Origin of the sequence: Streptomyces sp. NPDC093071 (assembly GCF_044754545.1) — a bacterium.
Taxonomy (GTDB): Bacteria; Actinomycetota; Actinomycetes; order Streptomycetales; family Streptomycetaceae; genus Streptomyces.
This window is the reverse complement of the sequence record NZ_JBIVPH010000016.1, coordinates 56,803-97,869: the sequence shown is the minus strand read 5'-3', so window position 1 is coordinate 97,869 and position 41,067 is coordinate 56,803. Positions and strand designations below refer to the sequence as shown.

Here is a 41,067-nt window from a genome sequence, read left to right as displayed (position 1 = left end):
GCTACGAGATCCGTACCGCCGCCGTCGCCCGCGGCGTCCCGTGCCTGACCACCGTCCAGGCCCTCGCCGCAGCCGTCCAGGGCATCGACGCGCTCAACCACGGCGGCGTCGGCGTCCGCTCCCTCCAGGAGCACGCCGAGCACCTCGTCGCGGCCCGCGACTAGCAGCCCGTACGGAGAAGGGGGACACCGGCCACAGCGCGGTGTCCCCCTCTTCATGACCGAACAAGGGATATTTCGGACGATGTACAAGCTGTTCTTCCACCTGGTCTTCAAGCGGATGGACCCCGAGAAGGCCCACTACCTGGCCTTCCGCTGGATCCGCCTGGCCGCCCGCGTCCCGGTGCTCCGCACCTTCGCCGCCGCTGCCCTCGCCCCCCGCTACGAGGAGCTGCGCACCGAGGCCCTCGGCCTGCGGATGCACGGCCCCTTCGGCCTCGCCGCCGGCTTCGACAAGAACGCCGTCGCCATCGACGGCATGGCCATGCTCGGCTTCGACCACGTCGAGATCGGCACCGTCACCGGCGAGGCCCAGCCCGGCAACCCCAAGAAGCGCCTCTTCCGGCTGGTCCCGGACCGCGCCCTGATCAACCGCATGGGCTTCAACAACGAGGGCTCCGCCGCCGTCGCCGCCCGCCTTCACGCGCGCGTACCGGTGTTCAGGACGGTCGTGGGCGTCAACATCGGCAAGACCAAGGTCGTCCCCGAGGCCGAGGCCGCCGCCGACTACGTGAAGTCCACCGAGCGCCTCGCCGCGTACGCCGACTATCTCGTCGTCAACGTCTCCTCCCCGAACACCCCGGGCCTGCGCAACCTCCAGGCCACCGAGTCCCTGCGCCCGCTCCTGACGGCCGTGCGGGAGGCCGCCGACCGCACGGTCACCGACCGCCGGGTCCCGCTCCTGGTCAAGATCGCCCCCGACCTGGCCGACGAGGACGTGGACGCGGTCGCCGACCTCGCCCTGGAGCTGGGCCTCGACGGCATCATCGCCACCAACACCACCATCGCCCGCGAGGGCCTCGGCCTGAAGTCCGCGCCCGAGCTGGTCAAGGAGACCGGCGGCCTGTCCGGACGCCCGGTCAAGCAGCGCTCCCTGGAGGTCCTGCGCCGCCTCCACGCGCGCGTGGGCGACCGCCTGGTCCTCGTCGGCGTCGGCGGCATCGAGAACGCCGAGGACGCCTGGCGGCGCATCCTCGCCGGCGCCACCCTCGTCCAGGGCTACAGCGCCTTCGTCTACGAGGGGCCGTTCTACGCCCGCGCGATCCACAAGGGCCTCGCCGCGCGCCTCGCGGCCTCCCCGTACGCCACCCTCGCCGAGGCCGTCGGCGCCGACAACCGAAAGGCCACCCCGTGACGCTCTCCTTCGGATCCCGCCTGCGCGCCGCCATGGACGAGCGCGGCCCGCTCTGCGTCGGCATCGACCCGCACGCCGCCCTGCTCGACTCCTGGGGCCTCACGGACGACATCGCCGGTCTGGAGCGCTTCACCTTCACCGTCGTCGAGGCCCTCGCCGGCACCGTGGCCGTCTTCAAGCCCCAGTCCGCCTTCTTCGAGCGGTTCGGCTCGCGCGGCGTCGCCGTCCTGGAGCGCGCCGTCTCCGACCTGCGCGCGGCGGGCGGCCTGGTCGTGATGGACGCCAAGCGCGGCGACATCGGCTCCACCATGGCCGCCTACGCCGAGGCCTTCCTGCGCAAGGACTCCCCGCTCTTCTCCGACGCGCTCACGGTCTCCCCGTACCTCGGCTACGGCTCCCTGAAGCCGGCCGTCGACCTGGCCCGGGAGTCCGGCGCCGGACTCTTCGTCCTGGCCCTCACCTCCAACCCGGAGGGCTCCGAGGTCCAGCGGGCCGTCCGCGAGGACGGGAGGACGATCGGCGCGACGATGCTCGCCCACCTGGCCGAGGAGAACGCGGGGGAGACCCCGATGGGCTCCTTCGGCGCGGTCGTCGGCGCCACCCTCGGCGACCTCTCCTCCTTCGACCTGGACGTCAACGGCCCGCTCCTCGCCCCCGGCATCGGCGCCCAGGGCGCGACCCCCGCCGACCTCCCCGCCGTCTTCGGCGCGGCGGTCCGCAACGTCGTCCCGAACGTCAGCCGGGGCGTCCTGCGGCACGGCCCGGACGCCACCGCCCTGCGGGACTCGGCGCTCCGCTACGCGGACGAGATCCGCGCGGCCGTCGGCGCCTGATCCCCGCCGGGACCAATCCGCAGGTCGGAGCGGATCGGGCCCGGTTCGGCGGCCCACCTCGGCCGGTCGTCTCACCACTTGACGAAAACTTGGCCCAAAACCCGGTCTTTATGTCGGGAAAGTCCTGGTCGGTCGATGCTGACCAGGACTTTTCCGCTGTTCTCGCTGACTGGAGCGGCCTCGGCCGCTAGTCTCCGGGGCAGAGCAGGCGTTCAGCGGCCACTCCGTTGATCGTTGCTCCACTGGTGCGGGGCGACTAGGTTCCTCACCGGTCCGTATCCGACAGATCGACATCCGAGGTGACGTAGGCGTGGCTCTTCCGCCCCTTACCCCTGAACAGCGCGCAGCCGCGCTCGAGAAGGCCGCCGCGGCTCGCCGGGAGCGGGCCGAGGTCAAGAATCGACTCAAGCACTCCGGCGCATCCCTCCACGACGTCATCAAGACCGGCCAGGAGAACGACGTCATCGGCAAGATGAAGGTCTCCGCGCTCCTTGAGTCCCTGCCGGGCGTGGGCAAGGTCCGTGCCAAGCAGATCATGGAGCGGCTCGGCATCTCCGAGAGTCGCCGGGTGCGCGGTCTCGGCTCCAACCAGATCGCCTCCCTGGAGCGCGAGTTCGGCTCCACCGGCGCCTGACCTTTCGGGACATTCCCGGCATGAGGCGTCCTCCCTGCGCAAGCAGGGGTGAACCACTGGAATAATCGCTGCATGGCAGCAGAGGTACGTCCGCGGCTGACCGTGCTCTCCGGCCCCTCAGGGGTCGGCAAGAGCACGGTCGTCGCGCATATGCGCAAGGTCCACCCCGAGGTCTGGCTCTCGGTGTCGGCGACGACGCGGAAGCCCCGCCCCGGCGAGAAGCACGGCGTCCACTACTTCTTCGTGACGGACGACGAGTTCGACAAGCTGATCGCCAACGGCGAGCTCCTCGAATGGGCCGAGTTCGCGGGCAACCGCTACGGCACCCCGCGCGGCGCGGTCCTCGACCGCCTGGACGCCGGCGAGCCCGTCCTCCTGGAGATCGACCTCCAAGGCGCCCGTCAGGTGAAGGACTCCATGCCGGAGTCCCAGCTGGTCTTCCTGGCCCCGCCGAGCTGGGAGGAGCTGGTCCGCCGCCTCACCGGCCGCGGCACCGAGTCCCCCGAGGTCATCGAGCGCCGCCTCGACGCCGCGAAGGTCGAGCTGGCCGCCGAGTCCGAGTTCGACACCACGCTCGTCAACACCTCCGTCGAGGACGTGGCGCGCGAGCTGCTAACGTTGATGCTGCTGTCTTCTGGGGAATGATCCCCAGGCCCCTACAGTGTGTCTGATCTTTTTTCCATCTTCGGAAGGTAGAGCGTGTCCTCTTCCATCACCGCGCCCGAGGGCATCATCAACCCGCCGATCGACGAGCTGCTCGAGGCCACCGACTCGAAGTACAGCCTCGTGATCTACGCGGCCAAGCGCGCGCGTCAGATCAACGCGTACTACTCCCAGCTCGGCGAGGGCCTGCTGGAGTACGTGGGTCCGCTCGTCGACACCCACGTCCACGAGAAGCCGCTCTCGATCGCGCTGCGCGAGATCAACGCGGGCCTGCTGACGTCCGAGGCCATCGAGGGTCCGGCGCAGTAAACGCACGGCGTTTGTCATATCTGTCACCACAGGCCCGGCGGAACATCCGCCGGGCCTGTGGTGTCTCATGGAGTCGTACGCATCCGAGTGCGCGTCCGAGTGCGGGGAGTCGTGGAAGTCGTGGCAAAGCCGAAGGTCGTTCTGGGCGTCACCGGCGGCATCGCCGCCTACAAGGCGTGCGAGCTGCTCCGCCGGCTCACCGAGTCGGGCCACGACGTCCGGGTCGTGCCCACCGACTCCGCACTGCACTTCGTCGGCGAGGCCACCTGGTCCGCGCTCTCCGGGAACCCCGTCTCGACCGAGGTGTGGGAGTCCGTCCACGAGGTGCCGCACGTGCGGATCGGCCAGGCCGCCGACCTCGTCGTGGTCGCCCCCGCCACCGCCGACATGCTCGCCAAGGCCGCCCACGGCCTCGCCGACGACCTCCTCACCAACACGCTGCTCACCGCACGCTGTCCCGTCGTCTTCGCCCCCGCCATGCACACCGAGATGTGGGAGCACCCGGCCACCCGGGAGAACGTGGCGACCCTGCGCCGCCGCGGCGCCGTCGTCATCGAGCCCGCCGTCGGCCGCCTCACCGGCGTCGACACCGGCAAGGGACGGCTGCCCGACCCCGCCGCGATCTTCGAGGTCTGCCGCCGCGTCCTCGCCCGGGGCGCCACCGCCCCCGACCTGGCCGGCCGGCACGTCGTGGTCAGCGCGGGCGGCACCCGCGAGCCCCTCGACCCCGTCCGCTACCTGGGCAACCGCTCCTCCGGCAAGCAGGGCTACGCCCTCGCCGGGGCCGCCGCCGCCCGGGGCGCCCGGGTCACCCTCGTCGAGGCCAACACCGGCCTCCCCGACCCGGCCGGCGTCGACGTCGTCCGCGTCGGCACCGCCGTCCAGCTCCGCGAGGCCGTACTCAAGGCCGTCGCCGACGCCGACGCGGTGGTCATGGCCGCCGCCGTCGCCGACTTCCGCCCCGCCGTCTACGCCCCCGGCAAGATCAAGAAGAAGGGCGACGACGGCGCCCCCGTCGTCGAACTCGTCCGCAACCCCGACATCCTCGCCGAGCTCTCCGCCGACCGGGCCCTGCCCGGCCAGGTCGTCGTCGGCTTCGCCGCCGAGACCGACGACGTCCTCGCCAACGGACGCGAGAAGCTCGCCCGCAAGGGCTGCGACCTCCTCGTCGTCAACGAGGTCGGGGAGCGCAAGACCTTCGGCTCCGAGGAGAACGAAGCCGTGGTGCTCGCGGCGGACGGCACCGAGACCCCCGTGCCGTACGGGCCGAAGGAAGCGCTCGCCGAGACGGTCTGGGACCTGGTCCTGCCCCGGCTGCGTCCCACCGACTGAGATGTCCGGGTCCGGCCAGCCCGGCACGCCGTCACCCGGGCGGAGGAGCGAAACACCGCCTCGCGAGTGATTCGCGTCCCACCGGAGCGGCCGCCCCGCCCTTGTCGGCGGCCGGTTCCGGCCGCCCGGGGGCATTCGCCAGGCGAGACACCTGGTCCATTGTCCGACCACGACCGATAGACTGTTCGTGGAACGTCGCGGGGCGCAGCCCCCTGCCGGTCCGAGCCACGAGTAGCCAGCAGCCGCTGCAACCCCAGGGAGCGTTGTGTCCCGTCGTCTGTTCACCTCGGAGTCCGTCACCGAGGGGCACCCCGACAAGATCGCTGACCAGATCAGCGACACCATCCTCGACGCACTGCTGCGCGAGGACCCCACCTCGCGCGTCGCCGTCGAGACGCTGATCACCACCGGCCTGGTGCACGTCGCCGGCGAGGTGACCACCAAGGCGTGGGCGGACATCCCCACCCTCGTCCGGAACAAGATCCTCGAGATCGGTTACGACTCCTCGAAGAAGGGCTTCGACGGCGCCTCCTGCGGCGTGTCGGTGTCCATCGGGTCGCAGTCCCCGGACATCGCCCAGGGTGTCGACACCGCGTACGAGAAGCGCGTCGAGGGCGACGAGGACGAGCTGGACAAGCAGGGCGCCGGCGACCAGGGCCTCATGTTCGGCTACGCGTCGGACGAGACGCCCGAGCTGATGCCGCTGCCGATCCACATCGCGCACCGGCTCTCGCGCCGCCTCACCGAGGTCCGCAAGAACGGCACCATCCCGTACCTGCGCCCCGACGGCAAGACCCAGGTCACCATCGAGTACGACGGCGACAAGGCCGTCCGCCTCGACACGGTCGTGGTCTCCTCGCAGCACGCCTCCGACATCGACCTGGAGTCGCTGCTCGCGCCCGACATCCGCGAGTTCGTCGTCGAGCACGTGCTGGGGCAGCTCGTCGAGGACGGCATCAAGCTCGACACCGAGGGCTACCGCCTCCTGGTGAACCCGACCGGCCGCTTCGAGATCGGCGGCCCGATGGGCGACGCCGGCCTCACCGGCCGCAAGATCATCATCGACACGTACGGCGGCATGGCCCGTCACGGCGGTGGCGCCTTCTCGGGCAAGGACCCGTCGAAGGTCGACCGCTCGGCCGCCTACGCCATGCGCTGGGTCGCCAAGAACGTCGTCGCCGCCGGCCTCGCCGCGCGCTGCGAGGTCCAGGTCGCCTACGCGATCGGCAAGGCCGAGCCCGTCGGCCTCTTCGTCGAGACCTTCGGGACCAACACGGTCGACGTCGAGAAGATCGAGAACGCCATCGCCGAGGTCTTCGACCTCCGCCCGGCCGCGATCATCCGCGACCTCGACCTGCTCCGCCCGATCTACTCCCAGACCGCCGCCTACGGCCACTTCGGCCGCGAGCTGCCGGACTTCACCTGGGAGCGCACCGACCGCGTCGACGCCCTCAAGCAGGCCGCCGGGCTCTGAGCCCCGCACGCACGCGACCGAAGCCCGGCACCCTGTGAGGGGGGCCGGGCTTCGGTCCGTCCCGACTGTCGGTGGTGTCTGGTAGGTATGGGGCCGTGAGCAGCGAGAACGAGAAGCCCTCCGAGGAACCCGAGCAGCTCGCGCTCATTCGGGAGACCGTGCGGAAGGCGAAGGTGCCGCGGGCCAAGCCGCGGACGTGGCGGGGGGCCGCGCTCGCCAAGGAGCTGCCCGTGGCACGGGTCGTCGTGAACAAGGGGGCGCTCCACCTCGACCAGTTCTTCGACTACGCGGTCCCCGAGGAGCTGGACGGGGCCGCCCGGCCCGGGGTGCGGGTGCGCGTCCGGTTCGGGGCCGGGGCCCACCAGGTCAAGAACGGGCGCCGGGAGGGCGGACGGCTGATCGACGGCTTCCTCGTCGAGCGCCGGGCCACCTCCGACTACTCCGGCCCCCTGGCCGCCCTCGCCGACGTCGTCTCCCCCGAACCCGTCCTCGGACCCGAGCTCTTCGGCCTCGCCCGCGCCGTCGCCGACCGGTACGCGGGCAGCCTCGCCGACGTGCTCCAGCTCGCCGTGCCGCCGCGCAGCGCCGCCGCCGAGCGCCGCCCCTCCCCGGAGCCGCTGCCGCCGCCCCCCGCCCCGGCGCCGGGGAGCTGGACGCGGTACGAGCAGGGGCCCGCCTTCCTGGACTCCCTGGCGGGCGGCGGGGCGCCCCGGGCCGTGTGGAACGCGCTGCCGGGACCGCACTGGGCCGAGGAGATCGCCCGCGCCGTCGCCGCCACCCTCGCCTCCGGGCGCGGCGCCCTCGTCGTCGTCCCCGACGGACGGGCCGCCGACCGGGTCGACACGGCCCTCACCACCGTCCTGGGGGAGGGGCGGCACGCGCTGCTCACCGCCGAGGCGGGCCCCGAGAAGCGGTACGCGCGCTGGCTCGCCGTCCGGCGCGGTGCGGTGCGGGCCGTCGTCGGCACCAGGGCGGCGATGTTCGCCCCCGTACGGGACCTGGGCCTGGTCGTCGTCTGGGACGACGGCGACGGCAGCCACAGCGAACCGCACGCCCCGCAGCCCCACGCCCGCGAGGTGCTCCTGCTGCGCGCCGCCCACGACCGGTGCGCCTTCCTCCTGGGCAGCACGAGCTGCACCGTCGAGGCCGCCCAGCTCGTCGAGTCCGGCTGGGCCCGGGCGCTGACCGCCGGACGCGAACGGGTCCGCGCGGCCGCGCCCCTGATCCGTACCGTCGGCGACGGCGAACTCGCCCGGGACGAGGCCGCGCGCGCCGCCCGGCTCCCCTCGCTCGCCTGGCAGGCCGTACGGGAGGGGCTCAAGACCGGCCCGGTGCTCGTCCAGGTGCCCCGCCGGGGGTACGTGCCCCGGCTGGCCTGCGAGCGCTGCCGGACGCCCGCCCGCTGCCGGCACTGCGCCGGGCCCCTGGAGGCCCCCGAGCAGCGGGAGCTGCGCTGCGGCTGGTGCGGGCGCGGCGCCCCCGACTGGCACTGCGTCGAGTGCGGCTCGACCCGGCTGCGGGCCCAGGTGGTCGGCGCCCGGCGGACCGCCGAGGAGCTGGGCCGGGCCTTCCCGGCGGTCCCGGTCCGCACCTCGGGCCGTGACCACGTCCTGGACAGCGTGCCCGGGCGCCCCGCGCTCGTCGTCTCCACCCCGGGCGCCGAGCCCGTCGCCGAGGGCGGCTACGCGGCCGCGCTGCTCCTCGACGGCTGGGCCATGCTCGGCCGGCCCGACCTGCGCGCGGGCGAGGAGGCGCTGCGGCGCTGGATCGACGCGGCCTCCCTGGTGCGGGGGCAGTCCGAGGGCGGCACGGTCGTCGTGGTGGCCGAGCCGACGCTGCGGCCGGTGCAGGCGCTCGTCCGCTGGGACCCGGTCGGGCACGCCCGGCGCGAGCTGGCCGAGCGCACCGAGCTGGGCTTCCCGCCGGTCTCCCGGATGGCCGCGGTGAGCGGCCCGCCGGAGGCCGTCGAGGACTTCCTGACGGCGGCCGTGCTGCCCCCCGACGCCGAAATCCTCGGCCCGGTGCCGCTGCCGGTGGTGCGCCCCGGCGGCGCCCGCCGGCCCGGTGACCCGCCGCCGGGCGAGCAGTGGGACCGGGCCCTGGTCCGGGTCCCGCCGGGCAGCGGCGCGGCCCTGGCGGCCGCCCTCAAACAGGCCCGCGCGTCCCGCCTGTCGCGCGGCGGCGGGGACCCGGTCCGGGTCCGCGTGGACCCGCCGGACATCGGCTGACGCCCGGTGCCGGGGTTCTCCCGTACGGACGCGAGACGGCCGCCCGTCCCACGAGGGGCGGGCGGCCGTGGTGTCTCGTGCGTCAGACGTTCCGGGGTGCGGGGAAGGCCGACGGGCGGGGGTCGTCGCGGAGGGCCGAGCTGCCCGACGAGGGCTGCGGCGGCATCGAGCGGGCGGCGGGGACCGAGGGCACGGGACGGATCCCGCCCGGCTCCGCTCCGTGCTCCTGCTCCACGGCGGCGCTCTGCTGGGGGGACGCCCGGCGGGCGCCGTAGCGGCGGTGGACGGCCTGCTTGGTGACTCCGAGCGCGGAACCCACCGCGTCCCACGAGAAACCGAGCGAACGGTCGAAGTCGACCGCGGCGGTCACCAGGGTCTCGACGCTGTCCCGCAGCTCCTGGGCGAGGCGTACGGTCGGGGCGGGCGCGCGCCCGTAGACGACGAAGCCCGTCGACGGGCCGGAGCGGCGAGGGCGGTAGACATTGCCCAGCTGGGCCGTGAGCGTGCGCAGCGCGTCCACCTGCCGCCGGACCCGCTCGATGTCCCGCACGAGCAGGTGCAGACTCGCCCGGGCTTGGGCGTCGTGGGTTGCGTGGTCGGCCATGTGAAAGCCTCTCGAACCGGCGTATGAGGGAGCGGGTCGCGAGGGGGAGCGGCGACCCGGTGAGGTCAATCTCTCTTGACCAACGCGCCACCGGGAGTTGGGTCACGCTGCGGGGGCGTACACGCATATGCGCGGAGCGCCCGCCCCTCCGTACGCCCCCTCCCGCCCCCGTGCCGCGCACTGGGCGGGACCCGCCCCCTAGACTGGTGTGCTGCCCCAACGCCCCCGGAGAGACAGGCAGTCGCCCCCCCCATGAAGCTCGTCTTCGCAGGCACCCCCGAGGTCGCCGTTCCCGCCCTGGACGCCCTGATCGCCTCCGGGCGGCACGAGGTGGCCGCCGTGGTCACCCGGCCCGACGCCCCGGCGGGACGCGGCCGGCGGCTGGTCGCCAGCCCGGTGGCCCAGCGCGCGGAGGAGGCGGGGATCGAGGTCCTCAAGCCGGCCAGGCCCCGCGACGAGGACTTCCTCGCCCGGCTGCGGGAGATCGCGCCGGACTGCTGCCCGGTCGTCGCGTACGGCGCCCTGCTGCCCAAGGTCGCCCTCGACGTCCCGGCCCGGGGCTGGGTCAACCTGCACTTCTCGCTGCTGCCCGCCTGGCGCGGGGCGGCGCCCGTGCAGCACGCGCTGATGGCGGGCGACCAGGTGACGGGCGCCTCCACCTTCCTGATCGAGGAGGGGCTCGACTCGGGCCCGGTCTACGGCGTCGTCACCGAGGACGTCCGCCCGACCGACACCAGCGGCGACCTGCTCACCCGGCTCGCCTTCGCGGGCGCCGGACTGCTCGCCGCGACCATGGACGGCATCGAGGACGGCACGCTCCAGGCCGTCCCGCAGCCCGTCGAGGGCGTCACCCTCGCCCCGAAGATCCAGGTCGAGGACGCCCACGTCGACTTCGCGGCCCCCGCGCTGCGGGTGGACCGGGTGGTGCGCGGCTGCACCCCGGCCCCCGGCGCCTGGACCGTCTTCCGGGGCGAGCGCCTCAAGCTGATCCAGGTCACGCCCCTCCCGGACCGCACCGACCTGGCCCCGGGCGAGCTCTCGGTCGGCAAGAACAACGTGTACGCGGGCACCGGCTCGTACGCCGTCGAACTCCTCTGGGTCCAGCCCCAGGGCAAGAAGCCGATGAAGGCCGCCGACTGGGCGCGCGGGGTGCGGATCGCGCCGGGGGAGCGGCTGGGCGCGTGACCCCGGCCGGGGCCTCCTAGGACCCGTCTCCCCACCGGTTCCAGAGCGTGTGCCGCCAGTCGTCGGCGCCGGGGCCGGGGCGGGTCACCGGCGGCACCGGGCCCGGAGCGGTCTCGATCAGGTGCAGCAGCGACCAGGCGACGCCGTAGCAGTCGTCCGGGCCGAAGCAGGCCGCCAGGGCCCGCGCCTCGTCGGGGGTGACGGGCGCGGGAACGGCTTCGAGCTGCTCCACCCGCCGGGCGATCTCCTCCTCGTCGGCGTCCTGGTCGGGGAGGGGGCCGTCGGCCGTGAACGTCCTGACTTCGGGTCTCATCCGAGCATGGTCGGCCCCTCCCGGTGTCCCGGGCAAGCGGCCCCGCCCCGGAGGGCGGGGCCGCACCGTTCCGGGCCCGCCCCCGCGGAGGGACTACGCTGGGAGCGTTCGACCTCGTCATTTCGTCACGCGGAGCACCTTTGAGCGAGCAGGCACGTCGCCGTCCCCCCAAGCCCTACCGGAAGCCCAAGAAGGATCCCGTCCGGATCCTCGCCTTCGAGGCGCTGAGGGCGGTCGACGAGCGGGACGCCTACGCGAACCTGGTGCTGCCGCCGCTCCTGAAGAAGGCCCGCGAGGGCGGGGACTTCGACGGGCGGGACGCGGCCCTCGCGACCGAGCTGGTCTACGGGACGCTGCGCCGCCAGGGCACGTACGACGCGATCATCGCCGCCTGCACCGACCGCCCGCTGCGCGAGATCGACCCGCCCGTGCTGGACGTGCTCGCGCTCGGCGCCCACCAGCTCCTCGGCACCCGCATCCCCACCCACGCCGCCGTCTCCGCCAGTGTCGAGCTGGCCCGGGTGGTGCTCGGCGACGGACGGGCCAAGTTCGTGAACGCCGTGCTGCGGAAGATCTCCCGGCAGGACCTGGACGCCTGGGTGGCGCAGGTCGCCCCGCCGTACGACGAGGACCCCGAGGACCACCTCGCCGTCGTCCACTCGCACCCCCGCTGGGTCGTCTCGGCGCTCTGGGACTCGCTCGGCGGCGGCCGCGCCGGGATCGAGGACCTCCTGGAGGCGGACAACGAGCGCCCCGAGGTCACCCTCGTCGCCCGCCCCGGCCGCTCCACCACCGAGGAGCTCGCCGCGGCCACCGAGACCCTGCCGGGCCGCTGGTCCCCGTACGCCCTGCGGATGGCGGAGGGCGGCGAGCCCGGCGCCATCGAGGCGGTCAAGGAGGGCAGGGCCGGGGTCCAGGACGAGGGCAGCCAGCTGGTCGCCCTCGCCCTCGCGCACGCGCCCCTGGAAGGACCCGACGCCCGCTGGCTCGACGGCTGCGCGGGCCCCGGCGGCAAGGCCGCGCTCCTCGCCGCCCTCGCCTCCGAGCGGGGCGCCGCCCTCCTCGCCTCCGAGAAGCAGCCGCACCGCGCCCGCCTGGTCGAGCGCGCCCTCGCCGGCAACCCCGGCCCGTACCAGGTGATCGCCGCCGACGGCACCCGCCCGCCGTGGCGCCCCGGCTCCTTCGACCGGGTCCTGGTGGACGTGCCCTGCTCGGGCCTCGGCGCCCTGCGCCGCCGCCCCGAGGCCCGCTGGCGCCGCCGCCCCGACGACCTGGACGGCTTCGCCCCGCTCCAGCGCGCGCTGCTCACCGAGGCGCTGGGCGCGGTGCGCGTCGGCGGCGTCGTCGGATACGCGACCTGCTCGCCGCACCTGGCCGAGACCCGGGTCGTCGTCGACGACGTCCTGAAGAAGACCGGCGGCGCCGAGCTGATCGACGCCCGCCCGCTGCTGCCCGGCGTCCCCGCGCTCGGCGACGGCCCCGACGTCCAGCTGTGGCCGCATCTGCACGGTACGGACGCCATGTACCTGGCGCTGCTGCGCCGGACCGCCTGACCCCGGACCGCTCCACCCTTCGATCACCCGACCGCAATATCCCGGTCCGTCCAGGTCCCGGACTCGTCTTTTCGTACCGAACCTGGTCCGGACCTGAATCGAAACCGCCCAGCGGCAAAGAAGTGCCCAAGAACGTGGGAGGCTTGGCGCATGGCGCAGATCAACCCCAGCATCCTGTCCGCGGACTTCGCCCGGCTCGCCGAGGAGGCCGAGGCGGTCCAGGGAGCCGACTGGCTGCACGTCGACGTGATGGACAACCACTTCGTGCCCAACCTGACGCTGGGCGTGCCGATCGTGGAGTCCCTCGCCCGCGCGACGGACACCCCGCTCGACTGCCACCTGATGATCGAGGACCCCGACCGCTGGGCCCCGCAGTACGTGGAGGCCGGCGCCGGTTCGGTGACCTTCCACGTCGAGGCCGCCGCCGCCCCCGTGCGGCTCGCCCGGGAGATCCGGGCCAAGGGCGCCCGCGCCTCCATGGCGCTCAAGCCGGCCACGCCCATCGAGCCGTACGAGGACCTGCTCCCCGAGCTCGACATGCTGCTGATCATGACCGTCGAGCCCGGCTTCGGCGGCCAGGCCTTCCTCGACATCATGCTGCCCAAGATCCGCCGCACCCGCGAGCTGATCTCCAAGCACGGTCTTGAGCTGTGGCTCCAGGTCGACGGCGGGGTCGCGGAGTCCACGATCGAGCGGTGCGCCGAGGCCGGCGCCGACGTCTTCGTCGCGGGCTCGGCGGTCTACGGAGCGGCCGACCCGGCCGCCGCCGTCGCCTCGCTGCGGGCCCGCGCCGAGACCGCGACGGCCTCCGCCGCGTGGGCGTGTGGCCACTGAGCCTCCGGTGGATGAACGCGGCCCGTCGGGCCGCCGACAGGACTGATCAAGGCCCGTCGTTTCTGACAGGATGAACGGCGAGCAGGAGTGTGAACGACCTCGGCACGTGAACGGCGTGCCGCGGGCAAGCGGTACGTGAACGGCAGTGAGGAGATCGCGGTGGCGGGTATGTCGGCGGGACGGTCAGCCCTGCGGATGGGCCCCGCGGAGCTGGTGCAGGCGGCGGCCATGGCCCGCCGCTTCTACCTGGAGGGCAAGTCCAAGATCCAGATCGCCGAGGAGTTCGGCGTGAGCCGCTTCAAGGTGGCCCGGGTCCTGGAGACCGCCCTGGAGCGCGATCTCGTACGGATCGAGATCCGCGTGCCGGCCGAGCTGGACGCCGAGCGCTCCGACGCGCTCCGTGCCCGCTACGGGCTCCGCCACGCCGTCGTCGTCGAGTCCCCGGCGGAGGGCGAGGACGAGTCGCCCGACCCGGAGAACCTCGGCGAGGTCGCCGCCGACCTGCTCGGCGAGCTGGTCGCCGAGGGCGACGTCCTCGGCCTGGCCTGGGGCCGCTCCACCATCCACATGGCGGCCGCCCTCGACCGGCTGCCGCCCTGCACGGTCGTCCAGCTCACCGGCGTGTACGACGCCGGGACCGCCGAGCGAGGCTCCGTCGAGGCCGTCCGCCGGGCCGCCCAGGTCTCCGGCGGCGAGGCCCACCCGATCTACGCCCCCATGCTGCTCCCCGACCCGGCGACGGCGGCTGCCCTGCGCAGCCAGACCGGCATCGCGCGGGCCTTCGAGTACTTCGACAAGGTGACCGTCGCCTGCGTCTCCATCGGCTCCTGGGAGCCGGGCATCTCCACCGTCCACGACATGCTCTCCGACGAGGAGCGCGCCCACTACGCCTCGCTCGGCGTCGCCGCCGAGATGTCCGCGCACCTCTTCGACTCCGAGGGGCGCCGGGTCGGCCGCGACCTGGGCGAGCGCTGCATCACGGTCGAGGCGGACCGGCTGCGCCGGATCCCCGAGGTCGTCGCCATCGCCGGCGGCCAGCGCAAGGCGGCGGCGATCGGCGCGGTGCTCCGCTCCGGGCTCGTCACCAGCCTGGTGACCGACCGCGCCGCCGCGGACTACCTGCTCACCGAGTCCACCCCGGGCACCCACCCGGCGCTCGACCGGACGGACCCCGACGGCAGCTGAGCCGAGTGCCCCCGGGAGGCCTTCGGCGGTGCGTACGCCGTCGTGCGTGCGAGCCGCGCGTGCCCCCGGGGCCGGAGCCGTCCCGCGACGGTATGTTCGGGCCCATGCTGCTCCGGCCCCCGCGCGTGCTCCTCGCGCTCGTCCTCGCCGTCCTCCTGGGCGGCTTCCTGGCCGGGTGCTCCCCGTCCGGCGGAGGCGCGGGAACCGCCGCCCCGACCCGTACGACCGCCTCCGTCGCGCCCACCGGCGCCTCCGGCCTGCCCGTCGTCCGGGCCGCCGACCTGCCGCGCGAGGCGCGCGCGACGCTCGCCCTCATCGCGCGCGGCGGCCCCTACCCGTACGCCAAGGACGGCACGGTCTTCTCCAACTTCGAGAAGGCGCTGCCCCGCGAGGAGCGCGGCTACTACCGCGAGTACACCGTGAAGACCCCCGGCGAGCGCGACCGGGGAGCGCGCCGCGTCGTCACCGGGCGGAACGGCGAGACGTACTACACCGCCGACCACTACGAGACCTTCCGGGAGGTGGTCGCGGATGAGCCCTGACGACCCCGTCGTCCTCGACCTGACCGGAGTCGCGGACAAGGCCGCCCTCATGGACCGGTGCGCCGAGGCCCTCGCGCTGCCCGACTGGTTCGGCCGCAACTGGGACGCCCTCGCCGACTGCCTCACCGACCTGCCCCGGCCCGTCGTCCTCGTCGTCACCGGCTGGCAGGGGTACGCCGAGGCCCGGCCGCGCGAGTGGCGGACCGCCCAGGAGGTCTTCACCACGGCGGCCGACGAGAGCCCCACCCGCCTCTCCGTCCTCCTCTCCCTGGGGCGTTCCTTCGGAGGATCCTCCGAACCACCTGCCGCGAGACTCGGATGATCGGCCCGGGTCTGGTATGCGTACACCCGTGGGACAATGAACTACGTGCTTTTTCCCCTGGCTGAAATGCCTAGGGGCCGATCCGAATGACTGGGATGTCAGCACGTGCGTTTCCTCAATGACGTCAAGCCGCCCTACGACCTGACGTACGACGATGTGTTCATGGTGCCGAGCCGCTCGGCCGTCGGCTCCCGCCAGGCCGTGGACCTCTCCTCGCCCGACGGCACCGGGACGACCGTCCCGCTCGTCGTGGCCAACATGACCGCCATCGCGGGCCGCCGGATGGCCGAGACCGTAGCCCGCCGCGGCGGCCTGGTCGTCATCCCGCAGGACATCCCGATCGAGGTCGTCACCGACGTGATCTCGTGGGTGAAGAGCCGCCACCACGTCCTCGACACCCCGATCGTCCTGGAGCCGCACCAGACCGTCGCCGACGCGCTCGCCCTGCTGCCCAAGCGCGCCCACGACGCCGGCGTCGTCGTCGACGAGAACCGGCGCCCGGTGGGCGTCGTCACCGACGCCGACCTCTCCGGCGTGGACCGCTTCACTCAGCTCTCCGAGGTCATGTCCAAGGACCTGCTCCTCCTGGACGCGGACATCGACCCGCGCGAGGCCTTCAACACCCTCGACGCCGCCAACCGCCGCTACGCCCCCGCCGTCGACGCGGACGGCAGGCTGGCCGGCATCCTGACCCGCAAGGGCGCCCTGCGCGCGACCCTCTACACCCCGGCCGTCGACGCCAAGGGGCGGCTGCGCGTCGCCGCCGCCGTCGGCATCAACGGCGACGTGGCGGGCAAGGCCAAGCAGCTCCTCGACGCGGGCGTCGACACGCTCGTCATCGACACCGCGCACGGCCACCAGGAGTCGATGATCTCCGCCATCCGGACCGTCCGGGCGCTCGACCCGCAGGTCCCGATCGTCGCGGGCAACATCGTCGCCGCCGAGGGCGTCAAGGACCTCGTCGAGGCGGGCGCGGACATCATCAAGGTCGGCGTCGGCCCCGGCGCCATGTGCACCACCCGCATGATGACCGGCGTCGGCCGCCCGCAGTTCTCCGCCGTCCTGGAGTGCGCCGCCGAGGCGAAGAAGTACGGCAAGCACGTCTGGGCCGACGGTGGCGTCCGGCACCCGCGCGACGTCGCCATGGCCCTCGCCGCCGGCGCCTCCAACGTGATGATCGGCTCCTGGTTCGCCGGTACGTACGAGTCGCCGGGCGACCTCCACCAGGACGCCAAGGGGCGCTTCTACAAGGAGTCCTTCGGCATGGCCTCGGCCCGCGCCGTCAAGAACCGGACCTCCGACGAGTCCTCCTACGACCGCGCCCGCAAGGCGCTGTTCGAGGAGGGCATCTCCACCTCCCGCATGTTCCTCGACCCGCAGCGTCCGGGCGTCGAGGACCTGATCGACTCGATCATCGCGGGCGTCCGCTCCTCCTGCACCTACGCCGGAGCCGGCTCGCTCGCCGAGTTCGAGGAGAAGGCCGTGGTCGGCATCCAGTCCGCCGCCGGCTACGCCGAGGGCAAGCCGCTGCACGCCAGCTGGAGCTAGTCCCTCCGCACGCACGAAGGCCGTGGGCCCCTGGGAAAACACTCCCGGGGGCCCACGGCCGTCCCGTACGGTCACGGCATGGAGCGCACGGAGATCGGGCCCTGCCGGGCCGAGGACGTCCCCCTGCTGGACCGCCACCTGCCCGCCCCGGGCGCGCCGACGCGCCACGCCGACCGGTTCGCCCGCCAGGAGGCCGGGACCGGCACCTATCTGCTCGCCCGGCGGGGCGGGGAGCCCGTCGGGCACGGCCAGGTGCGCTGGGACGGCTGCGCGGCCCCCGAGGTGCGGGCCGCGGTGGGGGACTGCCCGGAGTTCAACGGCCTCGACGTACGGGCCGACCTCCGGGGCCGGGGCATCGGCACCGCCCTGATCCGCGCCGCCGAGGAGCTGGCGCGCGCCCGGGGGCGCACCGCCCTGGGCCTCGGGGTCGCCCGCGACAACCCGCGCGCGGCGGCCCTGTACGCGCGGCTCGGCTACGCGCCCGTCACGGCGTACACCGACCGCTGGACCCGGACCGACCGGGACGGGCGCGTCCACGAGGAGTCCGACGCCTGCGTCTTCCTGGTCAGGGAGCTGTCAGCGGGCTGACGGAGCCGGGGACGGGACCGGAAGGTCCGGGAAACCGCCCAGGGCCTCCGCCACCGCCGCCGCGATCCGGGCGTGTCCCCGGTCGTTCGGGTGTAGCCCGTCCGCCAGGTGCTCCGGGCCGAGCAGCGGGCCGCCGGGGAGGACGAGGAGGTGCCCGTCGCCCTCGGCCGCCAGGTCCCGGCCCGCCCGCTCCATGGCCCGGCGCAGCTCCGTGAGGGTCGCCCCGAGGGCGTTGCGGGTGTGCTCGGCCTCCGGGCGCAGGACGGGCGAGACGACGAGCAGCGGGGTCTCGGGATGGCCCTTGCGGACGAGCCCGACGAAGGCCCGGACCGTCTCGTACAGCCAGTCCGCCGTCGCGGGCGCCTTGGACCAGCAGTTGGTGCCGAACGCCAGGGTGATCAGCTCGCCCGGGAGCCGCGCCAGGTGCTCGGCGAGGGGCAGCTCGCCGCGCGCCGCGCCCGCGTACCCCAGGTTGACCGGGTCGAGGCCGAGCAGGCGGCCCGCCGTGGCCGGCCAGGAGCGGGCCGGGCGGGTCGACCACCAGCCCTCGGTGATGGAGTCGCCGTGGACGAGCCAGCGGGGCCGGGCCGGGGCGGGGGAGAGGCCGCCGCCGACGGCCCGCAGGGCGAGCGGCACGGGCGCCTGGCCCTCCGGCAGGTACACGCTGAAGACGCCGCCGCCCGGGGGCAGCGGGAGCTTCACGACGGTCTCGGCGGCCGGGGCGACACAGGTCTCCCCGACGAACCGCGCCCCGCTCCACAGCGCGAAGCAGTGGCGCAGGTCGCGCAGCGGGTCGTCCGGGTCCGGGACGGCCGCCCGGTAGCGCAGCTCCACCGCGCGCGTGCCGGGCGCGGCCGTGAACTCGATCCGCACCCCGATGGGCAGCTCCGCCCGCGCCGCCACGTCCCACGGCAGTCGCGCCAGATCGTCCGGGTCGGCCCGCACGGGCCGCTTCCCGTCCAGCCAGGCCGTGCCGCGCAGGAACGGTTCCGGGTCGAGCCAGTCCACCGGGGCCTCCGATCGTCGGGCCGCCGGGCCTCGCGGAGCGGGTCGTCCGGCACGTAGAGCCCATGCGTGCGTGGATCGCACCATGCCCCCGATGTACGGATTCATGCGGGGGAGCGCAATGTTTCCCCCCTTCGTGCCGCAAGTGCGCAATGATCATCCGGTATTGCGCAACAACCCTGCATTACGAGTGCGAACCCCTGAGCCTTAGGCTCGTGCCTCGTACCAGGAGTGGCGGCGACCGCCTGCTCGGCGGTTCCGTCCCCCCGTGGGCTGCTCCGGCATGTCCGCACACCGCCGCGGTCCCCGCTCCGCCCCCACAGGCAGCGATAAGGAGCCTCCGCAGTGCTGGACCACGGCGTAGCCCCACCGGTCGGCGACACGACCGCCCCCAAGCCCTCCGCTCTTCGTTCCCTTACCCGCCGCAAGCCGGTGGAAGCCCTGGTCGCGGAGGGTGGGCAGGGTGAGGGCGGCAGCCTCCGCCGGTCCCTCTCGATGTGGCAGCTGACCATGATCAGCATCGGTGCCACGCTCGGCACGGGCATCTTCGTCGTCCTCGGCGACGCCGTCCCCGAGGCCGGCCCCGCGGTCACCCTGGCCTTCGTCATCGCCGGCCTCGCGGCCCTCTTCTCCGCCCTCTCCTACGCCGAGCTGGCCGGCTCCATACCGGTCGCGGGCTCCTCGTACTCGTACGCGTACGCAACGATGGGCGAACTCGTCGCCTGGGTCTGCGGCTGGTGCCTGGTCCTGGAGTACGGCGTCTCGGTCGCCGCCGTGGCCGTCGGCTGGGGCGAGTACCTCAACGAGCTGCTCGACGGCACGATCGGCGTCACCCTCCCCGCGGCGGTCTCCTCCGCTCCCGGCGAGGGCGGCTTCATCAACCTGCCGGGTCTGATCGTCGTCCTGCTCGCGATGGTCTTCCTGCTCGGCGGCGCCCGCGAGTCCGCCGTCGTCAACGCGATCATGGTCTTCGTGAAGATCGCCGCGCTCGTGCTCTTCTGCGCCATCGGCTTCATGGGCTTCAAGTCCGGCAACTACGCCGACTTCATGCCGCTCGGCATGGCCGGAGTCGGCGCCGCCGGGGCCACCCTCTTCTTCTCGTACATCGGCTTCGACGCCGCCTCCACCGCCGGCGAGGAGGCGAAGGACCCCAAGCGCGACCTCCCCCGCGCGATCATGCTCTCGCTGCTCATCGTCACCGTCCTCTACGTCCTGGTCGCGGCCGTCGCCGTCGGCGCCTGGAACTGGAAGGACTTCGACGGCTCCGAGGCCACGCTCGCCGCGATCATGAACGACGTCAGCGGCCAGAAGTTCTGGGGCACCCTGCTCGCCGCCGGCGCCGTCATCTCGATCGCCAGCGTCGTGCTCACCGTCCTCTACGGCCAGACCCGGGTGCTCTTCGCGATGTCCCGCGACGGCCTCGTGCCCAAGGTCTTCGGCAAGGTCAACGCCAAGACCGGCACCCCCCGCGTCAACACCGTCATCGTGTCGCTGTTCTGCGGCGCCCTCGCCTCCGTCATCCCGCTGGGCAAGCTCGTCGACGCCACCAGCATCGGCACCCTGTTCGCCTTCGGTCTGGTCAACATCGCGGTGATCGTGCTCCGCAAGACCCGCCCGACGATGGACCGCACCTTCCGCGTGTCGCTCGGCTGGACCTTCCCGATCCTCGGCTTCGCCGCCTGTGCGTACCTCATGTACAACCTGGACGCGATCACCTGGATCGTCTTCGGTTGCTGGATGGCCGCCGGGCTCGTGTTCTACTTCCTGTACGGTGTGCGCCGCTCCCGTCTGGCCACCGCAGCGCCCTCAGCAGAGAAGTGATCCACCCGTAGTGCGACTCAACGACCTCGACGAACGCATCGTCCACGCCCTCGCGGAGGACGCCCGCCGCTCCTACGCCGACATCGGCTCGCTCGTCGGCCTCTCCGCGCCCGCCGTGAAGCGGCGCGTGGACCGGCTCCGGGCCGAGGGCGCCATCACCGGCTTCACCGTACGGGTGGACCCGGCGGCGCTCGGCTGGGAGACCGAGGGGTTCGTCGAGATCTACTGTCGCCACAACACCTCGCCGGACGACATCCGGCGGGGTCTGGAGCGGTACCCCGAGGTGGTGTCCGCGTCGACCGTCACCGGTGACGCGGACGCTGTCGTCCAGGTCTTCGCCTCGGACATGCGCCACTTCGAGCGCGTCCTGGAGCGGATCGCGGGCGAGCTCTTCGTGGAGCGCACCAAGTCCGTCCTGGTGCTCTCGCCGCTGCTGCGGCGCTTCTCCTCCGGCTCGCCCGCCTGAGCCGGGGTCACTCCGTCGGGTGGTCCAGGTGCCAGGGCAGCACCTTGAAGTCGCCAGTGCCGGCCCTCACCTTCTCGAAGGGGGCGGGGCTCATGCACGGCGGCAGCTCCGCGTCCCCCTCCTTGGCGATCCAGCTGTACCCCAACCGGTCGCGCTTCCCGTCGTCGTGCACCGAGATCCCGACCCGCTCGTTGTCGACCTCCGCCACCGCGTAGCCCCCTCGCCGTTCCTGTAGTGGCTGAACCGGAAGGTGCCGGTCAGCGCGGCCGCCTCCCGCCCGCCGTGCCGGGCGGCGGGGGAGTCGTACGACCACGGGCGGCAGCCGTACGACCACGGCGGGAGCCGTACGCAACGAATCGCCGCCCCGAGCGGGGATCGCGCAACGGTTCGACGGTCGGTCCGCAACGCTCCCGCCTTGTCCCGGCCGAGCCCGGAACCGTACCGTTTTTGACGTCTTCCCCCTGTACTCCGGACCCCCCGAGGATCGCCATGCCCGCGCTGCGCACCGCCCTGCTCCAGAGCTCCGGCGAGCTCGGCGACGTGGCCGCCAACCTCAAGATCCTCGACGAGGCCGCCGCCCGGGCCGCCGCCGCCGGAGCGGGCCTGCTGCTCGCCCCCGAGCTGTTCCTCACCGGCTACGCCATCGGCGCCGACATGGCCCGCCTGGCCGAACCGGCCGACGGCCCCTCCGCCCGCGCCGTCGCCGCCGTCGCCGTCCGTCACGGCCTGGCCGTCGGCTACGGCTACCCGGAGCGCAACACCGAGGAGCACGGCGTCCTCCACAACTCCGTGCGGCTCGTCGGCGCCGACGGCGTCCCGCTCGCGAACTACCGCAAGACCCACCTCTACGGCGCCTTCGAGAACCAGTGGTTCACGCCCGGCGACGACGGCGTCGTCCAGGCCGAGGTCGGCGGGCTCACCGTCGGCCTGATGATCTGTTACGACGTCGAGTTCCCCGAGAACGTCCGGGCGCAGGCCCTGGCCGGCACGGACCTCCTCCTCGTGCCGACCGCGCTCATGCACCCCGCCGAGGTCGTCGCGGAGTCCGTCGTCCCGGTGCGCGCCTTCGAGAACCAGCTCTACATCGCGTACGCCAACCGGACCGGCCCCGAGGGCGACTTCGAGTTCGTCGGCCTCTCCGTGCTCGCCGCCCCCGACGGCACCGCCCGGGCCCGCGCCGGAAGCGGCGAGGACCTCGTCGTCGGCGACGTCGACCCCGCCTTCCTGGCGGCCTCCCGCGAGCTGAACCCCTACCTCCGCGACCGGCGCCCGGACCTCTACGGCCCCCTGGTCTGAGCCCCTCCGCCCCCTGCCTCACCCTTCTTTTCCGTGCAAGGAGTCCGTACCCCATGACGTCCACGGTGCCCACCGCCGTCCAGCACACCGACGCGCAGCCGCCGATCACCATGTTCGGTCCGGACTTCCCGTACGCCTACGACGACTTCCTGGCCCACCCGGCCGGGCTCGGCCAGATACCGGCGACCGAGCACGGCACCGAGGTCGCGGTCATCGGCGGCGGCCTGTCCGGGATCATCGCCGCGTACGAGCTGATGAAGATGGGCCTCAAGCCCGTCGTCTACGAGGCCGACAAGATCGGCGGCCGGCTGCGGACCGTCGGCTTCGAGGGCTGCGACGACTCGCTGACCGCCGAGATGGGCGCCATGCGCTTCCCGCCCTCCTCCACCGCGCTCCAGCACTACATCGACCTGGTCGGCCTGGAGACCGTTCCCTTCCCGAACCCGCTCTCCGAGGCCACCCCGTCGACCGTGGTCGACCTCAAGGGTGAGTCGCACTACGCCGAGACCATCGACGACCTGCCGCAGGTCTACCGCGACGTCGCCGCCGCCTGGGGGAAGTGCCTGGAAGAGGGCGCCGACTTCTCCGACATGAACACCGCGATGCGCGAGCGGGACGTCCCGCGCATCCGCGAGATCTGGGCGCAGCTCGTCGAGAAGCTCGACAACCAGACCTTCTATGGCTTCCTCTGCGAGTCGGAGGCCTTCAAGTCCTTCCGGCACCGCGAGATCTTCGGCCAGGTCGGCTTCGGCACCGGCGGCTGGGACACCGACTTCCCCAACTCCATCCTGGAGATCCTCCGCGTCGTCTACACCGAGGCCGACGACCACCACCGCGGCATCGTCGGCGGCTCGCAGCAGCTGCCGCTGCGCCTCTGGGAGCGCGAGCCGGAGAAGATCGTCCACTGGGCGCAGGGCACCTCGCTCAGCTCCCTGCACGGGGGCGACCCGAAGCCGGCCGTGACCCGGCTGAACCGGACCGCCGGCAACCGGATCACGGTCACCGACGCCTCCGGCGACATCCGCACGTACCGGGCGGCAGTCTTCACCGCCCAGTCCTGGATGCTGCTGTCCAAGATCGCCTGCGACGACTCGCTCTTCCCGATCGACCACTGGACGGCGATCGAGCGCACCCACTACATGGAGTCGTCCAAGCTCTTCGTGCCGGTGGACCGGCCGTTCTGGCTGGACAAGGACGAGGAGACCGGGCGGGACGTCATGTCGATGACGCTGACCGACCGGATGACCCGCGGCACCTACCTCCTGGACGACGGTCCGGACAAGCCGGCCACGATCTGCCTCTCGTACACCTGGTGCGACGACAGCCTGAAGTGGCTGCCGCTGTCCGCGAACGAGCGGATGGAGGTCATGCTGAAGTCGCTCGGCGAGATCTACCCGAAGGTCGACATCCGGAAGCACATCATCGGCAACCCGGTGACGGTCTCCTGGGAGAACGAGCCCTACTTCATGGGCGCCTTCAAGGCGAACCTGCCGGGTCACTACCGCTACCAGCGGCGCCTGTTCACCCACTTCATGCAGGACCGGCTGCCCGAGGACAAGCGGGGCATCTTCCTCGCCGGCGACGACATCTCCTGGACGGCCGGCTGGGCCGAGGGCGCGGTGCAGACGGCGCTCAACGCGGTCTGGGGCGTGATGCACCACCTCGGCGGCTCCACCGACGCCACCAACCCCGGTCCGGGCGACGTCTACGACGAGATCGCCCCGGTCGAGCTGCCGGAGGACTGAGCCGTACGGTTCGGGGCCCGGCCGGGGAGGTTTGCGGCCGGGCCGGGGAGGTTCACAGCCCGGCCGGGGAGGTTCACAGCCCGGCCGGAGAGGTTCACGGCCGGGCCAGGGGCGTCAGCAGCATCCGCCCCACCAGGCCCACCGACCGGTCCAGGCGCTCGGTGAACTCCCCGGCCAGCTCGGGGAGCCCGCGCAGCTGCCAGAGCGAGCGCGCCGCCAGCCAGGCCCCGTCCCTGGCCCGGTCCAGGGACCAGCAGCCGAGCAGATGGGTGAGCGGGTCCGCGAGCTCCAGGAGGTCCGGGCCCGGCATCAGCTCCTCCCGGATGCGCTCCTCCAGGAGGACGAGGACGTCCCCGACCCGGTCGAACTCGTCCTCCAGGTCGGCGGGCGCGCACTCCAGGTCCCGGCAGGCGTCCACGACGGCGAGCGCCAGGTCGTGGCCGATGTGCGCGTTGATCCCGGCGAGCGCGAACTGCAGGGGGCGCACGCCGGGGTGGCGCCGGTAGTGGAAGAGGGGCCGCCAGCAGGCGGGCGCCGAGCCGCCGAGGGCGAGGGCGTCGACCGCCGCGAAGTACCGCTCGGCGAAGCGCACGTCGAGCGTGGCGGCGGCCCGCCGGTCCCCGAAGGCGCCCGCCTCGATGGCGTGGCCGATCTCCTCGGTGACGGTCAGGTAGACCCGGTTGAAGACGGCGACCCCGTCGGCCGGGTGCCAGGCCGAGCGGAGCGCCCGCATCCGGTCCACCACCGGGTCGACGGCCAGGAAGGGTCCGAGTTGCTGCCCGAGCTGCTGGGTCTGCGCCATGCGGGCAGGGTCCCAGCCGCCGGGCCCGCGGGGGAGCCTTCCGGGCCCGGCTTCCCCAGAACGGGCGAATCCCTCAGCTCTTCGCCCCGCCGTCCGTCCCGCTCTCGTACGAGCTGGTGCCGGAGTCCAGGAGCGGTTCCTGCTCCTTGAGGTGGGCCGGGGCGAAGGCCCGCAGCACGTGGTAGCCGGTGATGACGACGATCGTGCCGAGCGCGATGCCGCCCAGCTCGAAGGTGTCGGTGAAGGTCAGCTTCACGCCGCCGACGCCGATGATGATGCCGGCGGCGGCCGGGACCAGGTTCAGCGGGTTGCGCAGGTCGACCTTGGCGTTGATCCAGATCTGGGCACCGAGCAGGCCGATCATGCCGTACAGGATGACGGTGATGCCGCCGAGGACGCCGCCCGGGATGGCGGCGACGACCGCGCCGAACTTCGGGCAGAGGCCGAAGAGCAGCGCGAAGCCGGCCGCGGCCCAGTAGGCGGCGGTCGAGTAGACGCGGGTGGCGGCCATGACGCCGATGTTCTCGGAGTACGTGGTGTTCGGCGGGCCGCCCACGGCGGTCGACAACATCGAGGCGGCGCCGTCTGCGGCGATCGCGGTGCCGAGCTTGTCGTCCAGGTCGTCCCCGGTCATCTCGCCGACGGCCTTGACGTGTCCGGCGTTCTCGGCGATCAGGGCGATGACCACGGGCAGCGCGACCAGGATCGCGGACCACTCGAAACTGGGGCCGTGGAAGGAGGGCAGACCGATCCAGTCGGCCTGCGAGACGCCGGAGAGGTCGAGCCGCCAGTGGTCGGTGACCTGGCCGGACGGCGCCATCGAGTGGATCTTGCCGAAGGTCAGGTCGAGCACCCAGGACAGGGCGTAGCCGAAGACCAGGCCGAGGAAGATCGCGATCCGGGACCAGAAGCCGCGCAGACAGACCACGGCCAGGCCGGTGAACAGCATCACCAGGAGCGCCGTCCACTGGTCCTGCGGCCAGTACGTGGCCGCGGTGACCGGGGCCAGGTTGAAGCCGATCAGCATGACGACGGCGCCGGTCACGATCGGGGGCATCGCCGCGTGGATGATCCGCGCGCCGAACCTCCGGACCGCGAGGCCCGCCAGGAAGAGCACGGCGCCGACGACGAGGACCGCGCCGGTCACGGTGGCGCTGGTGCCGCCGGAGGCCCGGATGGCGGCGGCGACGCCGACGAAGGAGAGCGAGCAGCCCAGGTAGGACGGGACCGTGCCCCGGGTCGCCAGGAGGAAGATCGCGGTCGCGACGCCGGACATCATGATCGCGAGGTTCGGGTCGAGGCCCATGAGCACCGGCGCCACGAAGGACGCTCCGAACATCGCGACCACGTGCTGGGCGCCGAGTCCGACGGTCCTGGGCCAGGAGAGCCGCTCGTCCGGGCGGACGACGGCCCCCGGAGCGGGTGTTCTCCCGTCCCCGTGCAGGGTCCAGCGCACGCCGAGGTTCATGAGGTCGCTCCCGTTCTCCGGTTCCGGCGGTCGCGTCGTGACCGCAAAAGATCAGCCACATGGTATGCGCGACGACCGGCCGGGGACGCCCGGGAGGACGGCGTCCCCGGCCGGTGTCCGCCGTTACGCGGCCGGGCCCCCGCTCTTCGCCGGGACGCCGTCCGCCGGGGCCGCCGCCGGGCCCTTCCCGTCGGCGTTCCGGAGCACGCCCGCGCCCAGCACCAGACCGAACGCGAGCAGCGTGACCAGCGTGAACGAGAAGACGAGCGAGGTCGCGTCGGCGATGCCGCCGATCGCGGAGGGCGCGATGAGGCCCGAGGTGTACGTGATGGTGGCGACGCCCGCGATGGCCTGGCTGGGGTTCGGGCCGCTGCGCCCGGCCGCCGCGAAGGCCAGCGGGACGACGACCGCGATCCCGAGCCCGATCAGACCGAATCCGGCCAGGGCGACGGCGGCGTGCGGGGCGAGGACGACCATGAGCCCGCCGAGGGTGGCGACGACGCCCCCGACCCGTACCGTACGGACCGCGCCGAAGCGGTCCACCACCCGGTCGCCGACCAGCCGCGCCACGGCCATCGTCAGGGCGAAGGCGGTCGTGGAGGCGGCCGCGAGCCCGGCCGAGGTGCCCAGCTCGTCCCGGAGGTAGACGGCCGACCAGTCGAGGCTGGCGCCCTCCGCGAACACCCCGCAGAAGCCGACGGCGCCGATGACGAGCGCGGACTTCGGCGGCAGCGAGAAGCGCGGCGGAGCCTCCTCCTCCGGGGTGCTGCGCACGTCGAGGACGCCCTGGCAGAAGACCAGGCCGAGCGCGGTGAGGACGAGGGCCGCGATCAGGTGGTGGATCCGGGCGTCGGCGCCGAGGTGGGCGGCGACCGTGCCGGCGGCGGAGCCGATCAGGGCGCCGACGCTCCACATGCCGTGCAGGCTCGACATGATGGAGCGGCCGAGCCGGGTCTCGGTCTCGACGCCCAGCGCGTTCATCGCCACGTCGGACATGCCGGCGGTCGCGCCGTACATGAAGAGCGCCCCGCACAGGCCCCAGACGTTCGGGGCGAGCGAGGGCAGGATCAGGGAGAGCGTCCACAGGACGAGCAGGCCGCGCAGCGCGGTGCGGGCGCCGAAGCGGTGGGAGATCGCCCCGGCGAGCGGCATCGCGAGCGAGGCGCCGAGCGCGGGGAAGGCGAGCGCGAGCCCGAGCTGTCCGGCGCTCACGCCCGCGTGCTCCTGGATCCAGGGGATGCGGGTGGCGAAGCTGCCGGTGACCGCGCCGTGGACGCAGAAGACGGCGGCGACGGCGAAGCGCGCCCGCCGCAGGCGTTCGGTGGTGGTGACGGTCTCCGCCGCCATGGGCCCTCCCGGTGTCGTGATGTGCCGCCGTCGTGGCGTGCCGTTGCCGTGGTGCGTCGGTGTGGTGGTGTGCCGGTGCCGGCGTCGTGGTGCGTCGCGTAAACTATCAGGAACCCTGCCTGATAAATAGGCCACAGGGAGGATCCCCGGCACGGGACCGTCTGAGAGGATCGCCGCATGGCCGCATCCCCGAGCACCGCACGGGCCATCAACGACCGGCTCGCCCTGCGACTGCTCCAGGACGAGGGCCCGTTGACGGCCGCTCAGCTCAAGACGCTCACCGGACTCTCCCGTCCGACCGTCGCCGACCTCGTCGAGCGGCTCCGGAGCTCCGGACTCCTCCACGTCGTCGGCGAGGCCGGGGCCGAGCGCCGGGGCCCCAACGCCAAGCTGTACGGGATCGTCGCGGGCCGCGCCCACCTCGCCGCCCTCGACGTGCGCACCCGCTCGGTCTCCGTCGCCGTCGCCGACCTGCTGGGCACCACGCTCGCCGAGGCCTCCGCGCCCGTCGGCGACGACGGCGGCACCGGACCGGCGGTGGAGAGGGCCGTCGCCCTCCTGGAGCGGACCGTGAAGGAGGCCGGCGTCGACGCGCCGCACAGCGTCGCGGTCGGCGCCCCCGGGCTCATCGAGCCGGTCACCGGCGAGCTCCGCGACTCCACGGGGCTGCCCGCCTGGCACCGGCGGCTCGTCGCCGTCCTCCAGGAACGGCTCCCCGCGCGCGTGCTCGTGGAGAACGAGACCAACCTCGCCGCCCTCGCGGAGCTGCGCGAGGGCGCGGCCCGCGACCGCGAGGACTTCGTCCTGCTCTGGCTCGGCCAGGGCGTGGGCGCCGCCGTCGTCCTCGACGGGCGGCTGCGCCGGGGCGCCTCGGGCGGGGCGGGCGAGATCGGCTTCTTGCCGGTGCCGGGCACCGGCGGGCTCCCCTCGGCCACCGGCTGCGACGGCGGCTTCCACGAGCTGGCCTGCACCGCGGCCGTCGAGGCGCTCGCCCGGGAGCACGGGCTTGCCCCGGAGACCGCGCTCGCCTCCGGCCACGAGCCCTTCCTGGACGCCGTCGCCCGCCGTCTCGCCGTCGGCGCGGCGGCCGTGGCCTCGGTCCTCGACCCCGGCTGCGTGGTCCTGGGCGGCGAGACCGGCCACAGCGGCGGCGCGGCCCTGGCGGCCCGGGTGGAGGCGGAGCTCGCCGCCCTCTCGCCGCTGCGCACCGGGGTCCGGGCCACCGCGCTCGGTGACGCGGCCGTCCTGCGCGGCGCCCTCCTCATGGCCCGGGACGCGGCCCAGGAGGACCTGTTCCCGTAGGGGAGCGGTCCCGGGGGGCCGGGGAACGCCGCCGCGCCGCGCCCCGGACAGGGGGGCGCGGCGCGGAGGGTGCCCGGCGGCGGCAAGGGCCGTGAGTCTCCGCCGCCGGGGGTTCTCGGAAGGGTTCCTTCAGGAGGTGGGGATCAGCAGGCGCCGAGGTCCTTCCAGACGCCCCACTCGCCGGTCGTGCCCGGCGCCTCGTTCTGGGTCCACCACTGGGCCTTGTACTTGCGGCCGTTGTGGGAGACCTCGTTGCCCGCGTTGTAGATGGTGCCGGCCACGTACGCCGGGGCGGTGCAGCCGGTGGGCGGCGTCGTCGGAGGCGTGGTGGGCGGGGTCGTCGGCGGGGTGGTCGGAGGCGTCGTCGGCGGGGTGGTGGGCGGGGTGGTGCCCGTGCCCGGCTGCACGAGCGTCGTGCCGCGCGCCAGGTCGCCGGCGAGGGCGTACGTCGTGCCGTTGATGTTCACCGTCCAGTTGGAGGGGGTGGACACCGGCAGGTAGTAGTTGAACGACAGGTCGACCGTCGCGCCTGGGGCCAGCGTCTGCCAGGCCGGGAGCTTCAGGGCGACGCGGTGGAAGTCGCCCTTCAGACCGCCGACGTTGCCGCCGGTGTGGTCGCTGCTGATCACCTTGGTGCCGAAGCCCGACTGGTCGGAGGCGTTGGCCGGGGCCGCGGTGGAGTAGTCGAACTGGAACTCCGTGCCGCCGGGCAGCGTGGCCGTGGTGTTGTTGGTGATCTTCAGCTTGGGCGTGATCGGGTAGTTGGAGTCGCCCAGCTTGAACTCGGTGAAGTCCACCGCGATGTCGACCGCCTGCGCGGGCAGCGCCTTGTTGGACTTCTTGGCGCCGTACGGGGCGGCCGTCTTGAACTTGTCGTACATCAGCGAGGTGAGGGTGGAGCCCGCCTCGTACTGGCCCTTGGCCGCGTTCCAGCCGTAGTCGCCGGCCATCTCCCAGACCATGGTGCCGCCGATGCCGCGGTCGACCACGTAGTCCGCCTTCTTGGCCACCGACTGCTCGTCCTCGGTGGAGAGGAAGACCTTCTTCTGCGCGTTCCACAGCCAGGGCGCGACCAGGGTCGAGTCGTACTTGCGGGCGTACGTGCCGGTCAGCTGGGTGTTGGCGGGGAAGCCGTACTGGGTGACGTAGTCGCCGACGATCCCCTTCTCCAGGTTCTTGGCGTGCCACATCGGGTTGGAGCCCGCGGGGGACTCGACGCCGTTGTCGTCCTTGTCGTGCCAGAGGTTGTCGATGCCGACGGCGCCGTCACCGCACTTGGTCAGGCCGGAGCCCGCCGGGCAGGAGGACGCGGCGGCCTTGCCCCACAGGCCGTCCGTGCCGCCCTGCACGTTCTTGTGGCCGCGGGTGTAGTAGGGCAGGCCGATGTTGATGCGGCCGGCCGGCATGGAGCCGCGGAAGTAGTGGTACGCCCAGTCGGTGTTCAGGTAGCCGATGCCGCCGTACTGCGCGCTGCCGTAGACGTTCGCGGAGGCCAGCTCGGCGTCCTTGCCGTCGTCGAACAGGGAGGCGTTCGGGCCGACGTACTCGTTCCAGGCGCCGTGCAGGTCGTACGACATGATGTTGACGTAGTCCAGGTACTTCTGGACCTGGAAGGTCTCCATGCCGCGCAGCAGGTAGCCGGAGGAGGGGGCGGCGACGGTCAGCAGGTAGTGCTTGCCGTCGGCGGCGCCGGCCCGGTCCAGCTTCTCGCGCAGGGTCTTCATCAGGGCCGCGTAGCCCTTGTTGAGGCCCGCGCGGCGGGCGTTGGAGATCGGGAAGTCGGCCGGGTGCCCGGCGTCCTTCATCGACGTCGGGTACTCGTAGTCGATGTCGACGCCGTTGAAGCCGTACTTCTTGATGAAGTCCACGGCGGAGTCGGCGAAGGTGTTGATGCCCGCCTGGTTCACCGAGCCGTCCGCGTTGGTGGCCATCGTGTAGAAGCCGCCGGAGCCGACCCGCTTGCCGCTGTTGTCGAAGTAGCCGCCGGTCTCGGCCCAGCCGCCCACGGAGATGAGCGTCTTGACGTCCGGGTGCTGCTTCTTGAACTTGTTGAGCTGGTTGAAGTGCCCCTTGTAGGGGAACGCCGGGTCCATCTCGGCGCCCGCCACCCCGGGCCAGGTCATGCCGGTCGCCGCGTTGTTCGGGCCGTCGGTGCCCACGGACACCTTGTTGGCCGCGTCCACGTGCGCGAAGGCGTAGTTGATGTGGGTGATCTTGTCCCACGGGATGTCGTCGGCGAGGTAGGCGTCCTGGCCGTTCTTGCCGGTGCGCCAGCCGGTGAAGTAGCCGATGACCCGGCGCTGGTGGTCCGCGCCCATCTTCTCGCGGCCCTCGGCGTCGTAGACCGAGCAGTACGGGACGTCGACGCCGGGCGTCTTGTAGAGGCCGTCGGGGCGACAGGACTCGTTGTCGGCCGCGTACGAGACGCCGCCGGAGAGCGAGCTGAGCAGCAGTCCGGCGACGGCCGCGCCGGAAGCGAGCAGCGAGGCTCTCTTCGTCGTGGGGGACAACACGATCGATTCCTCCTGGGGAGGTGATGGAACACAACGAACAAGGGGGTGGGTCGTGTTGGGCCCGTGGAGTGCGCACCCCGACGGACCGTTACCTCGGAGGTGACACGGAGATTAAGAGGACTAGACCAGTGCGTCAATAGGTCTGGACCAAAGAAGGTGAATATGGGACCATGTGAGCCAGCCCACAGGCTCGTGGCCGCACCGTGTTCACCGGCCGTGGCACACTGGCCCTGTATCAGCAGCAGCGCACTCCGGGGTCGGTGTAATTCCGAACCGGCGGTATAGTCCGCGACCCGTCCGCAGCCAGCGGCCGGTTGACCAGGTGAGATTCCTGGACCGACGGTGAAAGTCCGGATGGGAGGCAGTGCGCGGCGGGTGACCCCTTCCGAGGGGTGTGCCGGCCGTACGTCCGACGTCCGCCGTTCTCCGGCGCACCGGACCCTCGGCCCCGGCGCACCCTGCGCGAGGCGTTCTTCCCGCTCCTCTGTCGTCCAGACAGGCCCCGGAGTCCGTGCCCGAAGAGGCAGGAGGACCCGGTGGACCGGCAGGCCGACGACACCACCGCCATGCGACGCGCCATCGGGCTCGCCGCCCGCGCGCTCGGCGCCACCAGCCCCAACCCCGTCGTCGGATGCGTCGTCACGGACGCCTCCGGCCACCGGGTCGGAGAGGGCTACCACCGGCGCGCCGGCGGCCCCCACGCCGAGGTCCACGCCCTGCGCGAGGCCGGCGTCCTCGCCCGCGGCGGCACCGCCTACGTCACCCTCGAACCCTGCGACCACACCGGCCGCACCGGACCCTGCTCCCAGGCCCTGATCGAGGCCGGGATCAGCCGCGTCGTCTACGCGGTCGGCGACCCGAACCCGCAGGCCACCGGCGGTGCCGACACCCTGCGCGCCGCCGGCGTCGAGGTCGAGAAGGGGCTCCTGGAGGCCGAGGCCGAGGCCGTCAACATCGCCTGGCTCTCCTCCGTGCGCAACGGCCGCCCCTTCGTCCGCTGGAAGTACGCCGCCACCCTCGACGGCCGGACCGCCGCCGCCGACGGCACCTCCCGCTGGATCACCTCCCCCGAGGCCCGCGCCGACGTCCACCGGCTGCGCGCCGAGGCCGACGCGGTCCTGGCCGGCGGCGGCACCCTGCGCGCCGACGACCCGCACCTCGCCGTCCGGGGCGTCGAGGGCGCGACCCAGCCGCTGCGGGTCGTCCTCGACGCCCGCGCCGAGATCCCGCCGACCGCCCGCGTCCTCGACGACGCCGCGCCCACCCTGGTCGTCGTCGGCGAGGACGCCGACGCCCGGCACCTGCCCGACGCCGAACTGCTCCGGCTGCCCCTGCGCGACGGCCGGATCGGCGTGCGCGACCTGCTCGACGCGCTCCACGCCCGGGGCGTCCGCTCCGTCCTCCTCGAAGGCGGCCCCACCCTCGCGGGCTCCTTCGTCGCCGCCGGCGCCGTCGACCAGGTCGTCGGCTACCTCGCCCCCGTCCTCCTCGGCGACGGCCCGCAGGCCCTCGCCGGAGCGGGAATCGGCACCATCGCCGAAGCGTTGCGGCTCGACATCACCGAGACCGTCCGCATCGGCCCCGACCTCCGCATCACCGCCACCCCCAAGGGAGCCTGACCGTGTTCACCGGAATCGTCGAAGAACTGGGCGAGGTCGTCGCCGTCGAGCGGCTGGAGGACGCCTCCCGCTTCCGACTGCGCGGCCCCCTGGTCACGGAAGGCGCCCAGCACGGCGACTCCATCGCCGTCAACGGTGTCTGTCTCACGGTCGTCGAGCACGGCGACGGCGAGTTCACCGCCGACGTCATGGCCGAGACCCTCAAGCGGTCCAGCCTCGGCGCCCTCGGCGTCGGCTCCCGCGTCAACCTGGAACGGCCCATGGCCGTCGGCGGCCGCCTCGGCGGCCACATCGTCCAGGGCCACGTCGACGGCACCGGCACCGTCCTCGCACGCACCCCGTCCGAGCACTGGGAGCTGGTCAAGGTCGGCCTCCCCGCCCACCTCGCCCGCTACGTCGTCGAGAAGGGCTCGATCACGGTCGACGGCGTCAGCCTCACCGTCGTCGAGGTCGGCGACGACTGGTTCACCATCAGCCTCATCCCCACCACCCTCGACCTGACCACGCTCGGTATCAAGAAGAGCGGCGACCCGGTCAACCTCGAAGTGGACGTCATCGCCAAGTACGTCGAGCGGCTGCTCGGCCCGAACGCCGGGGAGAACGTCAAGTGAACTGGCTGAACTCCGAGGCCTTCACCCTCCTCGGCCAGCGCATCATCTGGTCCGACATGATCGGCAACATCTTCGGGCTCGCCGCCCTCGCGCTCGGCTGGCGCCGCTCCGTGTGGACCTGGCCCGTGCAGTTCCTCGCCGGCCTCGTCCTCTTCACCGCCTTCTACGGCCACCTCGCCGGCAGCGCGGGCAAGCAGGTCGTCGTCGTCCTCGTGGCGCTCTACGGCTGGTGGCAGTGGCAGCGCGGAAAGGACCGGGCGACGGACGGCCACATCGCCGTGCGCTTCGCCACCTGGCGCGAGCGCGGCGCCATGATCGCCGCGGCCGCCGCCGGCACCGTCGCGGTGGCCCTGCTCTTCAAGGCCTTCCCGTCCCTCTCCTGGGACCCCTGGCCCGACGCCTACATCTTCGTCGGCACCGTCGTCGCCATGTACGCCCAGGCCCGGGGCATGGTCGAGTTCTGGTTCGCCTGGCTGCTCGTCGACCTGGTCGGCGTCCCGCTGAACTTCGCCAACGGCTACGCCTTCTCCGGCTTCGTCTACGTCATCTACGGCGCGCTCGTCCTCTGGGGGATGCGCGACTGGTGGCTCCGCTCCCGCACCGCCCCCGCTCTGGAAGGAGCCCACGCATGAGTGCCCTCCCGATCTGGGATGCCAATGACCTCGCCCTCGACCCGGTCGAGCAGGCGATCCGGGACATCGCCGCCGGCCGCCCCGTCGTCGTCGTCGACGACGAGGACCGCGAGAACGAGGGCGACCTCGTCATCGCCGCCGAGAAGGCCACCCCCGAGATCGTCGCCTTCATGATGAGCGAGTGCCGCGGCCTGATCTGCGCCCCGATGGAGGACGAGGAACTGGAGCGCCTCGAACTCCCGCAGATGGTCGCGCACAACACCGAGTCGATGCGCACGGCCTTCACCGTCTCCGTCGACGCGTCCCCCGCCCACGGCGTCACCACCGGCATCTCCGCCGCCGACCGCGCCACCACCCTGCGGATGCTGGCGAGCGGACGCCACGAGCCCTCCGACTTCGTCCGCCCCGGCCACGTCTTCCCGCTGCGCGCCAAGCCCGGCGGCGTCCTCGTCCGCAACGGCCACACCGAGGCGGCCGTCGACCTCGCCCGCCTCGCGGGCCTGCGCCCGGCCGGCGCCATCGTCGAGATCGCCGGCGAGGACGGCGTCATGCTGCGCCTGCCCGAGCTGGTCCCCTTCGCCCGCAAGCACGGCCTCACGATCATCTCCATCGAGGACCTGATCGCCTACCGCCGCTCCGCCGAGCCGACCGTCCGCCGCGAGGCCGAGGTCCGGCTCCCCACCGCGCACGGCGACTTCACCGCGTACGGCTACCGCTCCACCGTCGACGGCGTCGAGCACGTCGCCCTCGTCCACGGCGAGGTCGGCGACGGCGAGGACGTCCTCGTCCGGGTCCACTCCGAGTGCCTGACCGGCGACGTCTTCCACTCGCTGCGCTGCGACTGCGGCCCCCAGCTCCAGGCCTCCATGGACCGGATCACCGAGGCCGGCCGGGGCGTCGTCGTCTACCTGCGCGGCCACGAGGGCCGCGGCATCGGCCTGCTGTCCAAGCTGCGCGCGTACGAACTCCAGGAGCGCGGCCGCGACACCCTCGACGCCAACCTGGAGCTCGGGCTGCCCGCCGACGCCCGCGACTACGCGGCCGGCGCGCAGATCCTCGTCGACCTCGGCGTCCGCAGCCTGCGCCTGATGACCAACAACCCCGACAAGATCGACGCCCTCACCCGGTACGGCCTCGTCGTCGAGGGCCGCGAGCCCATGCCGGTCCAGGCCGGCGAGCACAACCTCCGCTACCTGCGCACCAAGCGGGACCGGATGGGCCACGACCTGCCCTGGCTGGACGGCTCCCCGGCCCCCACCTGCGGCAACCAGTAATCCCGTACGCACCCACCAGCACCAGCGGCACCACCGGCAAGGAGAAACATGAGCGGCAAGGGCGCACCCGTCCTCAGCGTGAAGAACTGCGGCGACCTCCGCGTCGCGGTCATCGCGGCCCAGTGGCACGAGAAGATCATGGACGGCCTCGTCGACGGCGCCCTGCGCGCCCTGGGCGAGCTCGGCATCGACGAGCCGACCCTGCTCCGCGTCCCCGGCAGCTTCGAGCTCCCGGTCGTGGCGAAGGTCCTCGCCGGGCGCGGCTACGATGCCATCGTGGCGCTCGGCGTCGTCATCCGCGGCGGAACGCCGCACTTCGAGTACGTGTGCCAGGGCGTCACCCACGGCCTCACCCAGGTCTCGATCGACACCGGCGTACCCGTCGGATTCGGCGTCCTCACCGTCGACAACGAGGAGCAGGCGCTCGACCGGGCCGGCCTCGAAGGCTCCTCCGAGGACAAGGGCCACGAGGCCGTCACCGCCGCCGTCGCCACCGCCACCACACTGCGCACGGTCAGTGAACCCTGGCGCTGAGTGGCGCCGGGGCACCCCGTACTCTTAGGACCATCATGGCGAACAAAACCTTCGAAGAGCTCTTCGCCGAGCTGAAGCTCAAGGCCGAGACCGGCGACCCGGCCACCTCCCGCACCGCGGAGCTGGTGGACAAGGGCGTCCATGCCATCGGCAAGAAGGTCGTCGAGGAGGCCGCCGAGGTCTGGATGGCCGCCGAGTACGAGGGCAAGGAAGCCGCCGCCGAGGAGATCTCGCAGCTGCTGTACCACGTCCAGGTGATGATGGTCGCCCGCGGGATCTCGCTCGACGACGTCTACGCCCACCTCTGAACCAGCCCGTTCCCCACAACACGACTCCCCAGGCAAAGGAAGCCCACCCCATGCTGCGCATCGCCGTCCCCAACAAGGGTTCCCTCTCCGGACCTGCGTCGGCCATGCTCCATGAGGCCGGCTACCGCCAGCGCAAGGAGTCCAAGGAACTGGTGGTCATCGACCCCGACAACGAGGTCGAGTTCTTCTACCTGCGCCCGAAGGACATCGCGATCTACGTCGCCTCCGGGAAGCTGGACATCGGCATCACCGGCCGCGACCTGCTCCTGGACTCCGGCGCCAGCGCCGAGGAGATCCTCCCGCTGAACTTCGGCCGCTCCACCTTCCGGTACGCCACCCGGCCGGGCACCGCGAACGGCCCCGAGGACTTCGGCGGCATGACGATCGCCACCTCCTACGAGGGCATCGTCGCCAAGCACCTCGCGGACCAGGGCATCGACGCCTCCGTCGTCCACCTGGACGGCGCGGTCGAGACCGCGATCCAGCTCGGCGTCGCCCAGGTCATCGCGGACGTCGTGGAGACCGGCACCAGCCTGCGCAACGCCGGCCTGGAGGTCATCGGGGAGCCGATCCTCACCTCCGAGGCCGTCGTCGTCCGCCGCCAGGGCGCCACCGACGACCACCCGCAGGTCCAGCAGTTCCTGCGCCGCCTCCAGGGCGTCCTCGTCGCCCGCTCGTACGTGATGATGGATTACGACTGCCGCGCCGAGCACCTGGAGCAGGCCGTCGCGCTCACCCCCGGCCTGGAGTCGCCCACCATCTCCCCGCTGCACAACGAGGGCTGGGTCGCCGTCCGCGCGATGGTCCCCGCCAAGGAGGCGCAGCGGATCATGGACGACCTGTACGAGCTGGGCGCCCGCGCCATCCTCACCACCGCGATCCACGCCTGCCGCCTCTGACGGCCGGGTCCGCGCTTCCACCGAGCACCACCAGGCACCGAGGAACCCCCATGTCCGAGTCCACGACGCCCTCCCTCCCGGTCACCTTCCGGCCCGGCCGCACCCGGGCCGTCCTGCTGACCGTGGGGATCGCGATGTTCGCCACCGTCACCGTGGTGGCGATGATGCTGGAGCGGCTCGGGCCGGGGGAGCGGGCCAGCTTCGTCTTCACCGCCGCGCTCTTCCTCGGGGTCCTCGTGCTGCTGAGCCGCCCCAAGGTCGTCGCCGACGACGAGGGCGTCACGGTCGTCAACATCACCCGGACCCGGCGGCTCGCCTGGGCGGAGATCCTGCGCGTCAACCTCCGCTCCGGCGACCCGTGGGTCTTCCTGGACCTGAGCGACGGCACCAGCCTGCCCGTGCTCGGCATCCAGCCCGGCATCGCCCGGGAGGCCGCCCTCCGGGACGCCCGCGCCCTGCGGGCCCTGACCGAGAGCCGGGGAACGGGCGCGGAGGGGGCCTGACCCCTCGGGGAGAGACCCCGCCGGGCGGCTCCCGCCCGTCCGGGAGAACCCCCCCGCCCGTCCGGGAGAACCCCGGTCCGTCCCCCATCCGGAGCCGACCCCCTGCCCCTCGGGGCGTCCGCGTGACTACTCTGGTGGCGGTGGTGCCGAGCGCACCACCGCCTCGCGTGTGCAGGGCCGCCGTCACGGCGGCCCGCGAGGCCGCCCTTCGACCCGAGGAGTGACTCCCTCCAGCAATGGACGGATCGTCCGGTAGTACCCGCGCCGCCCCCTCCCAGGAGGCGGCGGCATGATCATCTCCCTTCTGCTGCTCGCCGCGGCCTTCCTCCTGATCCTCGCCAACGGCTTCTTCGTGGCCGCCGAGTTCGGTCTCGTGACCGTCGAGCGCGCCGAGGCCGAGCGGGCCGCGGCCGCCGGCGACCGGCGCGCCCGCACCGTCGTCACCGCGCTGCGCGAGCTGTCCTTCCAGCTCTCCGGCACCCAGCTCGGCATCACCCTCACCTCGCTCGTCGTCGGCATGCTCGCCGAGCCCGCGCTCGCCGGGCTGCTGCACGGGCCGCTCACCGCGACCGGACTGCCCGGAGGGGCCGTCTCCGGGGTGTCGGTGGTGATCGGGATGCTGCTCGCCTCCGCCGTCCAGATGGTGGTCGGCGAGCTGGTGCCGAAGAACTGGGCGGTCTCCCGGCCGCTCCAGGTGGCCCGCTTCGTCGCCACCCCGCAGCGCCGCTTCTCCGCCCTCTTCCGGCCGGTGATCGCCCTGCTCAACCGGGTCGCCAACCGTCTCGTCCGGCTCCTGGGCGTCGAGCCCACCGAGGAGCTGGACTCGGTCCGCACCCCCGGCGAGCTGGTCTCCCTGGCCCGGCACTCGGCCCTGGCCGGCGCCCTCGAACAGGACACCGCCGACCTCTTCGTACGGACCCTGTCCCTCGGCGGCCTCACCGCCGAACAGGTCATGACCCCGCGCGTGAAGGTCAACGCCCTCCAGTGGGACGCGACCGCGGCCGACGTCCTCAACCTCACCCGGGCCACCGGCCTCTCGCGCTTCCCGGTCTACCGCGACCGGATCGACGAGATCGTCGGCATGGTCCACCTCAAGGACGCGCTCGCCGTCGTCCCGCACGCCCGGCCGCGCACCCCCGTCGGCCGGATCGCGGTCCCGCCGCTCCTGGTCCCCGAGTCGCTGCCCGCCCAGGCCCTCCTGGAGCGGCTGCGCCGGGAGCAGCCGATCGCGGTGGTCGTCGACGAGTACGGCGGCACCGCCGGCGTCGTCACCCTGGAGGACATCGTCGAGGAGCTCGTCGGCGAGGTCCGCGACGAGCACGACACCGCGGCCGACGGACGGCCCGAGCTGGTCGCCGCCCCCGCCGAGGACGGACGTCCCGCCTGGGAGGCCGACGGCTCCTGCCGGGTCCACACCCTGCGCCGGGTGGGCCTCGACGTGCCCGACGGGCCGTACGAGACCGTCGCCGGGCTCGTCGCGGACCTCCTCGGGCGCATCCCCGCCGCCGGGGACCGGGTCGAGCTGCCCGGCTGGCGGCTCTCGGTCCGCCGCGTCGACCGCTACCGCGCCGAGAGCGTCCGGATCGTCCGGACGACCCCGGACCGGACCGCGGCTGCGGACCCGGCTCCGACCAGGGATACGGCTCCGACCAGGGGTACGGCTCCGACCAGGGACACGGCCCCGACCAGGGACACGGCTCCGGACCGGGACCCGGCTGCGAACCCGGGCCCGGCTGCGAACCCGGGCCCGGACCCGGCTCCGGCCCCCGGCTCCCCCCAGGAGGCGGTCCCGGTCACGGCGTCCGCCGCCGGGCCGCTGGTCGCGGAGGGCGCCCGGTGAGCACCCTCCAACTCCTCCTGGCCCTCCTCCTGGTCCTCGCCAACGGCTTCTTCGTCGGGGCCGAGTTCGCGCTCGTCTCCGTCCGGCGCAGCCAGATCGAGCCGCTCGCCGGAGCCCGGGCCAAGCAGGTCCTGTACGGCCTGGAGAACCTGCCGCGGATGATGGCCGCCGCGCAGTTCGGCATCACCGTCTGCTCGCTGACGCTCGGCGCCGTCGCCGAGCCGACCGTCGCCCGGCTCCTGGAACCGGTCTTCCACGCGGTCGGGGTCCCCGAGGGGCTGATCCACCCCCTCGGTTACGCCATCGCCCTCGCGGCCGTCGTCTTCCTCCACCTCGTCATCGGCGAGATGGTGCCGAAGAACCTGGCGATGGCCGCGCCCGAGCGGACCGCGCTGTGGCTGGCCCCGGCCCTCGTCGGCTTCGCCCGGCTCTGCCGTCCCGTGACGACCGCGCTCGGCGCCTGCGCCGGGCTGGTCCTGCGGGCGTTCAAGGTCGAGCCGAAGGACGAGGTGGAGGCCGTCTTCACCAGCGCCCAGCTGGGCCGTCTCGTCGAGGACGCCGGACAGGCCGGCCTGCTCGACCCGGCCGAGCAGGAGCGCCTGGAGGACGCCCTCGAACTGGGCTCCCGCCCGGTGACCGACGTCCTCATCACCTCCGCCTCCCTGGTCACGGTCCCGCCGTCCGTCACCCCGCGCGAGATCGAGGAGCTGACCGTACGGACCGGGTACTCGCGCTTCCCGGTCCGCGCCGAGACGGGCGCCGCCTTCACGGGCTTCGTGCACGTGAAGGACGTCCTCGACCTGGAGGAGCGGGAGCGGGCGGTGCCGCGGCGGCTGTGGCGGCCGATGGCGACGCTCCGGGCGGAGCTGCCGCTCGACGACGCCCTCACCGTGATGCGCCGCGCCGCGACCCATCTGGCGCAGGTCGCGGACGGCTCGGGCCGGGTCCTCGGACTCGTCGCCCTGGAGGACGTCCTGGAGATGCTGGTGGGCGAGGTCCGCGACCCCGCCCACCGGGTGCGCCCCCGGACCGCCACGGTCACGATCCCGGTCGGGGCCCCTTCCCCGGCGCCCGCGCGGAGCTAGTCCGCCGGGTTCAGTACCCCGGCGGTTCCTGCTGAGGGCCGCGGTCGACCGGACCGCGGCCCGACAGGACCTCCCCGTACGCCTGCATGAGGTCCGCGAGCCGGAGGGTGGCGAGGTCCTCCCGGGTCGGGCTGCCCGGATAGCCGGAGAGCCGCAGGTCCCGGTAGGCACAGGACTTCTCGTACAGGGTGCGCAGGAAGCGCCCGTTGCCCAGCTCGTCGATCCAGCCCTGCTCCACGACGTGCCCGCTGATCGAGCGCAGCTCGTCGCGGGCCTCGTCGTCCCAGCCGTCCCCGTTGGCCGCCGCGAGGACCTCGCCGATGGCGGTGAGTTCGAGCGGCCGGTACGAGGGGAAGTCCACCCGGGTGGTGAACCGGGAGGAGAGCCCGGGGTTGGTGGAGAGCAGCCGGTCCATCCCCTCGGGGTAGCCGGCCAGGATCACCACCAGGTGGTCGCGGTTGTCCTCGGCCCGCTTCAGGAGCACCTGGAGGGCCTCG

The 41,067-nt window shown here is 73.1% G+C and carries 40 protein-coding genes and 1 riboswitch (1 of these 41 only partly in view); of the genes, 31 read left to right on the top strand and 9 right to left on the bottom strand.

The window, feature by feature from the left end:
* Positions 1-243: 243 nt before the first annotated feature.
* The 8 genes from ACIQD7_RS33625 (at position 244) to ACIQD7_RS33590 (ending at position 8,826) form a co-directional block, all read left to right on the top strand.
* Positions 244-1,353 carry a quinone-dependent dihydroorotate dehydrogenase gene (locus ACIQD7_RS33625; RefSeq protein WP_402447013.1) on the top strand — a complete coding sequence of 370 codons (1,110 nt, stop codon included), beginning with the start codon at positions 244-246 and terminating at the stop codon, positions 1,351-1,353.
* Positions 1,350-2,186 carry an orotidine-5'-phosphate decarboxylase gene (pyrF, locus tag ACIQD7_RS33620; protein ID WP_383416912.1) on the top strand — a complete coding sequence of 279 codons (837 nt, stop codon included), beginning with the start codon at positions 1,350-1,352 and terminating at the stop codon, positions 2,184-2,186. The genes ACIQD7_RS33625 and pyrF overlap by 4 nt, the downstream gene beginning before the upstream one ends.
* Positions 2,187-2,496: 310 nt before the next feature.
* A complete protein-coding gene (locus tag ACIQD7_RS33615; RefSeq protein ID WP_121828861.1) occupies positions 2,497-2,820 on the top strand; it encodes an integration host factor in 324 nt (107 codons plus the stop codon).
* Between the two features lie 72 nt (positions 2,821-2,892).
* Positions 2,893-3,465: a guanylate kinase gene (gmk, locus tag ACIQD7_RS33610; RefSeq protein ID WP_351973339.1), complete on the top strand. Its 573-nt coding sequence runs from the start codon at positions 2,893-2,895 to the stop codon at positions 3,463-3,465.
* Positions 3,466-3,519: 54 nt separating this feature from the next.
* Positions 3,520-3,792: a DNA-directed RNA polymerase subunit omega gene (gene rpoZ / locus ACIQD7_RS33605; protein WP_005319902.1), complete on the top strand. Its 273-nt coding sequence runs from the start codon at positions 3,520-3,522 to the stop codon at positions 3,790-3,792.
* Between the two features lie 120 nt (positions 3,793-3,912).
* On the top strand, positions 3,913-5,124 hold the full coding sequence (gene coaBC, locus ACIQD7_RS33600) for a bifunctional phosphopantothenoylcysteine decarboxylase/phosphopantothenate--cysteine ligase CoaBC (RefSeq protein WP_121828859.1): 1,212 nt from the start codon (positions 3,913-3,915) through the stop codon (positions 5,122-5,124).
* Between the two features lie 265 nt (positions 5,125-5,389).
* On the top strand, positions 5,390-6,598 hold the full coding sequence (metK, locus tag ACIQD7_RS33595) for a methionine adenosyltransferase (protein ID WP_121828858.1): 1,209 nt from the start codon (positions 5,390-5,392) through the stop codon (positions 6,596-6,598).
* A 95-nt stretch (positions 6,599-6,693) separates the two neighbouring features.
* The gene (locus ACIQD7_RS33590) at positions 6,694-8,826 is read left to right on the top strand and encodes a primosomal protein N' (RefSeq protein WP_402447008.1); all 2,133 of its coding nucleotides are present in this window, start codon (positions 6,694-6,696) and stop codon (positions 8,824-8,826) included.
* An 82-nt stretch (positions 8,827-8,908) separates the two neighbouring features.
* Here ACIQD7_RS33590 and ACIQD7_RS33585 read toward each other — a convergent pair whose 3' ends face one another.
* Positions 8,909-9,430: a hypothetical protein gene (locus ACIQD7_RS33585; RefSeq protein WP_121828856.1), complete on the bottom strand. Its 522-nt coding sequence runs from the start codon at positions 9,428-9,430 to the stop codon at positions 8,909-8,911.
* Between the two features lie 252 nt (positions 9,431-9,682).
* On the opposite strand from ACIQD7_RS33585, the gene fmt reads away from it, so the two are divergent.
* On the top strand, positions 9,683-10,615 hold the full coding sequence (gene fmt, locus ACIQD7_RS33580) for a methionyl-tRNA formyltransferase (RefSeq protein ID WP_121828855.1): 933 nt from the start codon (positions 9,683-9,685) through the stop codon (positions 10,613-10,615).
* Positions 10,616-10,631: 16 nt separating this feature from the next.
* Here the strand turns inward: fmt and ACIQD7_RS33575 are convergent, their stop codons facing one another.
* Entirely contained in the window at positions 10,632-10,928 is a 297-nt protein-coding gene (locus ACIQD7_RS33575; protein ID WP_402447005.1) for a hypothetical protein, read from the bottom strand.
* A 140-nt stretch (positions 10,929-11,068) separates the two neighbouring features.
* Between ACIQD7_RS33575 and ACIQD7_RS33570 the strand changes: the two genes are divergently transcribed.
* The 7 genes from ACIQD7_RS33570 (at position 11,069) to ACIQD7_RS33540 (ending at position 17,500) form a co-directional block, all read left to right on the top strand.
* Entirely contained in the window at positions 11,069-12,481 is a 1,413-nt protein-coding gene (locus ACIQD7_RS33570) for an RsmB/NOP family class I SAM-dependent RNA methyltransferase (protein ID WP_402447002.1), read from the top strand.
* 150 nt (positions 12,482-12,631) lie between these two features.
* A complete protein-coding gene (gene rpe / locus ACIQD7_RS33565) occupies positions 12,632-13,315 on the top strand; it encodes a ribulose-phosphate 3-epimerase (RefSeq protein ID WP_121828853.1) in 684 nt (227 codons plus the stop codon).
* 135 nt (positions 13,316-13,450) lie between these two features.
* The gene (locus ACIQD7_RS33560; RefSeq protein ID WP_205613793.1) at positions 13,451-14,500 is read left to right on the top strand and encodes a sugar-binding transcriptional regulator; all 1,050 of its coding nucleotides are present in this window, start codon (positions 13,451-13,453) and stop codon (positions 14,498-14,500) included.
* Between the two features lie 104 nt (positions 14,501-14,604).
* The gene (locus ACIQD7_RS33555) at positions 14,605-15,042 is read left to right on the top strand and encodes a ribonuclease domain-containing protein (protein WP_402446999.1); all 438 of its coding nucleotides are present in this window, start codon (positions 14,605-14,607) and stop codon (positions 15,040-15,042) included.
* Positions 15,032-15,364, top strand: a complete 333-nt coding sequence (locus ACIQD7_RS33550) for a barstar family protein (RefSeq protein ID WP_402446996.1) — start codon at positions 15,032-15,034, stop codon at positions 15,362-15,364. Before ACIQD7_RS33555 ends, ACIQD7_RS33550 begins: the two co-directional genes overlap by 11 nt.
* A gap of 105 nt (positions 15,365-15,469) precedes the next feature.
* Positions 15,470-16,912, top strand: a complete 1,443-nt coding sequence (locus ACIQD7_RS33545; protein WP_121828849.1) for a GuaB1 family IMP dehydrogenase-related protein — start codon at positions 15,470-15,472, stop codon at positions 16,910-16,912.
* A gap of 78 nt (positions 16,913-16,990) precedes the next feature.
* The gene (locus tag ACIQD7_RS33540; RefSeq protein ID WP_121828848.1) at positions 16,991-17,500 is read left to right on the top strand and encodes a GNAT family N-acetyltransferase; all 510 of its coding nucleotides are present in this window, start codon (positions 16,991-16,993) and stop codon (positions 17,498-17,500) included.
* Here the strand turns inward: ACIQD7_RS33540 and ACIQD7_RS33535 are convergent.
* Positions 17,489-18,508: a GDSL-type esterase/lipase family protein gene (locus ACIQD7_RS33535; protein WP_402446992.1), complete on the bottom strand. Its 1,020-nt coding sequence runs from the start codon at positions 18,506-18,508 to the stop codon at positions 17,489-17,491. The genes ACIQD7_RS33540 and ACIQD7_RS33535 overlap by 12 nt on opposite strands.
* Positions 18,509-18,850: 342 nt before the next feature.
* On the opposite strand from ACIQD7_RS33535, the gene ACIQD7_RS33530 reads away from it, so the two are divergent.
* Both ACIQD7_RS33530 and ACIQD7_RS33525 read left to right on the top strand, forming a co-directional pair.
* A complete protein-coding gene (locus tag ACIQD7_RS33530) occupies positions 18,851-20,326 on the top strand; it encodes an amino acid permease (RefSeq protein ID WP_402446989.1) in 1,476 nt (491 codons plus the stop codon).
* Between the two features lie 10 nt (positions 20,327-20,336).
* Positions 20,337-20,792, top strand: coding sequence for an Lrp/AsnC family transcriptional regulator (locus ACIQD7_RS33525; RefSeq protein ID WP_402446986.1), 456 nt, complete (start codon positions 20,337-20,339; stop codon positions 20,790-20,792).
* 7 nt (positions 20,793-20,799) lie between these two features.
* Here the strand turns inward: ACIQD7_RS33525 and ACIQD7_RS33520 are convergent, their stop codons facing one another.
* Positions 20,800-21,000, bottom strand: coding sequence for a hypothetical protein (locus ACIQD7_RS33520; protein ID WP_402446983.1), 201 nt, complete (start codon positions 20,998-21,000; stop codon positions 20,800-20,802).
* A gap of 281 nt (positions 21,001-21,281) precedes the next feature.
* Here ACIQD7_RS33520 and ACIQD7_RS33515 point away from each other — a divergent pair, with 281 nt between their 5' ends.
* Both ACIQD7_RS33515 and ACIQD7_RS33510 read left to right on the top strand, forming a co-directional pair.
* Positions 21,282-22,088, top strand: a complete 807-nt coding sequence (locus tag ACIQD7_RS33515; RefSeq protein ID WP_402446980.1) for a carbon-nitrogen hydrolase family protein — start codon at positions 21,282-21,284, stop codon at positions 22,086-22,088.
* Between the two features lie 53 nt (positions 22,089-22,141).
* Positions 22,142-23,833 carry an NAD(P)/FAD-dependent oxidoreductase gene (locus ACIQD7_RS33510; RefSeq protein ID WP_121828844.1) on the top strand — a complete coding sequence of 564 codons (1,692 nt, stop codon included), beginning with the start codon at positions 22,142-22,144 and terminating at the stop codon, positions 23,831-23,833.
* A gap of 94 nt (positions 23,834-23,927) precedes the next feature.
* Here ACIQD7_RS33510 and ACIQD7_RS33505 read toward each other — a convergent pair whose 3' ends face one another.
* The 3 genes from ACIQD7_RS33505 to ACIQD7_RS33495 all read right to left on the bottom strand — a co-directional run bounded on the left by ACIQD7_RS33505 (position 23,928) and on the right by ACIQD7_RS33495 (position 27,450).
* Positions 23,928-24,635, bottom strand: coding sequence for a DUF5995 family protein (locus tag ACIQD7_RS33505; protein ID WP_402446978.1), 708 nt, complete (start codon positions 24,633-24,635; stop codon positions 23,928-23,930).
* 73 nt (positions 24,636-24,708) lie between these two features.
* Positions 24,709-26,103, bottom strand: a complete 1,395-nt coding sequence (locus ACIQD7_RS33500; RefSeq protein ID WP_121828842.1) for a uracil-xanthine permease family protein — start codon at positions 26,101-26,103, stop codon at positions 24,709-24,711.
* A gap of 123 nt (positions 26,104-26,226) precedes the next feature.
* Positions 26,227-27,450: an MFS transporter gene (locus tag ACIQD7_RS33495; protein ID WP_402446975.1), complete on the bottom strand. Its 1,224-nt coding sequence runs from the start codon at positions 27,448-27,450 to the stop codon at positions 26,227-26,229.
* Between the two features lie 177 nt (positions 27,451-27,627).
* Between ACIQD7_RS33495 and ACIQD7_RS33490 the strand changes: the two genes are divergently transcribed.
* A complete protein-coding gene (locus ACIQD7_RS33490) occupies positions 27,628-28,752 on the top strand; it encodes an ROK family transcriptional regulator (protein WP_402446972.1) in 1,125 nt (374 codons plus the stop codon).
* 143 nt (positions 28,753-28,895) lie between these two features.
* Here the strand turns inward: ACIQD7_RS33490 and ACIQD7_RS33485 are convergent, their stop codons facing one another.
* Positions 28,896-31,265, bottom strand: coding sequence for a chitinase C-terminal domain-containing protein (locus tag ACIQD7_RS33485; RefSeq protein WP_402446970.1), 2,370 nt, complete (start codon positions 31,263-31,265; stop codon positions 28,896-28,898).
* A gap of 242 nt (positions 31,266-31,507) precedes the next feature.
* Positions 31,508-31,637: riboswitch (FMN riboswitch) on the top strand.
* Between the two features lie 194 nt (positions 31,638-31,831).
* Here ACIQD7_RS33485 and ribD point away from each other — a divergent pair.
* The 10 genes from ribD (at position 31,832) to ACIQD7_RS33435 (ending at position 40,570) form a co-directional block, all read left to right on the top strand.
* Complete coding sequence (ribD, locus tag ACIQD7_RS33480; protein WP_121828874.1) at positions 31,832-32,884, top strand: bifunctional diaminohydroxyphosphoribosylaminopyrimidine deaminase/5-amino-6-(5-phosphoribosylamino)uracil reductase RibD; 1,053 nt, start codon at positions 31,832-31,834, stop codon at positions 32,882-32,884.
* A gap of 2 nt (positions 32,885-32,886) precedes the next feature.
* Positions 32,887-33,495, top strand: a complete 609-nt coding sequence (locus ACIQD7_RS33475) for a riboflavin synthase (protein ID WP_402446967.1) — start codon at positions 32,887-32,889, stop codon at positions 33,493-33,495.
* Positions 33,492-34,127: a nicotinamide mononucleotide transporter family protein gene (locus tag ACIQD7_RS33470; protein ID WP_121828837.1), complete on the top strand. Its 636-nt coding sequence runs from the start codon at positions 33,492-33,494 to the stop codon at positions 34,125-34,127. Before ACIQD7_RS33475 ends, ACIQD7_RS33470 begins: the two co-directional genes overlap by 4 nt.
* Complete coding sequence (locus ACIQD7_RS33465; RefSeq protein WP_402446964.1) at positions 34,124-35,401, top strand: bifunctional 3,4-dihydroxy-2-butanone-4-phosphate synthase/GTP cyclohydrolase II; 1,278 nt, start codon at positions 34,124-34,126, stop codon at positions 35,399-35,401. The genes ACIQD7_RS33470 and ACIQD7_RS33465 overlap by 4 nt, the downstream gene beginning before the upstream one ends.
* Positions 35,402-35,449: 48 nt before the next feature.
* Positions 35,450-35,935 (top strand): 6,7-dimethyl-8-ribityllumazine synthase, encoded by a 486-nt coding sequence (gene ribH / locus ACIQD7_RS33460; protein WP_053643767.1) that lies wholly within the window; start codon positions 35,450-35,452, stop codon positions 35,933-35,935.
* 35 nt (positions 35,936-35,970) lie between these two features.
* Entirely contained in the window at positions 35,971-36,243 is a 273-nt protein-coding gene (locus tag ACIQD7_RS33455; RefSeq protein WP_030551960.1) for a phosphoribosyl-ATP diphosphatase, read from the top strand.
* 50 nt (positions 36,244-36,293) lie between these two features.
* Entirely contained in the window at positions 36,294-37,142 is an 849-nt protein-coding gene (gene hisG / locus ACIQD7_RS33450; protein WP_121828835.1) for an ATP phosphoribosyltransferase, read from the top strand.
* Between the two features lie 50 nt (positions 37,143-37,192).
* A complete protein-coding gene (locus ACIQD7_RS33445) occupies positions 37,193-37,645 on the top strand; it encodes a PH domain-containing protein (RefSeq protein WP_402446960.1) in 453 nt (150 codons plus the stop codon).
* Between the two features lie 289 nt (positions 37,646-37,934).
* Positions 37,935-39,485, top strand: coding sequence for a CNNM domain-containing protein (locus tag ACIQD7_RS33440; RefSeq protein WP_402446958.1), 1,551 nt, complete (start codon positions 37,935-37,937; stop codon positions 39,483-39,485).
* Positions 39,482-40,570, top strand: coding sequence for a hemolysin family protein (locus ACIQD7_RS33435; protein ID WP_121828833.1), 1,089 nt, complete (start codon positions 39,482-39,484; stop codon positions 40,568-40,570). The genes ACIQD7_RS33440 and ACIQD7_RS33435 overlap by 4 nt, the downstream gene beginning before the upstream one ends.
* Positions 40,571-40,580: 10 nt before the next feature.
* On the opposite strand, the gene ACIQD7_RS33430 is transcribed toward ACIQD7_RS33435, so the two are convergent.
* A protein-coding gene (locus ACIQD7_RS33430; protein WP_402447019.1) for an AAA family ATPase crosses the window boundary here: on the bottom strand, positions 40,581-41,067 show its 3' portion. The gene runs 1,424 nt beyond the window's last position; the window shows 487 of its 1,911 coding nt (coding positions 1,425-1,911); its start codon lies beyond the right edge, outside the window; the stop codon is at positions 40,581-40,583.

Coding starts and splice junctions, on each gene's coding strand:
- ACIQD7_RS33625 (WP_402447013.1), top strand. CDS start 244: ATGTACAAGCTGTTCTTCCACCTGGTCTTCAAGCGGATGGACCCCGAG.
- gmk (WP_351973339.1), top strand. CDS start 2,893: ATGGCAGCAGAGGTACGTCCGCGGCTGACCGTGCTCTCCGGCCCCTCA.
- ACIQD7_RS33585 (WP_121828856.1), bottom strand. CDS start 9,430: ATGGCCGACCACGCAACCCACGACGCCCAAGCCCGGGCGAGTCTGCAC.
- fmt (WP_121828855.1), top strand. CDS start 9,683: ATGAAGCTCGTCTTCGCAGGCACCCCCGAGGTCGCCGTTCCCGCCCTG.
- ACIQD7_RS33575 (WP_402447005.1), bottom strand. CDS start 10,928: ATGAGACCCGAAGTCAGGACGTTCACGGCCGACGGCCCCCTCCCCGAC.
- rpe (WP_121828853.1), top strand. CDS start 12,632: ATGGCGCAGATCAACCCCAGCATCCTGTCCGCGGACTTCGCCCGGCTC.
- ACIQD7_RS33555 (WP_402446999.1), top strand. CDS start 14,605: ATGCTGCTCCGGCCCCCGCGCGTGCTCCTCGCGCTCGTCCTCGCCGTC.
- ACIQD7_RS33550 (WP_402446996.1), top strand. CDS start 15,032: ATGAGCCCTGACGACCCCGTCGTCCTCGACCTGACCGGAGTCGCGGAC.
- ACIQD7_RS33540 (WP_121828848.1), top strand. CDS start 16,991: ATGGAGCGCACGGAGATCGGGCCCTGCCGGGCCGAGGACGTCCCCCTG.
- ACIQD7_RS33515 (WP_402446980.1), top strand. CDS start 21,282: ATGCCCGCGCTGCGCACCGCCCTGCTCCAGAGCTCCGGCGAGCTCGGC.
- ACIQD7_RS33510 (WP_121828844.1), top strand. CDS start 22,142: ATGACGTCCACGGTGCCCACCGCCGTCCAGCACACCGACGCGCAGCCG.
- ACIQD7_RS33505 (WP_402446978.1), bottom strand. CDS start 24,635: ATGGCGCAGACCCAGCAGCTCGGGCAGCAACTCGGACCCTTCCTGGCC.
- ACIQD7_RS33500 (WP_121828842.1), bottom strand. CDS start 26,103: ATGAACCTCGGCGTGCGCTGGACCCTGCACGGGGACGGGAGAACACCC.
- ACIQD7_RS33495 (WP_402446975.1), bottom strand. CDS start 27,450: ATGGCGGCGGAGACCGTCACCACCACCGAACGCCTGCGGCGGGCGCGC.
- ACIQD7_RS33490 (WP_402446972.1), top strand. CDS start 27,628: ATGGCCGCATCCCCGAGCACCGCACGGGCCATCAACGACCGGCTCGCC.
- ribD (WP_121828874.1), top strand. CDS start 31,832: ATGCGACGCGCCATCGGGCTCGCCGCCCGCGCGCTCGGCGCCACCAGC.
- ACIQD7_RS33465 (WP_402446964.1), top strand. CDS start 34,124: ATGAGTGCCCTCCCGATCTGGGATGCCAATGACCTCGCCCTCGACCCG.
- ribH (WP_053643767.1), top strand. CDS start 35,450: ATGAGCGGCAAGGGCGCACCCGTCCTCAGCGTGAAGAACTGCGGCGAC.
- ACIQD7_RS33455 (WP_030551960.1), top strand. CDS start 35,971: ATGGCGAACAAAACCTTCGAAGAGCTCTTCGCCGAGCTGAAGCTCAAG.
- hisG (WP_121828835.1), top strand. CDS start 36,294: ATGCTGCGCATCGCCGTCCCCAACAAGGGTTCCCTCTCCGGACCTGCG.
- ACIQD7_RS33445 (WP_402446960.1), top strand. CDS start 37,193: ATGTCCGAGTCCACGACGCCCTCCCTCCCGGTCACCTTCCGGCCCGGC.
- ACIQD7_RS33440 (WP_402446958.1), top strand. CDS start 37,935: ATGATCATCTCCCTTCTGCTGCTCGCCGCGGCCTTCCTCCTGATCCTC.